Source organism: Paenibacillus sp. J31R34, assembly GCF_059383715.1.
This window is the reverse complement of sequence record NZ_JBXENU010000014.1, coordinates 1-57,671: the sequence shown is the minus strand read 5'-3', so window position 1 is coordinate 57,671 and position 57,671 is coordinate 1. Positions and strand designations below refer to the sequence as shown.

Annotated in this window: 57 protein-coding genes and 3 pseudogenes; 6 read left to right on the top strand and 54 right to left on the bottom strand. The window is 43.5% G+C overall.

Going from position 1 to position 57,671, the window contains the following annotated elements; genetic code table 11:
• The first annotated feature begins 4 nt into the window (after nt 1-4).
• Nucleotides 5-1,036 (top strand): hypothetical protein, encoded by a 1,032-nt coding sequence (locus AC50YG_RS28325; protein WP_494831868.1) that lies wholly within the window; start codon nt 5-7, stop codon nt 1,034-1,036.
• Between the two features lie 78 nt (nt 1,037-1,114).
• Here AC50YG_RS28325 and AC50YG_RS28320 read toward each other — a convergent pair whose 3' ends face one another.
• The 14 genes from AC50YG_RS28320 to rplU all read right to left on the bottom strand — a co-directional run bounded on the left by AC50YG_RS28320 (nt 1,115) and on the right by rplU (nt 14,298).
• A complete protein-coding gene (locus AC50YG_RS28320; RefSeq protein WP_494831866.1) occupies nt 1,115-2,110 on the bottom strand; it encodes an ABC transporter substrate-binding protein in 996 nt (331 codons plus the stop codon).
• Between the two features lie 116 nt (nt 2,111-2,226).
• Nucleotides 2,227-3,396 carry a helix-turn-helix domain-containing protein gene (locus tag AC50YG_RS28315; RefSeq protein ID WP_494831864.1) on the bottom strand — a complete coding sequence of 390 codons (1,170 nt, stop codon included), beginning with the start codon at nt 3,394-3,396 and terminating at the stop codon, nt 2,227-2,229.
• A 294-nt stretch (nt 3,397-3,690) separates the two neighbouring features.
• On the bottom strand, nt 3,691-5,487 hold the full coding sequence (locus AC50YG_RS28310) for a LysM peptidoglycan-binding domain-containing protein (protein WP_494831862.1): 1,797 nt from the start codon (nt 5,485-5,487) through the stop codon (nt 3,691-3,693).
• A 276-nt stretch (nt 5,488-5,763) separates the two neighbouring features.
• Complete coding sequence (gene pheA, locus AC50YG_RS28305) at nt 5,764-6,648, bottom strand: prephenate dehydratase (protein WP_494831964.1); 885 nt, start codon at nt 6,646-6,648, stop codon at nt 5,764-5,766.
• A 5-nt stretch (nt 6,649-6,653) separates the two neighbouring features.
• On the bottom strand, nt 6,654-7,631 hold the full coding sequence (gene thrB, locus AC50YG_RS28300; protein ID WP_473761764.1) for a homoserine kinase: 978 nt from the start codon (nt 7,629-7,631) through the stop codon (nt 6,654-6,656).
• 35 nt (nt 7,632-7,666) lie between these two features.
• A complete protein-coding gene (locus tag AC50YG_RS28295) occupies nt 7,667-8,953 on the bottom strand; it encodes a homoserine dehydrogenase (RefSeq protein ID WP_473761766.1) in 1,287 nt (428 codons plus the stop codon).
• A gap of 45 nt (nt 8,954-8,998) precedes the next feature.
• A complete protein-coding gene (locus tag AC50YG_RS28290) occupies nt 8,999-9,436 on the bottom strand; it encodes an ACT domain-containing protein (RefSeq protein WP_341281759.1) in 438 nt (145 codons plus the stop codon).
• 217 nt (nt 9,437-9,653) lie between these two features.
• Nucleotides 9,654-10,217 carry a hypothetical protein gene (locus AC50YG_RS28285; protein WP_494831853.1) on the bottom strand — a complete coding sequence of 188 codons (564 nt, stop codon included), beginning with the start codon at nt 10,215-10,217 and terminating at the stop codon, nt 9,654-9,656.
• Between the two features lie 106 nt (nt 10,218-10,323).
• Nucleotides 10,324-10,851 carry a hypothetical protein gene (locus AC50YG_RS28280; protein ID WP_494831851.1) on the bottom strand — a complete coding sequence of 176 codons (528 nt, stop codon included), beginning with the start codon at nt 10,849-10,851 and terminating at the stop codon, nt 10,324-10,326.
• 266 nt (nt 10,852-11,117) lie between these two features.
• A complete protein-coding gene (gene obgE, locus AC50YG_RS28275) occupies nt 11,118-12,437 on the bottom strand; it encodes a GTPase ObgE (protein WP_473761772.1) in 1,320 nt (439 codons plus the stop codon).
• 13 nt (nt 12,438-12,450) lie between these two features.
• A complete protein-coding gene (locus tag AC50YG_RS28270) occupies nt 12,451-13,188 on the bottom strand; it encodes a Spo0B domain-containing protein (protein WP_494831849.1) in 738 nt (245 codons plus the stop codon).
• Between the two features lie 126 nt (nt 13,189-13,314).
• Entirely contained in the window at nt 13,315-13,626 is a 312-nt protein-coding gene (gene rpmA / locus AC50YG_RS28265) for a 50S ribosomal protein L27 (RefSeq protein WP_046229372.1), read from the bottom strand.
• A 14-nt stretch (nt 13,627-13,640) separates the two neighbouring features.
• A complete protein-coding gene (locus tag AC50YG_RS28260; protein ID WP_473761777.1) occupies nt 13,641-13,976 on the bottom strand; it encodes a ribosomal-processing cysteine protease Prp in 336 nt (111 codons plus the stop codon).
• 10 nt (nt 13,977-13,986) lie between these two features.
• A complete protein-coding gene (gene rplU / locus AC50YG_RS28255; RefSeq protein ID WP_046229374.1) occupies nt 13,987-14,298 on the bottom strand; it encodes a 50S ribosomal protein L21 in 312 nt (103 codons plus the stop codon).
• Between the two features lie 369 nt (nt 14,299-14,667).
• Here rplU and AC50YG_RS28250 point away from each other — a divergent pair, with 369 nt between their 5' ends.
• Nucleotides 14,668-15,546, top strand: a complete 879-nt coding sequence (locus tag AC50YG_RS28250; RefSeq protein WP_473761780.1) for an AraC family transcriptional regulator — start codon at nt 14,668-14,670, stop codon at nt 15,544-15,546.
• A gap of 95 nt (nt 15,547-15,641) precedes the next feature.
• On the opposite strand, the gene AC50YG_RS28245 is transcribed toward AC50YG_RS28250, so the two are convergent.
• From AC50YG_RS28245 to AC50YG_RS28185, 13 genes and pseudogenes are all read right to left on the bottom strand, one after another.
• Nucleotides 15,642-16,889, bottom strand: coding sequence for an Rne/Rng family ribonuclease (locus AC50YG_RS28245; protein WP_494831845.1), 1,248 nt, complete (start codon nt 16,887-16,889; stop codon nt 15,642-15,644).
• Nucleotides 16,890-16,975: 86 nt separating this feature from the next.
• On the bottom strand, nt 16,976-17,857 hold the full coding sequence (locus tag AC50YG_RS28240) for a M50 family metallopeptidase (RefSeq protein ID WP_494831843.1): 882 nt from the start codon (nt 17,855-17,857) through the stop codon (nt 16,976-16,978).
• A complete protein-coding gene (locus tag AC50YG_RS28235) occupies nt 17,850-18,788 on the bottom strand; it encodes a peptidoglycan DD-metalloendopeptidase family protein (protein WP_494831841.1) in 939 nt (312 codons plus the stop codon). Before AC50YG_RS28235 ends, AC50YG_RS28240 begins: the two co-directional genes overlap by 8 nt.
• Nucleotides 18,789-18,945: 157 nt before the next feature.
• Nucleotides 18,946-20,091: an FtsW/RodA/SpoVE family cell cycle protein gene (locus AC50YG_RS28230; protein WP_494831839.1), complete on the bottom strand. Its 1,146-nt coding sequence runs from the start codon at nt 20,089-20,091 to the stop codon at nt 18,946-18,948.
• Between the two features lie 7 nt (nt 20,092-20,098).
• Complete coding sequence (minD, locus tag AC50YG_RS28225) at nt 20,099-20,890, bottom strand: septum site-determining protein MinD (protein WP_046229380.1); 792 nt, start codon at nt 20,888-20,890, stop codon at nt 20,099-20,101.
• A 3-nt stretch (nt 20,891-20,893) separates the two neighbouring features.
• Nucleotides 20,894-21,562: a septum site-determining protein MinC gene (locus tag AC50YG_RS28220; RefSeq protein ID WP_494831962.1), complete on the bottom strand. Its 669-nt coding sequence runs from the start codon at nt 21,560-21,562 to the stop codon at nt 20,894-20,896.
• 62 nt (nt 21,563-21,624) lie between these two features.
• Nucleotides 21,625-22,158 carry a rod shape-determining protein MreD gene (gene mreD / locus AC50YG_RS28215; RefSeq protein WP_341281747.1) on the bottom strand — a complete coding sequence of 178 codons (534 nt, stop codon included), beginning with the start codon at nt 22,156-22,158 and terminating at the stop codon, nt 21,625-21,627.
• The gene (mreC, locus tag AC50YG_RS28210) at nt 22,155-23,036 is read right to left on the bottom strand and encodes a rod shape-determining protein MreC (RefSeq protein ID WP_494831836.1); all 882 of its coding nucleotides are present in this window, start codon (nt 23,034-23,036) and stop codon (nt 22,155-22,157) included. Before mreC ends, mreD begins: the two co-directional genes overlap by 4 nt.
• A gap of 52 nt (nt 23,037-23,088) precedes the next feature.
• Entirely contained in the window at nt 23,089-24,123 is a 1,035-nt protein-coding gene (locus AC50YG_RS28205; protein ID WP_494831834.1) for a rod shape-determining protein, read from the bottom strand.
• A gap of 42 nt (nt 24,124-24,165) precedes the next feature.
• Nucleotides 24,166-24,855 (bottom strand): RadC family protein, encoded by a 690-nt coding sequence (gene radC / locus AC50YG_RS28200; protein ID WP_494831832.1) that lies wholly within the window; start codon nt 24,853-24,855, stop codon nt 24,166-24,168.
• A gap of 40 nt (nt 24,856-24,895) precedes the next feature.
• A pseudogene (locus AC50YG_RS28195) lies at nt 24,896-25,033 on the bottom strand (Maf family protein); the annotation flags it as partial.
• Nucleotides 25,034-25,677: 644 nt separating this feature from the next.
• Nucleotides 25,678-26,829: pseudogene (locus tag AC50YG_RS28190) on the bottom strand (recombinase family protein); the annotation flags it as partial.
• A 32-nt stretch (nt 26,830-26,861) separates the two neighbouring features.
• Entirely contained in the window at nt 26,862-27,095 is a 234-nt protein-coding gene (locus tag AC50YG_RS28185; protein ID WP_494831830.1) for a hypothetical protein, read from the bottom strand.
• A gap of 404 nt (nt 27,096-27,499) precedes the next feature.
• Here AC50YG_RS28185 and AC50YG_RS28180 point away from each other — a divergent pair, with 404 nt between their 5' ends.
• The gene (locus tag AC50YG_RS28180) at nt 27,500-28,702 is read left to right on the top strand and encodes a hypothetical protein (RefSeq protein WP_494831828.1); all 1,203 of its coding nucleotides are present in this window, start codon (nt 27,500-27,502) and stop codon (nt 28,700-28,702) included.
• 17 nt (nt 28,703-28,719) lie between these two features.
• On the opposite strand, the gene AC50YG_RS28175 is transcribed toward AC50YG_RS28180, so the two are convergent.
• The 4 genes from AC50YG_RS28175 to AC50YG_RS28160 form a co-directional block, all read right to left on the bottom strand.
• Complete coding sequence (locus tag AC50YG_RS28175) at nt 28,720-29,463, bottom strand: hypothetical protein (protein ID WP_494831826.1); 744 nt, start codon at nt 29,461-29,463, stop codon at nt 28,720-28,722.
• Nucleotides 29,464-29,711: 248 nt separating this feature from the next.
• A complete protein-coding gene (locus AC50YG_RS28170) occupies nt 29,712-29,936 on the bottom strand; it encodes a DUF4314 domain-containing protein (RefSeq protein WP_494831824.1) in 225 nt (74 codons plus the stop codon).
• Nucleotides 29,923-30,117 carry a hypothetical protein gene (locus AC50YG_RS28165; protein ID WP_494831822.1) on the bottom strand — a complete coding sequence of 65 codons (195 nt, stop codon included), beginning with the start codon at nt 30,115-30,117 and terminating at the stop codon, nt 29,923-29,925. Before AC50YG_RS28165 ends, AC50YG_RS28170 begins: the two co-directional genes overlap by 14 nt.
• 83 nt (nt 30,118-30,200) lie before the next feature.
• Entirely contained in the window at nt 30,201-30,488 is a 288-nt protein-coding gene (locus AC50YG_RS28160; RefSeq protein ID WP_494831820.1) for a hypothetical protein, read from the bottom strand.
• A 272-nt stretch (nt 30,489-30,760) separates the two neighbouring features.
• On the opposite strand from AC50YG_RS28160, the gene AC50YG_RS28155 reads away from it, so the two are divergent.
• On the top strand, nt 30,761-31,114 hold the full coding sequence (locus tag AC50YG_RS28155) for a hypothetical protein (RefSeq protein ID WP_494831818.1): 354 nt from the start codon (nt 30,761-30,763) through the stop codon (nt 31,112-31,114).
• 30 nt (nt 31,115-31,144) lie between these two features.
• Here the strand turns inward: AC50YG_RS28155 and AC50YG_RS28150 are convergent, their stop codons facing one another.
• The 8 genes from AC50YG_RS28150 to AC50YG_RS28115 form a co-directional block, all read right to left on the bottom strand.
• Nucleotides 31,145-32,371, bottom strand: a complete 1,227-nt coding sequence (locus tag AC50YG_RS28150; protein ID WP_494831816.1) for a restriction endonuclease subunit S — start codon at nt 32,369-32,371, stop codon at nt 31,145-31,147.
• Between the two features lie 2 nt (nt 32,372-32,373).
• Nucleotides 32,374-33,927 (bottom strand): type I restriction-modification system subunit M, encoded by a 1,554-nt coding sequence (locus AC50YG_RS28145; RefSeq protein WP_494831814.1) that lies wholly within the window; start codon nt 33,925-33,927, stop codon nt 32,374-32,376.
• Nucleotides 33,924-34,532, bottom strand: a complete 609-nt coding sequence (locus tag AC50YG_RS28140; RefSeq protein WP_494831813.1) for a restriction endonuclease subunit S domain-containing protein — start codon at nt 34,530-34,532, stop codon at nt 33,924-33,926. The genes AC50YG_RS28145 and AC50YG_RS28140 overlap by 4 nt, the downstream gene beginning before the upstream one ends.
• 111 nt (nt 34,533-34,643) lie before the next feature.
• The gene (locus AC50YG_RS28135) at nt 34,644-37,397 is read right to left on the bottom strand and encodes a type I restriction endonuclease subunit R (protein WP_494831811.1); all 2,754 of its coding nucleotides are present in this window, start codon (nt 37,395-37,397) and stop codon (nt 34,644-34,646) included.
• 178 nt (nt 37,398-37,575) lie between these two features.
• Nucleotides 37,576-38,484 carry an HNH endonuclease gene (locus AC50YG_RS28130; RefSeq protein ID WP_494831809.1) on the bottom strand — a complete coding sequence of 303 codons (909 nt, stop codon included), beginning with the start codon at nt 38,482-38,484 and terminating at the stop codon, nt 37,576-37,578.
• 16 nt (nt 38,485-38,500) lie between these two features.
• Nucleotides 38,501-39,793 (bottom strand): DUF723 domain-containing protein, encoded by a 1,293-nt coding sequence (locus AC50YG_RS28125; protein ID WP_494831807.1) that lies wholly within the window; start codon nt 39,791-39,793, stop codon nt 38,501-38,503.
• Nucleotides 39,794-39,987: 194 nt separating this feature from the next.
• The gene (locus tag AC50YG_RS28120) at nt 39,988-40,248 is read right to left on the bottom strand and encodes a hypothetical protein (RefSeq protein ID WP_494831805.1); all 261 of its coding nucleotides are present in this window, start codon (nt 40,246-40,248) and stop codon (nt 39,988-39,990) included.
• Between the two features lie 37 nt (nt 40,249-40,285).
• Nucleotides 40,286-40,573: a hypothetical protein gene (locus AC50YG_RS28115; RefSeq protein WP_494831803.1), complete on the bottom strand. Its 288-nt coding sequence runs from the start codon at nt 40,571-40,573 to the stop codon at nt 40,286-40,288.
• Nucleotides 40,574-40,771: 198 nt separating this feature from the next.
• On the opposite strand from AC50YG_RS28115, the gene AC50YG_RS28110 reads away from it, so the two are divergent.
• Complete coding sequence (locus AC50YG_RS28110) at nt 40,772-41,236, top strand: hypothetical protein (protein ID WP_494831801.1); 465 nt, start codon at nt 40,772-40,774, stop codon at nt 41,234-41,236.
• Between the two features lie 72 nt (nt 41,237-41,308).
• On the opposite strand, the gene AC50YG_RS28105 is transcribed toward AC50YG_RS28110, so the two are convergent.
• The 6 genes from AC50YG_RS28105 to AC50YG_RS28080 all read right to left on the bottom strand — a co-directional run bounded on the left by AC50YG_RS28105 (nt 41,309) and on the right by AC50YG_RS28080 (nt 48,615).
• Entirely contained in the window at nt 41,309-42,316 is a 1,008-nt protein-coding gene (locus AC50YG_RS28105) for a hypothetical protein (RefSeq protein ID WP_494831799.1), read from the bottom strand.
• A 248-nt stretch (nt 42,317-42,564) separates the two neighbouring features.
• Entirely contained in the window at nt 42,565-43,065 is a 501-nt protein-coding gene (locus AC50YG_RS28100) for a hypothetical protein (protein WP_494831797.1), read from the bottom strand.
• A 55-nt stretch (nt 43,066-43,120) separates the two neighbouring features.
• Nucleotides 43,121-44,266 (bottom strand): ATP-binding protein, encoded by a 1,146-nt coding sequence (locus tag AC50YG_RS28095; RefSeq protein ID WP_494831795.1) that lies wholly within the window; start codon nt 44,264-44,266, stop codon nt 43,121-43,123.
• Nucleotides 44,267-44,306: 40 nt separating this feature from the next.
• Nucleotides 44,307-44,600 carry a hypothetical protein gene (locus tag AC50YG_RS28090; protein ID WP_494831793.1) on the bottom strand — a complete coding sequence of 98 codons (294 nt, stop codon included), beginning with the start codon at nt 44,598-44,600 and terminating at the stop codon, nt 44,307-44,309.
• A gap of 69 nt (nt 44,601-44,669) precedes the next feature.
• The gene (locus AC50YG_RS28085) at nt 44,670-45,638 is read right to left on the bottom strand and encodes an HNH endonuclease (protein ID WP_494831791.1); all 969 of its coding nucleotides are present in this window, start codon (nt 45,636-45,638) and stop codon (nt 44,670-44,672) included.
• Nucleotides 45,639-45,924: 286 nt separating this feature from the next.
• Nucleotides 45,925-48,615 carry a helicase-related protein gene (locus AC50YG_RS28080; RefSeq protein ID WP_494831789.1) on the bottom strand — a complete coding sequence of 897 codons (2,691 nt, stop codon included), beginning with the start codon at nt 48,613-48,615 and terminating at the stop codon, nt 45,925-45,927.
• 373 nt (nt 48,616-48,988) lie between these two features.
• On the opposite strand from AC50YG_RS28080, the gene AC50YG_RS28075 reads away from it, so the two are divergent.
• Nucleotides 48,989-49,672 carry a helix-turn-helix domain-containing protein gene (locus tag AC50YG_RS28075; protein WP_494831787.1) on the top strand — a complete coding sequence of 228 codons (684 nt, stop codon included), beginning with the start codon at nt 48,989-48,991 and terminating at the stop codon, nt 49,670-49,672.
• A 60-nt stretch (nt 49,673-49,732) separates the two neighbouring features.
• On the opposite strand, the gene AC50YG_RS28070 is transcribed toward AC50YG_RS28075, so the two are convergent.
• The 9 genes and pseudogenes from AC50YG_RS28070 to AC50YG_RS28030 all read right to left on the bottom strand — a co-directional run.
• Nucleotides 49,733-50,158 (bottom strand): hypothetical protein, encoded by a 426-nt coding sequence (locus AC50YG_RS28070; protein WP_494831785.1) that lies wholly within the window; start codon nt 50,156-50,158, stop codon nt 49,733-49,735.
• A gap of 94 nt (nt 50,159-50,252) precedes the next feature.
• Nucleotides 50,253-50,444 carry a hypothetical protein gene (locus AC50YG_RS28065; protein ID WP_494831783.1) on the bottom strand — a complete coding sequence of 64 codons (192 nt, stop codon included), beginning with the start codon at nt 50,442-50,444 and terminating at the stop codon, nt 50,253-50,255.
• 223 nt (nt 50,445-50,667) lie between these two features.
• Nucleotides 50,668-51,666, bottom strand: a complete 999-nt coding sequence (locus AC50YG_RS28060) for a hypothetical protein (protein WP_494831781.1) — start codon at nt 51,664-51,666, stop codon at nt 50,668-50,670.
• An 839-nt stretch (nt 51,667-52,505) separates the two neighbouring features.
• A complete protein-coding gene (locus AC50YG_RS28055; protein WP_494831779.1) occupies nt 52,506-52,892 on the bottom strand; it encodes a hypothetical protein in 387 nt (128 codons plus the stop codon).
• Nucleotides 52,893-52,958: 66 nt separating this feature from the next.
• Nucleotides 52,959-54,239, bottom strand: a complete 1,281-nt coding sequence (locus tag AC50YG_RS28050; RefSeq protein ID WP_494831777.1) for a hypothetical protein — start codon at nt 54,237-54,239, stop codon at nt 52,959-52,961.
• Between the two features lie 32 nt (nt 54,240-54,271).
• Entirely contained in the window at nt 54,272-54,928 is a 657-nt protein-coding gene (locus AC50YG_RS28045) for a hypothetical protein (RefSeq protein ID WP_494831775.1), read from the bottom strand.
• A 51-nt stretch (nt 54,929-54,979) separates the two neighbouring features.
• Nucleotides 54,980-55,696 carry a hypothetical protein gene (locus AC50YG_RS28040; RefSeq protein ID WP_494831773.1) on the bottom strand — a complete coding sequence of 239 codons (717 nt, stop codon included), beginning with the start codon at nt 55,694-55,696 and terminating at the stop codon, nt 54,980-54,982.
• Between the two features lie 212 nt (nt 55,697-55,908).
• Nucleotides 55,909-57,438 carry a PIN domain-containing protein gene (locus AC50YG_RS28035; RefSeq protein ID WP_494831771.1) on the bottom strand — a complete coding sequence of 510 codons (1,530 nt, stop codon included), beginning with the start codon at nt 57,436-57,438 and terminating at the stop codon, nt 55,909-55,911.
• Nucleotides 57,439-57,570: 132 nt separating this feature from the next.
• Nucleotides 57,571-57,671: pseudogene (locus AC50YG_RS28030) on the bottom strand (IS30 family transposase); the annotation flags it as partial.

Below are 57,671 nucleotides of genomic sequence, written 5' to 3'. Positions count from 1 at the left end.
CACATTGCCGGTGAAAATCCTTCCAGTCGAAGTAAAACAAATTATTGATTCCTATTGGTTTTACAGTGATTTTTATTCGATTATATCTCGCGTAGATTCGAAAAAAATGTGGTTTATGAATAATTATATTAATTTATTCGATATTCCCGATCCAAACCAATTATATACCTTTTTCTACAATGGTTATTATAGAGATAAAATGGTTGAGTTTTATGACTGCCCTTTTATTGATTTTCAGCGGATAGCGATAGACAGGCGAAGCTCGACTATTTTGAATAATGACCTGCTTGATTTTATTAAAGCATCGATTGACGGCGGCTACTATGTGATCGTTATGATCGACCGTTTTTATATAAAAGAATATGAAATTTCTGCGAAATCCCCACATGAAGTCATGATAAATGGGTATGATGATGCCAATAAAAAGCTATATTTTTGTGACAATAATGCCAATGGAAAATACTCAACGAATATCACCTGTGATTACGAGGCTTTTAGCAGAGCGTTTCATTTATTGGAAATCGAAGCCCATGATTTTAAACAGCATCTTTATTTATTGAAGCCTCTCGAAAATAACGACTATGCTTTTTCTCTAAAATACGTGAAAAATACGATGAAAGCCTATCTCTTATCTAGGGCACATACGGATGAATATTACAACGAAGCTACAGGCACACCCGGGCTAACCTTCGGCATTAATGTATACGACAAGGCCTCCGATTATTTAAAATATTTGGCTCAAGAGGAGGTTGTATTTGATATTAGATCGTTTCACCTGCTTTACGACCATAAGAAATGTATGACTATGCGATTAGACTACATGATTAATAACAAGCATTTGATTGATGATAATCAAATTTTGAACAGATGGAGAAAGCTGGAGGCGGCTGTGCATGCTGTAAGAAATTCCATTTTAAAATATTGGCTTACTCGAAGCTCGGACGCTTTGTACAAGCAAATGGAGCAATTGCATAAATTAAAGGAGACGGAAATGGGTTTGCTGCAGGAGGTTGTGGACCAGTTGAAGGATGGTTAATAGAAGCCATACCGTTTATGGTGACTGCATGGCTTCTCTTGACGCTTTAGGCAAAGTGAATGGTGAGCATGGACGAGTTTACTTTTTTCCACCAGAAGCTAGCAAGTCAGCCACTTCTTTCATCGTTTCTCTAATTGTAATACTGTCTGCCAGATAATATTTGTCTTGGTCGAGTAGATGTACCTTTCCATTCTTGACTGCCGGCAATCCTTGCCATAAGCCTGATTTCTGAAGCTCATTGTAGTCTTCCTCATCCTCTACAATGAGCAGTAGATGATCCCCTACATACTCTGGAAGCAGCTCCTGCGAGACGACAACCGCATTTTTCCAACGATCCATATTCATTTCTGCCTGAACCTTATCTACTGCTTTGGCTTGTAAGGCTGTCCTCACGACATACCCACCAAAGTTAGTACTCAAATAAATTCGCAGTCCGCCTTCCTCGATAAGAAGAATAGAAACCGATTCATCTCCAATGGCTTGCTTCACCTTCGCTCGCGAAACATCCCTCTCTTCCTCGTAATCTTTAATCCAACCACTCGCTAATGACTTCTTTCCCAATACATCCGCTACTTTAGGAAAAACATCATAAATTGGATCGCTGAACTTAATGTACACAATCGGAGATACTTTTTCTAATTTATCCATAATATCAGGATAAATTTCCGGATAGACAGAACTAAAAATCATTAAATCCGGTGAAAGCTCTACTATTTTCTCAACATTTGGCGGATCACCGATAGAATCAACGCCTGCCAGTGATGGTTTTATGAACGAGTTAAGAAAATCATTATCGCAAACCGCAATCGGCTGAATGCCAACCGTTATGGCCACCGAAGAAAACTCGCATACAGCAACCTTTTGCGGCAAGACTGGAATTTCCACAGCCCTCCCCATATCGTCGGTGAATATTCTTGTCCCCGCAGTCACATCGGCTTGTTCTGCGTTCAGAGCCATGTTGCTTCCTCCGTCCTCCAACGGCTTGTCTGCCATTGAACCACATGCCGCAATAACGAATAAAATGACCAGCATTCCTGCCATGTACAAGCCTCTACTGCTGCTTAACTGTTTCATTTCTTCTTATTCCCCTTCAGTCTTATAATTAATAATGATTATCATAATCGATTATAGGGCTTCCTTCTTAATAATATCCATACACTATCATGATTGCTGATGGATTGTTATGTATCTTATTCATATTCTTCTCCCTCAATTCCTACGCCTAGCAACACAGCCGCTTCTTCCATTTGCGCCATAATGGACAACGGATCATAAGCCAGCCACTGGTGTACATCAACTAGATAAATATTGCCGCTGCGCACGGCGGGGAAGGATGACCATACAGAAGACTCTTGAATGTCGGCCCATACTTGGCGAGTCTCCTCATCAGGCTGCACGACGACGATAAGGTGATCCGCCCTGAAAAAAGGCAGCTCTTCCAGAGTTATGACTGTGGAGTGATAGCTATCATTTATTTCGAATTGCTTCGCAAGCTTATAAGGTGGTGTCAAACCAAGCGAACGGTACAACGAATAGCCCATAATTTGGTTTCCATACATTTGAAGAAATTCAGCCCGAACACGGAAAACCGCAATCGTCTGCCCTTCCATCTTCCTAAACAACCTGTTTCTAAGCTCAAGAGCTCTCTCTTCATAATTCCGCAGCCATTCCTCTACCTGTCGCTCCAAACCTAAAGCACTTCCAATTGCTTTGAATTGAACATATAAAGGGTCTTTTTTGTCATCCACCTCTATAACCTTCGCTCCGCACTGACCACGCTGCAGCCAGGAAGTTGGACCTACAACAATATCGGGCTTTAATTGATCTGTTGCATCAGAGTCATAATAGGGGAATTCATCTATTCCTACATCTAGAGCATCATCAGACCAGTCCGCAAGCAGCCCTCTAAGTCCGACCATGCCTGCGCTGACACCTACAGGACGAATACCAAGCGCTCGTATATGCCCATAGTAGTCAACCGCTACAACACGCAATGGCTTTTCTTGTTTGTACGCTGAAGGTGCGACGCCCGAATTTAACTTAAAGCGGCGGCTAAAATAATAGGGATCGTCGAAGCCAACCATTCGTCCAACCTGTTTGACTGTGATGCCCGGACGCTGCAGCAGCAGCTTGGCTGCCTGTATTCGCAGTTCCGTCAAAAAGTCAACGGGAGATTGTCCCTTATATGTTTTGAATAATCTTGAATAATGCTCTGGATTTAGCCCAGCCATTTGTGCAAGTTGATTCCTCGTCAATCTATCGCCAAAATGCGCTTCCATATACAGAGCCGTTTCCTCAATTCTATCCTTTAACAATCTGTTTGTTCCTGTCGTTTTTTCACCTTTATTCATTGCAACCATGCTAACCTCCAAGTCAACGAAGCTTCTGTCAGTTGTCCAAGTAGAATGCCGCCATTTACAGTGGTTTGAGCTTTCTAATGACTTGATTATAGCATCAACCTCATGAACAGAATTAAATAAATGAAACTAAGCAGAAACGAAAATGACATGCGCTTCTCAACCGTTGTGGTCCGCAAAGAAAATGAAACAAACTGTCTTCGGTTCGATACCGAAGACAGCTTATTGGGCAGCGCTCTTGTTAATTATCTGCCAGTTGTAGACTTGACTAGGAGACAAGGTGCTTTATTACGTTTTTTAACGGCTAATCCAAGGGCTGCTGTTTTGCTTGCTCGTTCTCGAGCGAGGGGCAACGGTGCGAATAACCGCTTTTTTATTGGATTTGCGCTGCGTATTGTTTTTGCCGTTTTTTACATTGATTGTCGTTATTTCTTTTACTTCCTCATCTTCTTCGCGCTTATCCTTGCAGCCGCAATTGCATGGTTTTTGTGTCTCTACTCCAGCGGTTTGCATAGGATAATATCCGTACGGCGGGAACGGAGGAAATGCTGAAACGGGATAGCCGTTGCAGTTGTTGCCAATTGGCGATACCATTCCGCCATAGCCATAGCCTTGCGTGTTCGCTGGCGATACGGCTCCACCATAGCCGTAGCCCTGTGTTTCTGCAGGCGATACCATTCCTCCGTAACCTTGCGTGCTTGCTGGCGATACGGCTCCACCATAGCCGTAGCCTTGTGTTTCTGCAGGCGATACCATTCCGCCATAACCTTGCGTGCTTGCTGGCGATACGGCTCCACCATAGCCGTAGCCCTGCGTTTCTGCAGGCGATACCATTCCGCCATAACCTTGCGTGCTTGCTGGCGATACGGCTCCACCATAGCCGTAGCCCTGCGTTTCTGCAGGCGATACCATTCCGCCGTAACCTTGCGTCTCCGCAGGTGATACCATTCCACCATAGCCGTAGCCTTGCGTTTCTGCTGGCAATACCATTCCGCCGTAACCTTGCGACTCCGCAGGTGATACCATTCCACCATAGCCGTAGCCTTGTGTTTCTGCAGGCGATACCATTCCGCCATAACCGTAACCATGCGTCTCAGTTGGCGACACTTGACCGCCATAACCGTAGCCACCGGCGCCGATACCACCTATCGGATACATGCCTGGAGGACATGGATTATAGCCTCCTCCCTGGCTTGCAGGGCTAACCATAGTTGGCTGCTCCCAATGACCGTAACCGCCTGTTTGGGCAGGTGATACCATCGTAGGCATGCCGTAGCCACCGTATTGCGGCCAAGTAGGAGCAGTTGCAGCGGGAGATACAGTCGTAGTCGGGTAAGTCGATGAGGCTTCTACCGCAGGCGTGCCATACTGCATAAACAAGTCAACGCTTTGCTGATGATGGGAATAAACCGGGTACGTCTTTTTCTCCACTGGCTTCTCAATTGGCAGCGGTTTTGGTTTTGGCTGTGGCGCAGGTGCTGCCTCCGGCAATGTAGGCGTCACAATGGGAGCGGTTGGCGTCTTCGTTATTGGGGCAGTTGGCGTCTTCGCAATAGGAGCGGTTGGCGTTTTTTCGGTTACTGGCGCAGTCGGCGTTTTGCCAGGTATTTGCCCTGTCGGTTTTTTTCCTCCAACCCATTGCTGTACCCCTTGCATGACCGACAGCGGATGCAGGGCATGATGTCCTGCATGACCGCCGGTTCCAGCTGCAGTCATCCCTGCTCCTGTAGTCCCCGCGCCTGTAGTCGGTGTAGTCGTCATATGGCCCGCTTTTGGCACATTAACAATTTCGCCTGTCATAAGCACATTGGGATTTTTAAGTTGAGGATTCGCTTTGATCATATCGGCTAGCGGAACTCCCCATGCCTTGGACAGTTTCCACAGCGTATCCCCCTGCTTCACCACATATTGGTGCATGATGTCCATTCCACCAGTTCCATGGGATGAGGATGGGATTTTAATTTTCATGCCCACCTCAATGACGTCTGGATTCGTAATGGAAGGATTAAGCTTCAAAATCTCCTCAACCGTAACATGATGTTTCTGACCGATTAAGTAGAGGGAATCGCCTTTCTTCACTACATAAATTTTCACTTGCCGACAACCTCCTGTCACGTTCTTTAAATAACAAGCATAAATACTGCCGTGCATGTTTGCTTGCTATCAATCTTTATATCCTATGCAGCACATGGGCAGGTGTCCCCAATTTTGCAAAAAAAATAGCAAGCCGCAGCCAGCTTCCCAGAAGCTGTGCGTCTCGCTATTAGCAAAAATCAATTCCCTCGGCCTAATTCAGCCATTTAATCTATCCTTACAGCTAAGAAGAGATGCGGTAACTTGCCGCATTCCCCCTATCTGTTACCCGAGCTATTATCCTTTCGACTGCTGGAGCTGCTCATACGTAAAACTTGGATAACAGCCCAGCACGCGTACCTGACAACCGATAGCTTCAATTTCAGAAATCGCAGCTGGAAGCAGCACGGTATCAAGCGACATCTCAATGTCGATATAAAAATAGGAATTACCCAGCTTTTTCTTCGTCGGACGCGATTCAATACGCGACAGATTGATGCGGCGCCATGCGAAAGCTGACAACACCTGATGCAGCGCACCTGGATAGTCATCCGGCAAATTCACCAAAATACTCGTCTTCTTAAAATCCGACTGCCGCGCCGTATAAGGCTGCTCACCCACGAGTAAAAATCGCGTATAGTTGTTGCTGTGGTCGGTAATGCTCGCCTGCAAAATATCAAGCTCATTGTTTGCTGCCGCTCTTGACGTACCAATCGCCAGCCAGCCTGCTCCCGGATTGTCGCGTACGATACGCACCGCTTCAGATGTACTGCCAACATGCTCGGTCTCAGCATGCGGAATTTCGCTTCTAAGAAACTGCAAGCACTGCGCCATTGCCACCGGGTGGCTGATTACCTTTTTCACACGGGAATAATCTACAGCGCCATACTCATTCGTCAGCTCTGAACGCCTGCCGATTAAATTTTGAATGGAAGGATACACCCATTCGGCCTGAATCGGCAAGTCCACTTCATGAACCATCCAGTCCATATGCAGACTAACCGAGCCTTCAATTGTGTTCTCAATCGGAATAATGCTATAGCCGCTTTCCCCTTTAACCGTCGACAGAAACACATCGGCAATGAGTCGATGATGCTTCCACGCTACTTCTTCTCCAGCAAAAAACTGCCGTGCCGCTTCGTCTGATACAGAACCCGCTGGCAGTAAAGCAACCGATTTAATCGTACTCATACGGCCTCTCCTCTAATCCGCTCAAGCAAGCCCAGCGATTCTGTGCCAGCCTCTGCCTGCTCTATCGTTACTACCGGCCCTTCCGCACATGGCTTCAGCCATAGCGTCTGCGCCTCAATCCCTTCCTGCTTCAACGTTCCCAGCAGAAAATGCTCCAGCTCCTGCTTGCGAGGGCTGTCCGACTCTACAAAAGCGATGAGCGTCGGGCCTGCGCCGCTTAAAGCTGCTCCCAGCGCGCCATAATCGGCCGCTTTGGCCAAAATTTCCGCCATGCCGGGAATAAGCGCTGCCCGGTATGGCTGATGCAGGCGATCCCGCATCGCATGGCGAATGAGCCCTAGCTCGCCGCTGGCAAGAGCCGCAACGAGCAGCGAGCTGCGGCTCACATTAAATACCGCATCCTGCATGCTGATTTGTTTCGGCAGCGCATGACGCGCCTTCTCCGTAGACAGCTGGAATGCGGGAATTGCAACGAGCGCTTCCAGCTTCTCATGCGGCGCCAGACGAACATAATCTGCCCGCTCTCCATCCCAAGCGGACACGACAATGCCGCCAAACAGCGACGCGCCAACATTGTCCGGGTGGCCCTCCAGCGCTGTCGCCATCTGAAACAGCTTATCATCAGACAGCGGACTGCCGATTAACGCATTGGCGGCAACCAGCGCACCTACGATTGCCGAAGCGCTGCTGCCAAGTCCGCGTGTAAGTGGAATATTGCTGTACATCGCAATGTCCAGCTCTGGTACCTGTACGCCCGCTTCCTTGAATACAAGCTGCGCCACTTTATAGATCAAGTTCGACTTATCCTCAGGGATGCCTGTCATTTCGTCTCCATATAGACGCAGCACCGTACGCTCGGCAACTGACATTTCAACCCAGGCATAAAGGGATAGCGCCATGCCCAGCGTATCGAAGCCTGGACCCAAATTAGCGGTGCTCGCAGGCACCTTTACGATTACACGACGGTTATTCATAACGTTATAAAGCTCCTTCGATTACTAGTGTTGGCTTAACCTTCAACGCGATACACGCTCTTCACCTTGCGGATAACATCGAGCTCTTCAAAGGTTTGCAACACCTTCTGCATCGCTGCTTTATTCGCATCATGCGTAATGACGATAATTTCTGCTTCTGGATTGACGGGGTTCGGCTGCTGCAGCACCGATTCCAAGCTCACCTCAAAGTCCGCAAATACTTGAGTAATACGGGCAAGCACGCCTGCGCGATCTGCTACATGGAGGAGCAGGAAATATTTTGAGGAAATTTGCTCATCGGTTTTGAGCTTCTTCTCCTTATACGTCATAATGCCTTGCTTGCCGTTAACGCCAAGCTTCAAGTTTTTCACAACTGCCACGAGATCGGCAACAATCGAGGTAGCCGTAGGCATGCCGCCAGCGCCCGGGCCATAAAACATCGTTTCTCCAACTGCTTCGCCATGTACATATACAGCGTTGAATACGCCATTAACCGACGCGATAGGGTGCGTTTGCTTCACCATCGTTGGCTGTACACTAATGCTGAATTCATCATCTTGACGCTCTGCGATGCCAAGCAGCTTAAGCTCATAACCCAGACGCTTCGCATATTGGATGTCTTCACGGCTGACCGATGAAATTCCTTGAACGGATACATCATCCAAGGCCACTTTGGCACGGAAGCCAAGTGTCGCCAAAATCGTCATTTTGCGCGCAGCATCCAGTCCCTCAACGTCAGAGGTCGGATCGGACTCCGCATAGCCGAGTGCTTGAGCTTCCTTAAGCACATCGGAGTACGAAGCACCTTCCTGGCTCATTTTCGTCAAAATATAGTTCGTCGTGCCGTTAACGATACCCATAATTTTAGTAATCCGGTCGGAGGAGAAGCCTTCGATCAAAGTACGGATAATTGGAATGCCGCCAGCTACGCTCGCCTCATAAAGCACATCGCAGCCATGCTCCTGAGCAACTGCCAAAATTTCCGTGCCATGCAGCGCCATCAAATCTTTATTGGCAGTCACGACGTGCTTGCCGCGAGATAAAGCTTCAATAATATATGGCTTCGTCTGTTCAATTCCGCCCATGACTTCGACGATTACATCAATTTCGGGATTGTGGATAATTTCCCAAGGATCCTCTGTCAGCTTGGATGGATCGATTGAAATATCGCGCGCTTTGTTTTTGTTGCTGACGAGCACCTTCGCAATTTCAATTGCCGAACCGGTCTGGCTTTGCAGATCCTCCTGATGTCCTTCCACGATGCGGACGACACCTGTTCCTACTGTTCCAAGCCCTAGCAAGCCTACTTTAATTGGTTTCATATGATTCCCTCCATTTATACTTCAATAAAATAACGTTCTATTTCATCAGCCTTGCCCGATTACGGCGGCTTTACGCACACCCTGCTGGCTGCGAATAACATCCATTAAAGAGTCCAAATCCCCGCTGAGCTGGGAAACGTCAACTGAAATGACCACATGGGCAAGTCCTTGCAGGGGAATGCTTTGGTTGATCGTCAGCACATTGCCTTCATGCGCCGCCACGAGCGACAGCACCTTTGACAGCACACCCGATCGATGCTCCAGCTCCATGGAAATGGTTACTAGCCGCTCACGGTTAATTTGATGCATCGCATAAACGCCATCTTTATACTTGTAAAAAGCGCTCCTGCTCAGGTTCGCCTTCTCGGCCGCCTCATGCACCGTTGCCGCTTCGCCTCTGGCAAGCATCTCCTTCACCTGCAATGTCTTGAGAATGGCTTCCGGCAGCATATCCTCCCGTACAGCAAAATACCGCTGCGTCACTTCCGTCCCCCCTAAAAAGACATTTGTTCTTCTATAAAGGACATTATAGCGGAATCATAGGGCTGGGGCAATAGGTTTAAATGATAATCCGCTTTTTATCTCGAATCGTCCTCAAAAAAACGTTCCCCGCAAAGTTAAGCTTCGCAGGGAACGCATTCAATTTCATCATTACTTTGTGGTTATCACGGCAAAGCGTCCGCCTCGCGCGCTGCGCAGCCTACTGCTCTGTCCAAGTGACAGTCAGCTCGGAAATGCCTTCCTCAGAAGCCAGCTTGCCGCCGATGATCGATATGAATTCGGAGCCGGAAATCGTTCCCTGAATCACAATATTTTTATCATCTATCGTCTGGGCACCGTCCTTCAGCTTCTTTTCATTTACATAATCTTTATACAATTGGCCCAGCTTGTCGAAGCTTTCCTTCGTCTTGAAAACAAGCAAAACCGATTTTTTGCCGTCATCGATATTTTCCGTCGAATTTATAATAACCGCATCATCGGGAATCGGGAAATCGGCGGGCAAATATTCGGGTCTAACAGCTCCGGACGTTTCACCGCCGCCCTTCCCCTCATCTGATGGAGATGGAGACGGAGATGCTGCAGCGGCATCGCTTGGCGTCGCTTCCGCTCCAGGGCTTGCGCTTTCCGCTGTATTTCCCGGAGCTGCACTCGTTGTTTCCTGAGGAGCTGTATTTGTCCCATTTGCTGCATGATTGCCGCAGGCGCTTACGACACCCGCTATAATAACGACCGACAATAAAGAAAACCTTTTATTTTTTTTCATGTTTTAACATCCTCTCACTCAAAGTAAAAATCATCATCACAGCAGCTCATGCAAGGAAGCTTCAAGCAGGGCTGCATCCAGCTTAATATTTGCTGCTAAACGCTTGTCAATTTTCCGACCAGGTTACTGTAATTTGTGAAACGCCCGCTTCTGAAAGTGTGGTGCCCAGCAGCCAAATCGAATGCGTTTTATCAATCGAGCCCTCAATCATAAGCTTCGAATCCGTAAACGTCACGCTGCCATTTTCCAGCTCTTTATCTATCGTATAGGCTTGATAAAGCTTAGCAAGCTCATCCATCGACTTTTTTGTCGTAAAATTGAGCAATATCACTTTCTTGCCCTCATTTACCGAATTGGAGGAGGTCATGATAACAGCGTCATCGGGAATCGGAAAATCGTTTGGCAGATCAGCCGGTTTTGCAAGAGCCGAAGACGGTTCACTGCCATCTGGCAGCTCGGTTTGCTTCGGTTCTGCCTGTCTCTCGTGCTGACCCGCCGCTGCCTGCTCAGGCCATGTCCGGTCCATCACTGCTGGGGCGCCACTGCCTCCATCCCCCGCATCGTCGCTGCAAGCACTGAGCCATACGGAAATACTCACCATCGTAATTAAGGAGAGTACTTTGCTTCTTCTCATTACGTTAAACATCCTTTCAACTACAGTTTTCCATAGCCTCGCAGTCTCTGCTGCCTAAGCCATGCTCGCTACTGATTCAGCATACCTCCTAACCCTTATCTCCACTTGTTTATGCCTTAGATAGGCCGAATCAATATGCTGCTCTGTATAGCTATTACACCTTTTTCAGCAGGTTATAACAGCTTTAGCGCCATTTTGTGAAAATAGGGCTGGTTGAGCATATAAAAAAAGACGGCTTGCGCCGTCTCCTTGTGCTGCATATTTGATTAAGCCATATAGTCGCTGCCTTCGAAAAATTCAAAGGTGAAATCGCCAATTTGCACCGTATCGCCATCTTTAGCGCCGTGCTTGCGCAGCGCTGCATCAACGCCCATTTTCCGCATAATTTGGGCAAATCGCATGACCGAGTCATACGAAGTAACCTTCATACGCTTCAAATATTTCTCGATGCTTTCGCTTTCGACAACATACAGCTCGTTCTCTTTGCGAATCGTATAGCTGGATTCTTCGCGTTTCTCGAACGTAAACACCTTACGCTCCGTGACATCCTTCACTTCTTCGATTTCCAGTTCATCTGGAACCGACTCCAGCGTATCCATCGCCTTGTACAATAGCTCCTGTACACCCTGTTTCGTTAAAGAAGACATCGGCACGATAAGGTATTCCTTCTCGCCGCGCACCTCATCCAACTGCTGCTTAAACATCTCAAGATGCTCTGCCGCTTCCGGCATATCCATCTTGTTAGCCGCAATAATTTGCGGACGGTCGGCCAGCTTCTCATTGTAGAGCACAAGCTCTTCATTGATTTGCAGCCAATCCTCAAAAGGATCGCGACCCTCGGAGCCGGACATATCCAGCACGTGGACGATGACGCGGGTCCGCTCGACATGGCGTAAAAACTCATGTCCCAGACCAACGCCTTCATGCGCGCCTTCGATTAATCCCGGTAAATCCGCCATCACGAAGCTGCGGTCATCGCCAACGTCTACAACCCCTAAATTCGGCGTTAACGTTGTAAAATGATATGCGCCAATTTTCGGCTTGGCCCCGGATACGACCGACAGCAATGTGGACTTGCCTACGCTTGGAAATCCGACAAGACCTACGTCTGCCATTACCTTAAGCTCAAGCACAATCCAGCGTTCTTGGCCTTCTTCACCAGTCTCGGCAATATCCGGAGCCGGGTTGTTAATCGTTGCAAAACGCGTATTGCCGCGTCCGCCGCGTCCGCCCTTTGCTACTATAATTTCCTGGCCATGACGTGTCATGTCGGCAATAATTTCCTGCGAGTCATCGTCAATAATGATCGTGCCTGGAGGAATGCGTACAATCATATCATCCGCACCCGCACCATGCATGCTTTTCACTTTGCCACGCTCGCCGCGCTCGCCTTTAAAATGCTTCTGATAGCGGAAATCCATCAGCGTACGCAAGCCTTCATCCACACGGAAAATAATATTTCCGCCTTTACCGCCATCGCCACCGGCAGGTCCGCCCTCCGGTACATACTTCTCACGGCGATAGGAAACGATTCCGTCGCCGCCGTTGCCGCCTTTTACAAATATTTTCGCTTTATCGACAAACATGTTGTGCCCCCGTTCAAGCGCGCTTTTCCGCCTTAAGCCGTATTTCCTCCTGCGGATGTTCAATATCGACCGCCTGCAGAGTCGCGCCTTTCAACTGCTGTTTTATTTGATCCTTCAATTGTTGCTCATCCATTAGCTCGCCCTCAAGTTCGAAAGCAACGTGAAGCTGCTGCCCGTCCCAATCAAGTACCAGTGTAAGCACGGCGACTTCGCCAAAACCAGGCTTAACCGCCAGACGATAGCTATTCATTATGCCAATTAATGCTTCGGAAATTTCGTGGCTGGCAAGCGGCAGCTCATTTAAATTCAAGTCCTGCTCTATGTCCACCTTCAGCTCAAGGCAGCTTGTCAGTGTACGGAAGCCTTGAATGTAGCTGACGAGCGCTGGCTCCCCCAGCTTAGAAATTTGACTCTCCGTTAGCATCTTTGCCCTTATTTTCTCCACATATTCCACCGTTTTATCCGGTTTCTGCATCCGCGTGTAGCCATATATCACTTGCAGGTCGTTCATCCAGTCATGCCGATGATGGTTTAGCGTCCTCATCCCTGCGGCCTGGAGGCTGTGTATCGTAAGTGCAAGCTGCTCTGCATGCTCACGCCGCTCCGAGCGAATCCAGATGACTGCAGCAGCCGTAAACCAAAGCATGAAAAGCACTAGCAGCCAGACTGACGAAGGCCATACAAGCATAGCCACAGCCGGTAGCACAATAGAAAAAGCTGCGATGTGCTTTGCCGATTTAATGCGATCCATTTATTGATCCCACTTTCTTCCGCATGTTTCCCAGCTAATTCAGTATAACATGTCGCTGCATTAGCCGATAGGTCTTTAAGCAGCAAATGCCCCGACCTACACGCGAGGCCGGGGCATTTGCTGCTATTATGCTTCTACTGCTGCGGCTACTGGAGCCAGGTCCACTGGATACACGCTCACTTTTTTGCGATCGCGTCCCCAACGCTCAAACTTCACAACGCCTTCGACTTTCGCATAAAGCGTATCGTCTTTGCCGATGCCTACGTTAGTTCCTGGGTGAATTTTTGTTCCGCGTTGACGGAACAAGATGCTTCCAGCAGATACGGTTTGACCGTCAGCACGTTTAGCGCCAAGACGCTTCGATTGACTGTCACGTCCGTTCTTTGTGGAACCTACACCTTTCTTCGAAGCGAAAAGCTGAAGATTCAGTTTCAACATGAGATTTCCCTCCCTCATTCAAGAGATTGTTGTTTAATCACAACATATTTTCCGTAGGACTGTGCGATCGTATTAAGCATCACGATCATCGACTCCAGCAGCAGCTGCACCTTATGATCGGTTTCCTGATCAGCTAACACCGGAATATCCGATGATAACCATCCATTGTCCATTACATAAGGAAGCTTCACATCTGCCAAAGCTTCAACCGAGTTGACTGTACCGACTGATATAGCCGACACGCCAGCGCAGACAATGTCTTTGCCGAGCTTCGCATACTTCGCATGTCCTTTAATCTTAAACGATGTAATCCGCTTGTCAGCATTTCGTACAATCGTAACCGTGATCATAATAATCCTCTTATGCTTGGATTTTGCCGATCGTTACTTTTGTGTACGGTTGACGATGACCTTGCTTACGACGGTAGTTCTTTTTGGCTTTGTATTTGTAAACGATGATCTTTTGGCCTCTGCCTTGTTTTTCAACAGTAGCAGAAACAGTAGCGCCGGAAAGAACTGGAGTACCAGTTACAAGACCGTCTGCACCGGATACAGCCAACACGCGATCAAACGTTACGCTTTCGCCTGCATTGGCGTTCAGTTTTTCGATGAAAAGCACATCGCCTTCCTGAACTTTGTATTGCTTGCCGCCAGTTTCGATAATTGCGAACATTGTGAGTGCACCTCCTTATTGTCGAAGACTCGCCTAATCCAGGTGAATTGCAGCATGGGCTGCCATTGCTTGTACCCGATCGGAGCGGTATCTGCAAGTCCGCTGTATAAAACAATCAGACATACTTGAACATTCTAGCATACAAAATGGAATCAAGCAACCTCTTTTCCACACGATTGTCTATAGCATACCCTCTTGCAGCACATTCCATTGTCTCTATTTTTTTTATTTTGTATAATAAGGCCAGTCTTAAGGAACGGATTACGACGATCACCATTTAATCTAATCTGTCTGAAGTCAGCACGCAATGACAGGCAGCCCTCTGTTAAATGATGCTACAATATTGAGAGCAAAGGAAGTTGATGCGGCATGGAAGCTATTCTTCGAATGAAGGATGCACTCGACCTGATGGAGCAAAAAATGGAGGAACGCCTCGACATCGCCGATATCGCCAAGGCCGCCTATGTGTCGCCGTTTCATTTTCAGCGCATGTTCCACATGCTTACTGGAATGACAGTCGCGGAATATATCCGTAAGCGCAAGCTGACACTTGCGGCGCAGGAGCTGACGTCAAGCACCATAAAGGTCGCAGACGTTGCCTTTAAATACGGTTATGATACTCCCGAGTCATTCTCCAAGGCCTTTCGCCGCATTCATGGCATTTCGCCTTCGGAAGCGAGAGCACCCGGCGTTACATTGAAAGCATTCCCCCGCATTTCATTCCAGCTATCGTTGAAGGGAGACAAGGACATGGATTATCGTATTGAGGAAAAAGAAGCTTTTCAAATTGCAGGCTTGTCCTATGAAGTGAGCTGTAAGGACGGACAAAATTTCATCGATATTCCTAAGCTGTGGGAGGCATTCAACCAAAGCGAAGCGCCCGCCGAGCTTTATGCCAAAGGGGATGGGGCAATTATTGGCGTCTGTCTTGACGGCCAGCCCGATAAGGAGACATTCACCTATATGATTGCTACCTCTGTTGATGCCAATGTGGCTGACAAGGAAGAGAAATATACGGTCCGTACCGTTCCCGCAGCTACCTGGGCCATATTCACCTCGACAGGCCCATTGCCTGATTCGCTTCAAAATGTATTTCGCCGGATTTTCCAAGAGTGGTTTCCCGGAACCGGCTATGAGCATGCCGGAGGCCCTGAGCTGGAGGTTTATTACGAAGGGGATACTTGCGCTGAAGATTACCGGAGCGAAGTATGGATTCCGATTTTGAAAAAAGAAGCAACCGGCGCTTAGCTCGCCAAACCTAAGCAAAAACGACCGATGAAGGCTCCTCTTCATCGGTCGTTCTATTTGTCGCGCACCCAAACGCTATCCCACTTTTTGCACAGCTAGACTTTAACTTGCCCCTGCCTGCCGCTTCCTCCGCAGCACGGACAGCGCTCCGTTAGCTGGCCCGCAGCACCCTCCCGCGCTTTTTTGCGGGTCACTTCCATAAGCCCTAGTCTTGTCCAGCCAACGACCGAGCATTTTGTCGGGTCCAGCCTCGCCCATTCATTCAGGCGCGCGATAATCCGCTCGCGGTTTTGTTCATTTTCCATATCTATAAAATCAATAATAATGATGCCGCCCACATCACGCAGCCGCAGCAGCCGGGCGATTTCATCAGCCGCCTCCATATTCGTACGGAAGACGGTATCCTCTAAATTCGTAGCGCCTGTGAATTTGCCCGTATTTACATCAATAACGGTCAGAGCTTCCGTCTCTCCCCATACTAGCGAGCCGCCGCTTGCCAGCCGAATATTCGGTTGAAACGCTTCATGCACCTGCCGAGTGACGTCAAAAGCATCAAATAGAGTAAGCGAAGCACCCCGGTCATACAGCTTGAGCCGTTTTTCGAGCTGCGGCGTCATTTCCCGCAGCAGCGCAGCCGCTTCCTGCAGGCGGGATGCATCATCAATCCATACCTCTTCCACTTTCATATCTAGCGTATCGCGGACAATTCGCCGCAGCAGACCCGCCTCCATATGTAGGCCTGCTGGTGCTTTCGCTTTCGCGGCCTGGCTTATTATACGCTCCCAGCTGGCGCGAAGCTGGGCAACATCAGCCGCAAGCGACTGCTCAGACTCACCTGAGGCAGCCGTCCGGAGGATGATGCCTTCCTCGCCTTGAAGCAGCTGCTCGCCTACATCGCGCAGTCTGGCACGCTCGCTGTCGGCAGCGATTTTTCGTGAAACGCCTACATATCCAGCCTGCGGCATGAGCACCAGCCAGCGCCCCGGCAATGTGAAGTGGGTCGTCACCCTGGCTCCCTTGCCGCCAAGCGGCTCCTTCATCACCTGTACAATCAGCTCTTGACCTGGCCGCACCAGCTCTTCAATTGAAGGCTTTATCTCCGGCTGTTTCTCCAAATTGGGATGCAATAAATCATCTATATAGAGAAAAGCGTTTTTGCCTAGACCAATATCTACGAACGCCGCCTGCATGCCAGGCAGCACATTAATGACACGCCCTTTGTAGACGTTGCCTACGAGGCCGCTCTTCTCCGACCGTTCCATAAAAAATTCCATGAGCCGGCCATCCTGCAAAACAGCTGTTTGAAGCATTTCTCCGTCACTGTGCATCAACATTTGCTTCATCTCTCAAACATCACCCGCCAGCTCTCACGTTTTCTTTTATATTAACACAAGTCGCAGCGGGAGTTCCTTATCTGTTTTTTATCCCCTTAAGGAAGAAGCTCAATAACAGGGCGGTTCGGATTGCGCTCAAGCAAATAACGGTCAACAACACGCTGCTCTGGAGCTACCCTGGCAATGCTGGAGCCTCGCTCCATAATATAAAACAAGTGATACCGCTCGCGCCAAAGCAAACGAACGGCATATACCGCAGATTGCCTGCCATCCACCACGATAGGGCTGGCAAGCACGCCTTGCGCCATCTTGCGGATAGCTACCTGGTCGCGATGCATGAGAAACCGAATGAATAAATACGGAATGCTCCGATTATAGGTCCAGTTCGTCATAAACAGAAATGTTCCAATGATGAGCAGATTGAATTGAATAGCGCCGCCGGGACGCAGCAGCCCTAGCAGTGAAACGCCGATCATTAAGCTGCTGAGCACAAGGCTGATGCGTGCCGTCCAGCGCATAACGCTGAAAAAGCTCAAGCTATAGCTAAGGGCTGCTTGCAGCAGCTTCCCGCCATCAAGCGGATAAATCGGCAATAAATTAAATAAGCCAATCATCATATTTGCCTGAACGACATAGGCCGACCATTCGGGATCCCATAGTCCCAGCTGGCTCAGGCCCCAAGCAGCTAGTCCCATCCATACATTTTGCAGCGGTCCGGCTATCGCTACAAGCGCATCCTCTCCCGCTGGAAGGCTGCCCGCATCCTCCACTTCAGCCACACCGCCGAAAGGCAGCAGCTTAACCTCGCGAATATGCCAGCCGAAATAACGCGCCACCAGCACATGGCCAGCCTCATGGACAATTACGATTAAAAACAAGGTGAACAGCTCGACAAAATAACCTGTTAATACGGAGGCCGCCATTACCAGCACAAACAACGGATGCACCGACCAGCGAATGCCCCTCCATTTAACCAAGCGGGATCACGCTTACCGGATCAATATAGCGGTCGTTTTGCTTAATTGCAAAATAAAGCAGGCTCGGCTCCTCACCGCTTGCTCTGCGCAGGCTCCCGACCTGATCGCCCGCTTCCACCCAATCATTCACGCCAACTGATGCATACCCTAGCTTGCCATATACGCTGACTCGTTCATCCGCATGCTGGACTACGACGGTTACTCCATTATCCGATGGCTCCGAGACAACAAGCACTCTGCCTGTCTCTACCGCATTTACCGCTTCCTCCGATGAGCCAGCAAGCTCGACACCATTTAGCAGCTCGGCAAATGTACGTACGATAGCACCGCCCTCAAGCGGAGCAACGATAGGCAGCTTGACTGCACCTTCCGCAGCTGTTGCCTCCTTCTGCTCCTCTTGGAAAATCGGAATAAACGTCGGCGCTCCGGCAAACGTTTCTTTATACCATTTTGCCGCACTGGCAAAATCCAGCTCATCATGAAGCGCCTGCGCTACATAAGCTCGGCTCTCCATTGCCCACTTCTCATCAATCTGGTATAAACCCCATATGCCAGCGAACAATACAGCAGCCGCAATTATTTTCCAGCGCAGCTCGCGAAAGAAGGGGTGTGGTCGTCCACCTTTTGGCGGTTCCGCATACGGCGGTTCTCCTGACTGATGTCCATAACGATAATCCATGCGGCTCGTCCGGCTTCGTTGATCATCCTGTATCTGCGTCCATCCATCCCAAGGATTAGGACTTTCCTTCCACATTTTCTCTGGGTCCCGCTCCTCCTCCTCCAATAGCGGATAGAGCGGAGGCACAGCGGGCACGCTGTATTCCGCTCTTGAAAGCCGCTCTTGCATGAATCCATCCCGAACGGGCTGCTCCATTAATCGTCTAATTTTCTCTTCACGGCGCCTTCGCACCGCTTCCTTCGTATCCATCATCCGTTCCTCCCCCTCTCGCTTATCAGAGAGCTTGCTTCCTTCTACATCCTTATGAGGAAAAACGGACAAGTATGCAAATTCAGCAGGCAAAAAGAAAAAGAACGCTGCTTTCTCTTCCCAGAGAATTGCAGCGCCCTTCCAAGCAGCAGCTATGTGGTTATTCAGCCAGCTCATAAACTTCCTGATGAGCCTTTATACTGAATACAATGCCGATACAAATCATATTCAGCAGCAGTGAAGTGCCGCCGTAGCTGATGAATGGCAGCGTGATGCCGGTAATCGGCATTAGTCCAATCATCATGCCGATATTTTGGAATATCTGAAATACGAACATAGAGGCAATGCCTATCGTCATATAGGCAGCGCGCAAATCATGACATTTGAAGGCGATTATGATAATTCGGTAAATGAGCAGGAAATACAGCAGCAACAACACGGCTGCACCCTGAAAACCAAATTCCTCGCCGATAACAGCAAATATGGAATCGGAGTACGGATAAGGGATGAACTTCCCGTTTTTCATCTCGCCCTGCAGATAGCCATCACCCGTAAGCCCGCCTGAGCCTATGGCAATTTTGGCATTTTGAGATTGATAGCTCGCATCAGCAGATGCTTCCTCTGGATGCATGAACGTATTAATCCGATTGTACCAGTGCGTTAATTCTTTTTCTTTCAGATAAGTATATATTTCCGTATTAAACATATTAAACAGCGTCATGAACAGGATCAAACCGCCAACAACGACAGCAAGCCCTACAAGAACATGCTTATATTTAACATTGCCAATCCAAAGCATTCCGAGCACGATAACGAGATAAATAATCGCATTTCCTAAATCAGGCTGCATCATGACAAGCGCAAACGGCAATAGGGAAAAAGCTGCTATCGGTAATAAATCTTGAGAAAAGCCTAATCTATCGCCTTTTCTTCGGCCCATAATGTAGGCAATCCCGATAATCAGAAAAATTTTCATGATTTCAGCCGGTTGAAAGGAGAAGCTTCCGAGCTTGAACCAGCCTTTTGCTCCATTGATAACAGATCCAAAAAAATACACGGTGACCAGCAAAGCGACGCCAAAGCCATATAAGATATGCCAGGTTTTGAGCAAAATCCGGTAATCAAAAAGAGCGGCAAAAATCGTGATAAAAAAACCAACACCATAAAAAATAGCCATTTTTTCAGTTGATGTAGCATATTGCGAATTGTCCCAAGTAGCACTATATATTACAAACAAGCTAAAAACCATGAGACAAACTAAAATTGCGACGATGCCCCAGTCAATTTTTTTGAATTTATTCAGCACAATGCAATCATCCTATTCCCAAAAACTTGCGGAACCGTTTGAAGGCGCCTGCCTTCTCATCTAGCAGCATAAGTGGAACCATATCGCCCAAAATGCGGCGGGCAATGTTGCGGTAAGCAATCGCCGCGCGCGACGAAGGGTCCATCACCGTCGGCTCGCCTGTATTCGCGGATTTGATAACCTTCTCATCATCCGGCACGATACCGAGCAAATCAACGGCGAGCACCTGACAAATTTCATCAATATCAAGCATTTCCCCGCTTTTCACCATGTTCTGACGAATACGGTTAATGATGATTTTGGCAGCGATGCCCTCTTTCTCAAGCAGGCCAATTACTCGGTCCGCATCGCGAACGGCAGCATTTTCTGGCGTCGTAATAACAATAGCCCGGTCTGCGCCGGCAATCGCATTGCGGAAGCCCTGTTCAATTCCGGCTGGGCAATCAATAATGACATAATCAAATTCCTTCTTCAGCTCCAGCACCATGTCTTTGACCTGTTCGGGCGATACATCGTTTTTGTCCTTCGTTTGGGCAGCCGGCAGCATGTACAGCTCATCAAAACGCTTGTCCTTGATCAGCGCTTGATTCAAGCGGCAGCGGCCTTCAGCCACATCGATAAGATCATAAATTATGCGATTTTCAAGTCCCATAACAACATCCAAATTACGCAGTCCGATGTCGGTGTCAACCATACATACCTTCTTGCCAAGCAGAGCCAGTGCCGTTCCTAGATTGGCAGACGTAGTCGTTTTACCAACGCCGCCTTTTCCAGATGTGACAACAATCGCTTCTCCCATAAGTTACACCCCTCTCAACATAATCGGATTATTGCGTAAACGGTATAATTGCGAAATTTTATCCATCTGCATCGTTCCCTCATTCAAAAAAGCAAACTCCATCGCTGGATCGCCCGACATCCATTCCTCCGGCGGCCTACTAATGATATCTGCTATGCGCAATTGTGTCGGCCGCATCAGTGATGCCGCAATAATAACATCCGTTCGGCCGTTAACACCAGCATGAGCGACACCACGCAGCGCGCCCATCACATAAATATCACCGGTGCTGATAATCGTTCCTCCCGGGTTCACATCCCCCGTCAGCAGCAAATCGCCTTCACGCTCTATCGTTTGACCCGATCGGATAATTCCGCTAATGAGCTGAATGCCAGGTGGCGGAGCCTGTGGCTGGCTGCCTGCCGCCGGCTCCGATTCTACCGATTGTACAATCAGATTACCCTGCGCGCGAATAACCGATCGAATCCGTTCTTTATCCTCATCGTCAAGCTGCCTGCTTCCTAGCTTGACATGGACGTGCACGAGCGGGCCGGTGAGCAGCTGCTGATGGGTTTTCTCCAGCTTGTAGTGCAGCTCATCGAGTAATAAATCAAGCTCACAACTATCGTCGAGAAGGAACACGAGACCTTCCTTGACGCCTTTAATCATAATATGCTGCTTTTCGGCCACGATTGTCCCTCCCCAACGTATTGCATTCTTTTCGAAACAATCGAATTCCTGCTTTAACCGCCAATTTATTCCTCATCCTGGTCCTGATTTAGCTTCGCATCCTGCTCATACAGCTTGCGAACAGGCACGTAAATAACCAAAGCAAAGGCAAGCTGCAAAAATAAGCTAGGCAAAATATGATCCAGCAGCGCGAAAGCATACGACTCCTCCGTCAACCGGAAAAGCGAATAAATAAAATAAACGGCTGAATCGTAAGCAATGCACGCAAAGCCAATTACGGACAGGCATGTAAGCAGCGTGCTGCGGCGGCGATCGAACAGAAGTCCAGCAAAATAACCGATTAGCCCCATCATGAACGTATGTACACCGAGCAAATGACCATAGTAGACGATATCCTGAATAAGTCCAATACCTATACCAAACATCAGTGCCCGATGGCGACCGCTATACAGAGCAGCATATAATACAAAGACAAAGCTAAAATGCGGAATAATTTTGCCAGCATAATCGACCGGAATGATCCAAGGCATGACGCTGCCTTCAATAACAAAAAGGAAAAACAACAGCAGGATAAGCCGATTCGTGCTCATCATACTCATTTCCCCGCATCCTCCGATGCAGACACCTCGACGACAAACACTTCTTTAAGCTGGTTCAAATTTGCCGCCATCTCAATTGAAGCTGTGTACGTCAAGCCAAAATTGCCTACTTCCTTTGTCTCTACCGTTCCAATAACAAGACCGCGCGGGTAAACGCTGTCGCTCCCTGAGGTAACGACCAGATCACCGACGATCATTTTGTCGTTTTCGCCGATTCTCGTCATAATCAATCGCTGCGTCTCATCATCGTAGCTGGTAACCATTCCGAAAGAGTCGCTCTTGCCAAGAATAGTCGCCGCAATCGCATTGGAAGTGGGCGACTTTTCATCTAGCTCCGTAATCGGCATTACCGTTGCCGTATTCGGCCTTACCTGGCTGACAATACCGATAATGCCGTCAATGGTTGTAACCGCCATATTCTGCTTGATGCCATTCAGCGAGCCTAAATTGATTTCCAGCGTCTTGCTGTACGGATTATTGTCAACGGCAATGACATGGGCAATTCGGTAGTTGTAATTGTTTATTTTTTTCTGCTGCTCTGTAAAATTCAGCTCTTTCTGCAAACGCTCATTCTCTTCCTGCAGAAAGTTATAGCCGATTTTGTCGCGGGCATAAGCCGCTGCTGTCAGTCTAAGGTACTCATTCTCCTCATAAATCGCCCGGAGATTGCCAATATCCTCAAAGAAACCCGCTATTGAAGCAGCGGGCACATAAAACCATTGCTGAACGAATCCGACTGAATCTCCGATAAACTTCTCCGGCATACTCAGCTCCTTACGGTCACTTAGCGAGAAGCCGATGACCACAATGAACAGAATAAACCCGAACATAAGCATAAACATGCGCTTATTTCTAAACAGCTTAAACAGCTCGATCACCTGCCTGTTCTAATCACATTTTCATTTTTTGCCAAATTGGCAGGAAGCTCTTCTAGCGTTTCGAACGGCCGCCTGAACCGCCTCTGCTCTTGAATAAATGAATATGGTCAAGCGAACGGCCGGTACCTATAGCTACGCAGTCAAGCGGATTGTCCGCTACAATGACCGGCATGCCAGTCTCGCGCTGCAGCAGCTTGTCCAGATTGCGAAGCAGTGCTCCGCCGCCTGTCAGTACAATACCGCGATCCATAATATCTGCAGACAGCTCTGGCGGGCATTTTTCAAGCGTGACTTTAACGGCATCCACAATAGCGGTCACCGTATCCGCAAGCGCTTCGCTTACTTCATCCGATGTTATGGCAAGTGTCTTAGGCAAGCCGGATACAAGATCGCGGCCTCTAATTTCCACCGATTCCGGCGGATCAAGCGGCAGTGCTGTACCCAGATCCATCTTAAGCTGCTCTGCCGTACGTTCCCCAATCATCAGATTGTAGAAGCGCTTAATATATTGGATAATGGACTCATCCATTTCATCCCCAGCGACCCGAATCGAACGGCTTGTTACAATCCCTCCGAGCGAAATCACTGCAACCTCTGTCGTTCCTCCGCCAATATCAACGACCATGCTGCCCGTAGGCTCCCAAACCGGAAGATCGGCGCCAATCGCTGCTGCGAACGGTTCTTCAATCGTATAAGCTTCACGTGCACCTGCTTGCTTCGCTGCATCTTCAACCGCGCGCTTCTCAACTGCAGTAATGCCAGAGGGCACGCAAATCATGACGTTCGGATGGCGCGGAAACAAAGATTTTTGCTTTTGCGCTGAACGAATAAAATATTTAATCATCGTTGCTGTCGTTTCAAAGTCAGCAATGACGCCATCCTTCATTGGACGTACGGCGCGAATATTGCCCGGCGTTCTGCCGATCATTTTTTTCGCTTGCTCGCCAACTGCTTCTATCGTTTTCGTATCGGTACGCAGGGCTACCACAGACGGCTCCCTCACGACAATTCCTTTTCCTTTTACGTATACAAGAGTATTAGCTGTTCCCAAGTCAATGCCAAGATCTTTCGATAAACCACCAAACATGTTAGTGCTCCCTTCTGAAATGCCACAATCCTTCTTATTATATTACATGTAGCCTTGTTCCTTCAAACTAATAAACCTTCCATCACCAATAACGAGATGATCCAGCACTTCAATGCCTACCAACTCTCCAGCAGAAACGAGCCGCTTCGTTAGCGCAATATCTTCAGGACTTGGCGTAGGATCGCCGCTCGGATGATTATGCACACAAATGAGCGAGGCGCTGCTGCATTTAATAGCCGCACGAAATACTTCCCTTGGATGAACGAGCGAGGCATTCAGCGTGCCCATCGAAAGCGTCTCTTGAGCAATAATGTGATTTTTCGTATTGAGAAAAAGACAGACGAAATGCTCTTTTTTCAAATGACGAAGCTCATCCATGACATAATTCGCCGCATCCTCTGGCCTCTTCACCGTAACAACCTCGCCATTGCCCGTACGAGACACTCTGCGTCCAAGCTCAAGTCCCGCACGCAATTGAATCGCTTTCGCCGGACCGATGCCGCGAATGGCTGTCAGCTCTTCCAGACTCATATCCATCAAGTTGCGCAAATTGCCGCATTCCTTCATGATATTACCCGCAAGATGGACAACTGATTCCTTTTTCGTGCCTGTTCGCAAAAGAATGGCCAGTAATTCCGTGTGACTGAGCGCTTCGGCCCCATATTTAATTAATCGCTCTCTTGGACGTTCTTCCTGTGGGACATCACGAATGAATTGGCGCTGCGGCTCCATGCCCATCCCTGCTTTCGTAAGTTAGCTTGAAATACGTGGATCAAAATACATGTATGCGATACGCTGCGAGCATATCTGACAGCAGTGACAGCGGCAAGCCGACAACGTTGAAATAACAGCCCTCGATCCCCTCAACAAGCGTGGCCCCATAACCTTGAATGCCATAAGACCCGGCTTTATAGTGCACAATGGTTCTTTCGAATGAGACATAGACTCATATCCTGACATCTGAAAAGAGTTTATTGCGATCGTTGAAACAAACTTCTTTTTTACCGCTCCTGCCATGTAAATAACGGTGGCTTTGTTGCCGCCACCGTTACCATCAGGATCTCCACCATTATTGGGTTGAAGTAACTGTTCAATATTTGCTTTTAAATATATTGTCGGCTCTCCATCTTTACTTATTATTATTTTCCCAATCAGTAACTCCAAGTCTTTTCTATCCAGCATCTCTTTAGATATTATATCATCAAAGACACTGAGTCCGGTATGTGCTCTCGCTTGAAATTGAAAGGTCTGTTCCTGTATAGAAATTAGTTCTTTTATTTGACGGTTAACTTCAGCTAATTGTTGCTGCAGTTCAACCTCGATTTCAGCATACACCTCCACCGATTTTTCAGTATTTAAGGTTATAGCTATTATTTTCTGCTTAATAGCAACCTTTAATTCATTTGACAGTTGGCTCCGCTTTTCTTCTAATCGAGCCAACGAAGTTTTAAACTTATTTCCCTTTTCAGCTTTTTTGACACTTTCCTGAACTTTACTATCAAACTGTTGTATTGCAACGCTTAAGTTCTCACGAATTAAAACAAGGTGAGCTTTAATCGCAAGCATTAAGGTCCGGTCAAGGATATAATGAGTGGAACAAGCAATCTTTCCTACTCTCCTGTAGGTACTACAGATATACGATTTATGTTTGCCCTCTTTATTAAGCGCAACCATCCCTTTTCCGCAGTCCTCACAAACTAAAAAGCCTGAAAAAAGATTAATGTGCCTGTATCCCTTGCCCCTATAGTTACTTTCACGTCGTTTATCGGCGATCGATTGAGCCATGTTAAAATCAGCTTTACTGACAATTGGCTTATGATTGTTATCAAATACGTGGTGTTGTTCTAAGTCAGTCTTAAGTACTTTACCTTTGATTCCGTTTAACTTGAACTTGCCCTGCCTCAATACCCCGATATAAAAGTCATTACGGATAATACGTTGAACCATTCTTTGGACCCAAACATCTGTAACCTTCTTTTTATTAGTCTTACCAACAGCTTCCCTTTCTTGACGAATGATCATTGAAGGTGTTGGAATTTTGTTTAATGTTAGATAGATACAAATCTTCCTATAGCCATCACCTTGCAGGTACATCTGAAAAATTGTCTTTATAATCGGGGCAGTTTCTTCGTCAATTATTATCTGCTTCTGATCCAGGGGGTTTCTCTTGTAACCATAAGGGACAGGTGCAAGATAAATTCCATCTATCATTCTAGTTTCGATACCATCTTTGACTTTCCGACTTATATCCTTCACGTAAAACTCATTATACCACGATTTTATACCAATCATCGAATCATCATTAACGAATGAATCGTAATCATCACCTAATAATACTATGCGTACCCCTTTACTGTTCATATTCTGAAGAAAAATTAACGTTAACGGATTATTCCTACCAATTCGCGATAAATCTTTTGCTACTAGTACAACTCGCTTTCCGTTTTCAATTGCTTTAGCAATATCTATACCAAGTCGATTAAAATCAGGTCTGTCGAATATATAGCCGCTGACATTATCGTCTTCATAAATTGCTTCATCGGTAATGGTACTATTAAACTTCTCCTTGATATGAGACTTAATCATTTGCTTTTGCGCTATTATTGAAGCGTATTTTGACTTATCCTCGTCCCGACTTAAACGTGTATAACCTAAATACAATGTGTTTGAAGATACCTCTGTATACTCATTTTCCTTAACCAACATATGTTTTAACACCTCTTATATTTTTAGTTTTCCTATTCTACCTTGCTGTATAAGGCTTGTTCAACTGTGTGTTTCAAGACATTTCCAAGGACAAGATTTTCGATTTCTCGGTTCAAATCTTCGACTCCTGATATAAAAGTAATTAATTTGCAATTTTTAATTTTTGTCCGTTTTTTTAGTTCGACAAATTCATCGGTCTTCATATCCTGCTCTGTCATCCAAGCAATGATTAGTTTGTTTTTCACATCCTCCTTTATCCTAATCATGATTCAAAACCCCATCTGTAAGGTTCGATAAACCAAATACTGTTAGCATATTAATTTTTGACATGCCCGTCACTCCACCTAGTTAAATTTGGAGTTTCACCCCATACCTATAGGTCTGCAACCTCTTGATGCCAAAAACCTCAACACCGACAACTACTAACTCCAACTCCCTCAACAATATTTTCATCACTTGCAACACTCTTCATGTCCCGCATTAAATTTGTAAAACCACTGTTTGATGCTTATTTTGATACAATCAAATAATCACTTGGTAAAAGAGGTGCCGGTTTTATCGACACCTCGTACGTAGAAAACCCAGGGGAGAAAATTTTGCTATAATGGAGTCATGTTGATACTGCGATGAGCTACTTACAACAGGCTCAGTCATAGGAGGGGAATACATCATGTCCATACATATAAATAAACTGCTACCCAACGGGGTTAGCATTCCTGCATTTAAGACCGGATCGGAGTTACTTTTAGCTTGTGAATTAGGGAAATACACGAAATCGCTGTTACATGAGGACTTGTCAGTTAAAGACGTTAATGTCGAGGATGAACTCAAAAAGACCAGTCACTTTAGTTTTGTCATCCAGTCTAAGTTCGTAAATGACCTACCTTACGACAGTGTCCAATTAGCAAAGTATAACTATGGTGACTTCTTACTTAATACCCAAAGTGTTGCGAAAGCAGATTTAAAGTTTGAAAATCATCATGTGTACTTCAATTACAAATCCGATGTAAAAGCTAACAGGGATTTTCGTGGTAAAAGTCGTTCAGTTGCCTATGTAAGCTTAATGGCTTTTGTCTTGGTGAAGAACTTCATCGACGATGAACCGAACCGTAAACTGATTATCGACCACGAAGATTACGAACAGAAAGATGGCGAATATACAGATCTTATCGCTTTACAGGAAAGCGGTATTCTCCCCAAAAACATACTCGAAATCAAATTTCAAACTCAGGGTGTAGTTCAGTTGCCTTGGGAAACATTTGTGAAAGACAATCGAAAAAAAGGATTAATGAACGGGGAATACTCTGCGAAAGAGAAGTATACTTATCTGCTGGCTGAATTAGAGGTGGGAGATGTAGTCCTACTGTACTCGAGAACTTTCAATCCTCGCAATAAAAGAGATACAATAGGGAGCTTAAAGTCTTGCTACCCCGCTGTGATTGAGGGTTATGACGAAAAAGCTATTGTTCTAAGGTACTATAGCACCATTGAGACAAAGCTGACGCAAAGGACAAGAATGGAACAACTCGTCGACAAGATCGAAGGTCTTGAAGAATTCTTTACCCCTGAAGATTATGAGCGCACCGTATCGAGTCAGAAGCGCCTTTCTTTAACTGAAATTGGGGTTGAGACATGCACATATCACGAAGACATCGTTATCTTCAAACCGTTTTTGGAGTCAGATGAATCAATCCAATGGTATAAAGATAAGGATAATAAGCTCATCGCTGAAAAGCTCGATACTCCTGATACCATTTTTGCTGTACTTGAAGATCGTGAAGTAAAATATAACAGAGATAAGTATCTTGACGAATACTTCATCAAAAAAGGTAAAACACCAATCCACTATAAATATGTGCAAAGAGCCGAGTAAAATCGGCTCTTCTTAGTTCAGTTAGCATGTTTGTCGATCAGATTTTGAAAACGACTGATATCCTCGTTGTCCATATACATCGCTTTTATCTTCCAGTTACCATCCTTGATCTTCTCATCAATAGCCTCAAGGTGATCACGAATTGCACCAAAATTAAAGCCGTTACCCTCTTCGTCCTTACCTTGTACGAAAGTGATAGTTGGTATCGGAAGTCTAACCTTACCTGGGCTGTTTTCAACCTCAAGTAGTTTAAAACCCAAATCCTCATGTATTTCTAAGAACTCATACGACTTTTTACCTTCATTATCATCAAATTTAACAGCAGTCTTTACGGAGAGACATACTGCTCTGCAACCTCCATAACTCACAAATCCCGCATACTCATCACGAATCACTAGAAACATGAACTCGTAATAAGAAAGACAAAACTCTTCTCCTGGCATTACCTTCCTAGACCCGATTTCTGTTTTAAGGTTTATACCCGTATCCTTGTCTATGGTGACATCGATAACGGGAACATTGATAATTTCGATATCTGATTCCAAGAGGATAGCCACCGGCTTCATATCAGTGCCGCCTTCATTTCTGGTAGTCTGGATAGAGCTTAGTCCATAAAGCTCTTTGAAGTGTAGAGTGTCCCACTTACTACCGAGATACTCACGTTCCTCGGGACTCATATCTTTCTTAATAATTTGCTTACCTAATTGCTCGACTCTTTTTTTAGTGTCCGATTTCCCATACTGCTTCTGTTCTCTATCCATGCTGCCACCTCGCTAAATTATTCACCAACCTCATATAATTATAATATCGGTAATCATCAACCTCAATTTTACCGAAAAAAAAGCACCAGCTCCGTTTGGCAGACCTATAACCAGTCATGCTGCACAGAATAGGTACTATTTTGATTGTTTATTCGGGTTTTATAAAAGTATCCTACCAGTTATAAAATTTTTGGTTTCATAAAAATATTGGACTCGTTCTAAAAGTGTCGCTGCTTTTATAAGACTTCTCAACTGCGGATATGCTTGATTACGTCTACACCATAGACCACACAAAGGGTAGAGCCACTGTCCCAGCTGACGAAGATCGTCCCTGTATCATCCACAAAGTTGATTGTTCCTTGGTCTCCTGAGTTTAGAGTAGTGTAAGGATCGGACATCGATACCAACTCGACCCTCGTTCCTTTCGGGTTCATTTCCCGCACTTGTTTGACCTGTTCATTATTCGGAAACATGAATCGCTACCCCCTCCAAGCGGAACACTTCCTTCAGATCGTGGTACTCTCCAATACAATCGGCTTTTCCGTCGAAGCAACGGAAGAAGGTTACCTTATCAACATGATTGTCGATTCTAGTGACCGAGAAGCCTGTCTCTTCATTGAAGGCGAACCTCGGTGAAAGAAGCGGTGAAGTCATTAGGTTCCAAATGCTGTTCCAAATCCGACTGCTTACAGACAAAGCAGATCAAGGAATGCTGCTCATAGTGCTGATTAGAATGATCACACCGATTGAAGCTCATATACGACTGTTGCTTCTTCGAGACTTGTCAGGTCGAACTCGCTGTTAATGGCTCTGACTAAATCCTTTATCTGCTTCTGGCTATATCCAAGCCTTTGAGCGCCCAATATCGCATATCCCAAGCATGCATTATTGCTCCACCGGTTCTCGGGAACCTGAACATACGGAGCCAACAGCTTAAGGCGACAATCGGCGCACAGCACCAATTTTTCTGTTCCTTTACGGAAATCAGTTACGTCATTATTACCACTACAATTTTGACAGATCATCGGAGCACCCCCCATCTAGGATAATTAATCCTCAAACGTTGGTTGTTGACAATAGCTTATCCTTACAAATCTTGCAACTCCTTTATGGGAGGAATAACTTAAGCGATTTGAAGCCGTATAAGGGCGATAAGTAGGGCATCGGAATTGCATTATACTACTAAAACAAATTAGCACCTATCAACCGCGAGAGAGCCGTTATATGTTGCAGGAACTAAAATAGAATCAAACTACACTCGTATAGTAAATAAAAACCCAATAGGGAGTTGACTTAGGTGGCAGAAATATACGATTTTCTATCTCGGAAAGCTCAGTTTGAATTTGTTAAGCATAACTTTAAGCAAAATGATGAGATCGTCGAACAACATGGGAAATACATCGGGGTATTGACCAAACAGAGGACTGAGTCGCTGCGGAAAACGATTGATATGATGGAGTTTAAGATGAATCAAATTGAACAGATGATGTTGGAGTACGAGGAATTACAGGTTGTGTATGAAGAAATGGTTACGGAAGCAGTGTACTTTCTTGGGGCGAGGAATAATGGAGTTGATTACGATCCTGAATCCTGGGAGTTTTATGTAGATGTTAAGGGACATTGTTGGGTGGTTAAAAAAAGTGACACGTAGATCGAGACTGATCATGTGTCACTTTTGAAATCATATTATTAGCATCTGTTGTAAATAGCCATTCTTAATGGCTTGTAAATTAAAAAGCTTTTCGACTTCCTTCGTTAGTTTCTGATCAAGTTTTACGAGGAAGTCTCGGATCATAACCTGCTCTCTGGATGATGGGATATATACAGGCATTTTCATTAAGTTAGCTTTTGATAAGTTATACCGTGTAGATCCCTGAGCCAATAAAGTGATGTTTTTTCTGTATGTGCTAGACCTCAACATATAAGCTAGAAAAACTGAATCAATATCTTTTGTTACCCTAAATCCAAAACAAAAACTATTTAGATAAACATTACTCAAGTCATGCTTCCAAACTGAAGCCATTCCTACTTCCTCAGGTGTTTCCGATGAAGTCGTAAACAATATATCTCCTGCTTTAACTTCATTTTGCCTTTCCGTTTCTGCTATTGATACTTTATCAATACCTTCAATATCTGCACTAATATTACTGAAAACATTCATATAAGTTATAAAATGACTATCACCTTTACCAAAATCATCTTTTGTCTTCCCACTCAGTCCTCCGTACGTTTCGCCAAGGTCACCAAGGCTTACTTCTTCCCACGCAGGGAAATCAAGCCCATTATCCTTGAAACGGATCTCTTGTGAGAAGATTTGCTGCATCATGCCTTTTTTGAACAACTCCAATTGTTCGATCTTCTCCTGCTGCTTCTCGATCTTTTGATCGAGTAGGGAGAAAAAAGAAGCTATTTTCTGTTGTTCTTCAAGTGGTGGGACATATAGCGTTATGGAATAATAATCACTATGATTTAAATCCGGTATAGTAGATTGCCCCGCTAAGGATAACAGCTTATGTTGTGTTTTATAATGTCTTAAGAAGATTACCAAATATGCGTTGTTCAGGAGTTTTTTATTAATATTTATTTTGAAAAAATTATTATGGAAAGCTCCTTTTACTCCAGTCACAACCATTCCAGTATTACCGGTCCTTGTCATAAGAACGTCCTCTGTATCGCATAAGACGCTACTATTCGGTGACTCAATATAATATCTGTTTTGGCTATTTTTTTTCAAAAATTCGTTAGTAATATAAAAATGTCGATTAGCCGCTGGCTCCAGATATCTATCAGAAATTGGTATTTGTAAACCCTGATTCACTTTACATACTTCACCTAGTGACATCTTAACCCAGTCTTTAGTGAATTTTGAGAACCTTAGTTTAGGAACTGCGTTTGCTAAATCAACCAAAGTTATACCTCCAATTCGTTTAAAAAGATTTGCAACTCTTTATCGATGTCCATTATTTCCTTATCAATAGTATTCAAACGGTATTCTACCGTTTGAATATCTACTAACTCTTCTTCCTCAAATGTGTCCACATAACGAGGGATGTTTAGGTTATACTCGTTCGACTTAACCACTTCAAGGCTTGCTGCGTATGAGTATTTCTCTATTGTTTGGCGGCTCATATATGTTTCAACAATCTTCTCCACATCTTCATCGCGTAGCCGATTCTGGTTCTTTCCTTTCTCGAACTCATTGGATGCATCGATGAATAGAATATTGTCATCCTCTTTCCTACATTTTTTGAATACAAGAATGCAGGTAGGGATAGAGGTGCCGAAGAAGATATTTGCTGGTAGTCCGATAATAGCATCCAAATAGTTCTTTTCCTCAATCAAGTATCTGCGGATAACACCTTCGGCAGCCCCGCGGAACAATACACCATGAGGAAGTACAACCGCCATTGTGCCATTATCGTCAAGTTGATGAATCATATGTTGAATAAAGGCAAAATCCGCTTTAGACGCAGGCGCGACTCTGCCATATGCGCTGTATCGTTCATCGTTCAAAAACTTTTCATCTGAAGACCACTTTGCAGAGTATGGAGGATTTGCGACAATCGCTTCAAAACGAAGATCTAGGTGACGTGGCTCTTCCAAAGTATCAGCGTTTTGAATATCAAAGTTCTGATAAGACACATCATGTAGTAGCATGTTCATGCGAGCTAAGTTATATGTTGTAGATGTCTTCTCTTGCCCGAAGTACTTCCTAACATTAGCTTCCTTACCCACACGCAAAGACAACGATGCGGAACCACAAGTTGGATCATATACACTTCTCAAGTCTTTCTTACCAACAGTAACGATCTTTGCTAAGATCTTCGAAACTTGTTGAGGGGTGTAAAACTCACCGGCTTTCTTACCTGCTGTTGCGGCAAATTGACCAATTAGATATTCGTATGCATCACCAAGTACATCTATTTCAATATCATCGTGCAAGAAAGGAATCTCGTTAATATTCGCCATGACTTTAGCAATGAGCTTAGATCGGGACTTTACATCACGACCTAATTTCGATGATGCAAGATCCATATCGTCGAACAGGTGTTGAAAGTCTTCTTGGCTTGCCGCTCCAAGGGTCGATTCGGTTACTGCATTGACAGCTTTCTGGAGCATTTCGATATCGAACTTTCCTTGCTCACCCTTACCAATTTCTTCAATCATGTTTGAGAAAAGGTACTCTGGCTCAATTACATAACCAATCTGCTGGATGAGCTCATCCTTTAAGGCATTGCGGTAGTCCTCGTTCTTCCAAGCTACTTTGTAGGTGATTTTATCTTCCTCAAGCAACTTATTCACACGAACTTCGGTCTTTTCGGACAAAAACCTGTAGAAGATCAACCCCAGTATGTAATTCTTGAATTCGTAGGCTTCCATCTGACCACGCAGGTCATTAGCCATGTCCCATAGCTTCTTGTGCAAATCAGCTTGTTGCTGACGCTGTAATTCAGTTGTAGTCATTTATGCTCCTCCTTGATATACCCCAATATGATTTGTCTGGCATACTGCTGTTCAAGTACAATTTTCTCTTGAAGCAAGCGATTTTTCCGATGTAATAACCTATAAACACTACCAACCCTTATCTGGTCTGTCATAGGTGGCAAAATAATCTCTAATGTCCTGAGCATTTGAATCGATAATGCTGCGACACTAGAACCTTGAGTGGCGAGCTTTAGTTGCTTCCTACATTCCGGATGCTCATTCATAAACCACTCTAGATAATCGGCATACAACACCCCAGATGGCTCGATAATTGCAAAGTTTGACGGTATAAGCTTACCCTTATGCTCCTGCTGCAATGCAACAGCACGCTGTCCAGTAAGACTTATTAAGACCAAACCTGCCTTTCCAATTGGTAATGTTCCGACACGGTCGTCAGAAACATACACCTCCTGGGAGCCTTCCGGCATGAAGTTAGAATCTGGACTCAGCCACTCGTTCATTTCCTTCATTGAATACAAAAAGTACTTGTTAAGGGTGCTCTTTTCCTCTTCTGTTACTGGAACTGTCTGAACACGTGACAGAAATGCTCCTTGCGTAACCAAAGCACATTGTTCAAGATTCAAACCAACCCTCCCACTATTGCTATTTGAATAAATAGCATCAACTTGATGTCTCCATAATAATAATAAAAAGCAGAAAAGGCAAGACCTTTTCTGCTATTAATCAAAATAGCACTAAGAATAGCGTTTTGTATGCTCCGTGATAAACTCAATGATGCGTTGAATCATCGATCTCTTCTGAAGGAACGGCAGCTTTACGGTATCACTTATCTCCTGTTGGTTAACAAAACCACCGTACTCGTATTCTTGAACAAAGCTCTGTATCTCTTCTGACTGCAATCCAACTTCACTGGCAAACGATTCGATTTCCTTCATGCGCTCTTCTTGCTCGAAGGCGTTATAAGTATCATCCACTGAATCGGCATTCGTAAGTGTTGGTACGATTTTTTCCAAGAATGCTTTAAGCAAGGTTGCCTTGAGTCGAAGTTCCTCGTTGTCTGCCCGATCGATCTCGTCCTGGATATCCTTAATAGACTTATTACGTTGCTCCTCATTATCAAAGTCAATGTTTTTAATCAGATTCATGATGTAACTCACATTAATCCGATCAGTGTGCATTAACTCAATCAAAAAGTCGACGTTTGCCAAGATCGACTCTTTACCCCCACCATGCTTAACTTCCTCGTAAATGCGAAGGTACTTGCTCTTATAATCCTGATACGTTTGTTCTTCGATACCTAGACGATCCGGATCGAACTCAAACTCGGTAAAAGTCTCTAAGCGACTCAAGTACTTCGTGAGATCTCTAAAGCTTACAACAAACTCCTGCTTTTCTTCCTCACGCTCTAAACTGTCTACAGAAGCTGGTGTAGAAGCCAATGCTTTCACTTTGGCGAGTGCGGCTTTGAACAGCTCGAGATACTCGTCATAGCTCTTCATCAAGACATCGTCGACATTATCTGTCTTCGAGAACAACCGAATCGCTTCATCAGTGTCTTCCTTCAAATTACGGAAGCATACGATGTTACCATATGGCTTGGTTGCCTTCTCAGTACGGTTTGTTCTCGAGAAAGATTGCACCAAGTTATGGTACTTCAAGAAGCGATCCATGTAGAGGATGTTCAACGTCTTGCTGTCGAACCCCGTCAAGAAGATATTGACCACAAGCAAGATATCGATCTGAGCCGTTTTTACACGTTTGGAGACATCAGCGAAGTATCCCTGATACTTATCGGTCGAGAAATTCGTGCCGAACATTCCGTTGTAATCCTTGATGATACGTTCAAGGCTGTCCCTAGAATGCTCGTCCTGACCATCACCTTCGTTGTCTTCGTTCTGACCATAAGTGAATATAGCGGCTATCTTAAAGTTGTGAGACAGGGATTTGAAGGTGTCGTAATACTTAATCAACATTGGAATGCTGTCTACTGTAAACAAGCCGGTGTAACCCTTACTGCGTGACTTGCGATCATGATGCGTAAGGATGTTTTCAGTGATCTTGCTGATACGATCGTCATGCATCCATACCTCATCAGTCAAAATGCCTTTCACTTTAGTCTTATCGTTCTCATCGACCTTAACATCAACCGTCTTCACGTAATCCACTGAGAAACCCAAGACATTCCCATCATTAATTGCATCCTTAATCAAGTACGTATGAAGGCATTTTCCAAAAATATCAGCAGTTACTCGACCATCCTGACTCTTATTCACCTCGAAGAGCGGTGTGCCTGTGAATCCAAAATACTGTGCCTGCTTAAAATGATTATCAACGAGTCGTTTCATCTTACCAAATTGGCTGCGATGACATTCGTCGATGATAAAGACCACCCGTTCTTGCTGGTAAGACTTCATGATCTGTTCGTAACGAGGGTTTTTTACGGCATTCGCCATTTTTTGAATAGTAGTAACGATCAATGGCTTCGTTAGGTCCGAAATTTGTGTTACCAACTTACTTGTATCATCCGTCATATCGACTGAATCAGGTTCAAACTTGTTGAACTCAGTTAAAGTTTGACTATCCAAGTCCTTACGGTCAACAAGGAAAAACACCTTCTTAATGTGTGGTTCGTTGGCTAGAATCTGGCTTGACTTAAACGAAGTCAAGGTCTTGCCGCTACCTGTAGTATGCCAGATGTATCCGTTGTTCTTCGTCTCCAAAGCACGTTTGACAAGCGCTTCGACTGCAAAGACTTGATATGGTCGCATAACCATCAGCTGCTTCTCTGTCTCATTAATTACCATGTATCTGGCAATCATTTTCGACATGTGGCATTTGTCTAAGAAGCTTGATGCGAACTCACTAAGGTTAGTAATTCGGCTATTCTCCGCATCCGACCAAAAGAATGTATGCGAGAACAAGATGTCACCATCGGAGTTGGCAAAGTACTTCGTGTCTACCCCGTTACTTACTATGAACATCTGCAGGTAACGGTATAGTCCACGGAATGAATGTTTCCGATACCGCTGTATCTGATTAAACGCCTCCTTGAAGTCTAAGCCGCGGCGCTTTAACTCGATCTGAATTACAGGAAGTCCGTTTATGAACAATGTTACATCATAGCGGTTTTTGTACTTACCTTCGACAGTGGTCTGGTTTGTTACTTGAAAGTTGTTTTTGCACCAGTCGCGAGTATTCATTAGTTCCAAGTAAACCTCAGTTCCATCGTCACGTTGGAACACTTGCTTGTCTCTAAGAATCTTCGCTGAATCAAAGATGCTCTTTCCATCAATTTGGGTCAAGAATCGGCTAAATTCAGAATCTGTCAGTGGCTGACCATTCAGCTTCTTCTCGTTGAACTTATTCAGTTGCTGCTTAAAATTATGGACGATCGAGTCATAATCATTAATAGTCACCTGTTCATAACCTTGACGCACAAGTTGCTCAATCAAATTCTTCTCAAGTTGAGCTTCTGATTGGTAAGACACAAAAAAGAACCTCCTTAGAATCTCTAAATCCCTTCAGATAAATACACAGGGATTTTACAGTATTCTACAGGTGGTTCTTTATATCCTTCTCACCTCTTCTAAAGAGTTGGAGATATGTTCTTTGCCTAAATAAAAGAGCATGGACACCCTTACTTTATAGGAAGCATGTATCGTGTTTCTAGTTAAGTTTATCTTTATGATGATGGCGATGCCACTGCAGGTACGGTAAATGCTTCTGGTCTAAGGTAATAACATCAGTGTCCCAAATGTTCATGAACTGTTTTGTTGTTGTATTAAGTGAAGGGGAGATCACTATCTCACCTGTGTCCTTGAACGAGATCAACCCCTTATCAAACAGGGAGTCATGGTTTGGGCAGAAAAGGAATCCGTTATACGGATCGATCCTCTCGTCCGACAAATTACATTTACTCCAAGGCTTGATATGACTTGCAATTAGGAACCGCTCATCGGAAATACTACATAGACTACATTTATCGCTTAGCTTCAACAGGTCTCGCTTGAACTTACCCTGACCGATTCGGACTTTGATCCACTGCTCTTTTTCGGTCGCAGATAACGGCATGGACTCAACTTCTTTAGCTACGTCCTCCATCTCTTTTACCGTATCCTGCTGTAACCTCTGGTTACTGTAAGGGAAAGTGTCTAATTGCTTTACCGGAATCAATTCATAAATAAAGTCCTTCTTCAACTCCGTATAAGCCACCACTTGCTGTTTGTATGCCAACGCTCTCGGAATAAAGGTAAAGTAGCAGTATTCAGGGAGGAATCCATTATGATCGTAGTATGTTCGAACTAATAAGACATGGCTTACTTTGGACGAAAGATTCTGCGAAGCGTTAACTGTTGATCCATCAGTCGGTTTATCTACAGGTTCGTAGTGCCATCGAACCGTTATCTTTATTGACTCATCATTATCCCCATGAACGAAATGGGTTTGCCCATGATCATCCCGAGTCATCAGTGCGCCGTGATCCTTCAACCACTGTTCTGCTCGTTCCTGCCCTAATTTGTGTAGCCATGAGTTTACAACAGGATCTTTGCCCGTAGGAATGCTTGTAATTGTCATCGACTACTTCTCCATCTCAAAATTTTGTTATACCGCCTAATTGTTCTTCCAGTATCCACTCTATACGGGAAAGCTCCAAGTAAGGGATTATGATCAAAGGAATACCCCTGCTTATACAATAGTCTGTCTTAATCGAATCATTCCTGAGGACTTCCTTATGACCCGTTGCTCCACCAAATGTTTTGACTATTTCGTAATGCTGCCTACCGTGATACTCAATAAGACATAGCAGAGTGTCTTCCTTAAATACTGCAAAATCGAAAGGTAAAGGTTTCTTGTAGCGGCAATCATCGAATCTATACTGACGAACGAAGCTAAGATGCTTTTGAGCTAAGTATGCCGTAATTCGCTTTTCGCCCTTGGATTCCCTACAGTAAGGACATCTATTACCATTTCTGAATTCATCTAATGTAGTCTTGAACTCAAAGCCGCAACTCACATGACGCATCATTAACTTGGTTTTTGAATTAACATACTCTCCGAGCACTTCGTAATTTGAACCTTCTTGCTTCTCAACATACTTCTTGAAGTCATCCGTTGTCCATTGAATATTACCTGCACACCTCGGACATCCATACCCCGCAAGGACATTATCAGGTGAAGCACTATATTCGTGACCGCAGACAGTATGCTGTAGTTCAATCTTTGTTCGATTGTTCTTGTACTCTCCTAAAACAAGATACTCTTCTCCGTATTTATCCCTGACAGACTGTCTAAACTCTTCGGTAGTTTTTCTAATATTACCGTAACAATAAGGACATCTCTTCCCTTTGATAAAGTCGTTAGGTAAAACGGAATACTCTTTGCCGCATAACTGATGCAAAACGGGTATTTTAGAAATAGCTGTCGTATATGCCCCGAGTAAGGTGTATTCATCACCAACCAACTCGTATACTTGTTTCTTGAACTGTTCAGCTGACTTTTTATGTGCCCCAAAGCATTGAGGACACCGAGTTCCATGCAAGAAGTGAGCGGGAGTGACCATGAAGCTATGACCACATTTGTTATGTTGCATCTCTATTTTTGTGCCACTTGCAACATATTGTCCGATGACTCGATACTCATCGGCAACGAGCTTACGAACCTCATCTTCAAATTGATCCTGAGTCCTTCTCCTACTTTCAATGAAGCACCATCTACACCGTGTGCCGTTGATAAACAAGTACGGTCTCATCGATATTTCCGAACCACACTTGTTATGTCTAAAGGTGATCTTGGCATTAGCATTTATATAAGTTCCAATAACTGTGTACTCGTCTCCAACCAAATCAAAAACCTTAGCCTTATAGAGTTCTGTGGTCATTTTCATCAAAGGTCACCTACATTAACAATCTAGTTCTTAACACATTTTACCACACCGTTTATTTTGTCGGTTATCCATATGTGATGAGGATAAGACATCATACGGATAGTTCAAACTGCTGATTTTCGTGGTGTTTGCTACGAGTAACTAACTGAAAAGAAGCCCCAAGAACTCCAATAGGAGACTTGAGGCTTCAATCATTATGCGTTTTTCAGTTGAGCGATGACTGTGTCGGTATACTTGGCAGGATACTTTGAACACTTTCCTGCCAATAGGCGTCTTATGAAGCTAACGTGAAGCGCGGCGGCATAAGGTGTCCGTTTCGTTACAAGGTTTGCTGATTGTAGCTTTGCATGGACAAGCGGGACCATTGCCTTAGCTGTCATTCCCATACCGTGCCGGTTCACGATGTAGGCATAGCAGAAATCCTCTTGAATACTGTACTGATCTCCATTGTTCATACGTTCGCTCTCCTCCACTGAATGAGTATCTGATTTATTAATGCTCCAAATCAGTGTGAATCCCGAAGAAAACCTTGTGCTTGTCATGAAGCTTGTCGTAGTCGATATCTTTCAAGGTGATGCGGTCAAACAACAGGAAGTGCTGACGAAGCGCGTCCGCTGTGCGATCCTCGAATTCGGGGCGAACATCGATGATACGCTGACAAAAACGATCCTGCTCCTCGCGCTTCTTGCCATGAGGGGCTGCTTCGAGCATTCTGCGCCATTCGAACAACAACGATATCATAATGATGTCTTCAACTTCCGACCAGTCGCGAGTTCTCAAATAAAACATCTCCATTTAGTTTAATGTATTTACGATTATAACCCGAAAAAAAGGATTTTCAACAAATCCATTCAAATATATTACGTATAAATATTTTAATAATATTTTCGGTTTGAAACCAATAGAAGTATATAATACACTATTGTTGTAACTACCAATGGTTAATAACCGAAAAATCATATTGAAAGGTGATGCTCTATGGCTCAGGTGTTTACTCCTCACTTCACCCTCCACGTAATTGCATCCAACCCACACCCGAAGCAAACTGAATATCGGGTCGGACGCGGATACGAACAGTGGGACACGCAAGTCTCCATCCGCAAAACGCAGATGGTCTACCAAGGCAAGGTTGCAGGAAAGGTTGTACCTTCTTTCCCCGAGAACACGCTCGACGTGGTCGCGGTCAACTACGCTATGGATCTGCTCTCTAAAGGATGGGGCGTTTACGCTAAGAACAAGCGAAATGTGGTCATCATCAAGAAGATCAACCCGAAGCAAACTGAGGATGAGTTCAGTGAACTAGCTCAAGATGAAATTTTCGACTTCTACAGCGACCTATATCCTAATCAGGTGGTCGATGTAATGCAACGTAACTGTGAACGGCTGGATGGCGACCTTGTCGCATTCGTCTTCGACGTCAACATTGGCTTCAATACCCCGTAAAGGCAAAAAGCAAGAACCTCTCCTTAAAGTACGGGAGAGGTTCTTTAACTTACTGAAGTTAGTTCGTTACTCTTACGATACGCCTTCTTCCTCGGAAACCGCCTTCTCGGGCTTACTGCCATTTCTAAAAGCGGAGTTGCCTTCGAGTCTATCCAGCAAGATCTTCCGAGCTGACTTATACTCCACTCCAACCATTCCGAGCCGAATAAGGAAAAGCCTGAAAGTAAACTTGTCATTGTCCGTCTCTTTGGACTTCTTCGAAGTGTATTTCAATGTCTGTGCAGTTTGGTTCAACAGCTCAACCAACTGACTGTACGCTTGGATCTTCTCAGCGGTCGGCTCGCCTTGGAAGAATTTAAAGGTGAGCTTCCTACTATCAAAATCGAAAGTGATGCCTGGGCAGAAGTTGCCCACTTCCGAGATTTTCGTCATTAACTTCTCACTTGTGTCGATTGTGGGGTCATGGATCGCCGCGATGAAAGGCTCCTCGATAATGTTCCCATTATAACCGAGTGCATTCGCAAGGAGTGCTTGGCGGCTGTAGATCAGATTTACCAAGTTTCTCAAGGTCTGCCCCGTATGCCCCTCCAAAGGAACAGTGATCTCAAGGTCGGTGATTGGTAGTACGGACTGATCGGACGGAGCTGCCAGTTCTACCGACGGTTCAGGATCTGCGGGTATGTCGTGTTCAGCAGAAGCTGCAGACTTTTCCGAAGCGTTAAGCTCGGTATAAACGGCAACGTCTGGTGGAGCAGCATCGGAAGGAGCATCAGCACCTACAGGGCTTTCCTGTGGGCTCGGGAGGTCGGGTGCTGCGGGAGCTGCAGGAGCGCCTATATCGACAGAATCGGAAAGGACCGAGGGATCGGTTACCCCCTCGATAGAAGCGCCGTTTAACAGGCTTTTAAGCTCGACCTCGTTACCTTCGGGATTGGTCACCTTTCCTGCCTGATCAACCACGTAGATACCATTCGGTGTCTCAATTTCGTAAGTGAAACTAGGGACTCCCATGTATTTGGGCTGTACGTTGAAGTGTTTACCCAATGCTTTGACGATTTCTTTTCTGTCTTTTCTGTTCATAACAACCTCCAAATAGGATTGACATAATCAACGAATAAGCGGGAAGCGCCCCTCATTGAGGTTGTTGTTTGTTCTAACGTACATTTGGAATAGAAGCAAGTTAAATATTGAGGATCAACGCATTCTAAGGCAGTCGTGGATAATCCTGAGCTGAAGCAATAAAAAAAGCTGTCAAAGGGATCGACAGCCGAAGAAACATCAATAACAAGAGAACTAGCTTCCGAATTTCTCGGTAATTAAGAAGCCATCTAAATTGTGACTAACCAAACCCTATGCTTATCCAGTAGGATTTCTTTTTCTTTTCGGTAAATTGTCCTAAAGTAGTTAAGTCGCAGGTGACCTTCTAACAGGTGATACGGTTTTCCCATATCAGGATGAGTAGTGTTTTGAAATACAATTATCGGTGCATTCCATATCTTGTGCTTTAACATGTACTTCTGCAACCAAGTTTTATCATGTCGTTCGTAAATCTGATATCCCAAAGAATCGATCGTTTCATCGTCATAAGATTTTATATTGTTGTAGATCTCGTCCTTTGACCAAAGCTCTTCTTTGAAGAGCATTTTTTCAAAGCCCAGAAATGCGTAGTCATCAATATCTGCATAATGTCTGTAGATCCAATTCTCCAATGCACATTCAGGAAAATTAGGAAGTAACGATGCCGCGCGCTTCTTATATTCTTCAAAAGACTCTTTATTAAAGGTGCCATCACCAATTGGCTTTAGACTCTTAATCAGATCAATGTCCATAAGTTAAACTCCTTTGTCCGTCATTCATTCCAACCAAAATATCCAGAATAGCCCCCTAGCAATGGGTTGAGCGGAAATCATAAAGCATTTGATTCAATACTTCGCCTGTCTTCAAGCGAGATACGATATATTCTCGATGCTTCTCTGTATTTGCCTCTATCCATGAAAATTCTCTAGTATGACTTTTAAATTTATTGATAAAGACTTTCATTTCATGTTCAACATGCGCAAGGAATGCATCCTTCTCATAATCATTTTCAAATAACAGAACGACTTCAAAGAAACGTCTTCTGGAGAAAGACGCCTCCTCGTCGTTATCATCATAGAGAAACTTGTTTAGCTTATAAGAAGGGCTATCCTTTGTAAAATACTTTAGTGAGTAATCGGGATCTATCCTATTTTCTCCAAAGAAAAGGAACCCCCATTCAGGGGTAGGAGTGCAATATCGCGCCCCATCAAGAAGAGCTACTACATCACTATAAAGCTGCGTTCCAAAATATTTAATACTGAGATTTCGATATGTAGTAGACGAATCCGTCATTGTATACGCATAGAACTCGGATTTTGTCCTTGCCTCATCATTATCACTTATTGTGATAGTGAACTCAGGATTAAAGACATTGTAATATGTATCATCATCATGTTTCCATTCACTCTTGTTCTCAAGACGTTTCATAACCAGTTCAAAGGGTGATCGGGTTAATAAAAAGCGCTTCTTCCATAGGTACTCAACGTTGTTGATGTCAGCACTCTTATTGATATCGGTATTTGTGTCACCTACCCGAGTATAGATGTAATTGGCTCGAACCCTTCTACCTTGATATTCACAGTCTTCGGTTAGGTAGTAGGGAGTGTCGGTGCTGTTCTTAATGACCAACACATCAACCTCGTGACCTTCAATCTTTAAGCTCCGCAACTCTACTCTGGGTCGGATACCTGATACAAACTTCTTATCCTTTAACAAATCAATCATCTGTTGCTGAGTTCTTCGATTTTCATCATTGCTGACCCCGACAACCTCGTAAGTCTTGTCTACAACTCCAAAGATAATATAGGCATCCCTATCTACACGATTGTTCGCCATACAAATAATGTCGTATAAAAGATCAACCGAATTAGTATGGTACTTCACTTTAAAGTCCCAGTAATCATCTTCACGTTCAGAATCGATTAGCATTAATACTTCGTCTCTGAGTTCCAAGCTCATTAACCCACCTTTATAAGTCAGTCATTGAAATCAGCTATTTAGTTGTCGACCCCAACTGCAAGCGTCTAACTTCAATCTCATGTTTACGATCAGCTAGAATTTGTTCAACTGTTGCATTTTTCTGTACTAAAGAAAGCCCCTTCTGTTGCTTACGTTGCAGCGTTTCGTTGATATGAAACAACTTGTACTTAGTCTTCTGCTCTGGATAGACAACATATGCAACTGGATCAGTGGTTGGCTTTAGTCCCATACGACTCAACCTACTCTGAGTAAATAAGTGATCAGGTACTTCCTCGGGTAGATAATGCAATATCTCATTACTAGTCATGTGCATCTCCTACTCTAATGAAAATTTGAAAGTCCACTTCAAGTTGCAATGAAACCGACATATCGTCACTTAGTTTAAATAACCGTTCTTCTTAAGTGCTTCTTCCAACATTCGTTTCTGGTCTTCATCTAATTCTCTTTGCAGAACAGAAAAAACTGCCGTAAAATACGGTTCCATATTTTCAAAATCAACGACTCTAATTGTAGAATCCTCAAAACTCCTTTGGAACATAAAGGAATGTTTTCTCTGATTAAATTCTTCAGTAGTCAGAACAGGAATCTGAATAGAAAAGTTCCCAAATGAAACTTTGAATACCATGTACGGGTAGCTTGTGTCTAATGGCTGTTCCTGCTTACGTCTAAACAATTGAGCATTGGTTCCATTAAAAGGATCGATTCCTGACTGAAATTCCACAACCCCTCTATCAATTTCAATCTCATGCCCACCTGCTTGAAAAACAGCTAAAGTTTCCATAAATCGCTCTAGTTCCAAGAATGGTACTAAAGTAAGTGCCATCTTCAATAAAGCATAGTATACGTCAATTGGATTATACTTTTGTCGTTTATATTCGATTTTCATTTCATTATTATCGACAGTAACTCTCATCTCATCAGTACGATCAATTATTAGCTTTCGAGCATTCCCATCAAACTCAGGCAAGATGGGGTCATTTTTACGATACTCAATCCTATGACCAGTTCTCATATCCTTATCTGTTAATGAAGTTTTTTTCCCGTAGACCTCAGAAATCAACTTTAACGGAAGAACATATTTACCTAACGCATCTTCAAACTTGCTTCCGAATATCTCCTTGTTACATCTACTACACTCATATTTTGAAAATAATCTCTTGTTGCCAAGTGTCTCTGAGATAATATGTGTGTTATCTCTAAAGCTCACTTCGTCTGCACTTTTCATACAAAATCTACAGACCCGTTTTGTGAGCGGGTCTGATAAAACAATACGCTCTTGGGTCGTATCGTTTAGTTGGCGGCAATCTACAATACAGTCATACAATAAGTCAAATTCCTCATTCATTCTATCCCCACCCTCAGTAACATTATTTCACAAATACAATATCTACCTTTTCTAATAACAAGGGCGCATCTTCCTTATAAATAGCAACCTTGTCCTTAAGATCAGCCAAAGGGTTCTTGATTAGGTGCTGCGCGGCGATTAATGATCCTATTGCTTCCGGCTAACTCAGGTTTTTCTTAAAGATGTACTTTGAGGTTCTATGCTAACAGCGTTCGACGATTTTCACCTTTGAATAAAAAACTGCTGAGGGCATCAGCAGTTTTATCGATCTCATTATTTCTCTAACCTAGTTACCATATTTCCAACCTTTTACTTCTCTTAGAATGCCTTTTGTCCAATAATCATTAGACCATACATAGTCAGGTTTAGTAATATCATCAACAAAATGTCTCTCAGCCCATGTACGGAAACCGCTGCTGCTATTCCGCTCAATGAAATACCTAAAGAGTGACCGACTTCCCAGTGGTGGAGTAATGGATCCATTCCCAAGATCAATTATTTTTGACAGCCTCTTAACACCACCAAAATAGTCCAACATGCAGCATACAGATTCCTTGCGCGACATATGGTATGCTAACTTCAACCAATTACTTGCTGCGCTAATCCTCTTCTCTACTCCATCCTCAACAATTTCTTGGGTGAAGGCAACCTCAAAGAAGGACTTGAGCTCCTCCTTAAAGGAAAAGTATTCCTTACCCCGAACATGCCCAAAGTACTTATTGTAGAATTCGTTTGAGACATTTACACGACTATTTATTAGGCGACCCATTGCTGTCGCAAAGACATGTACCTCGCCATGAAATTTATCCCTCAAAGCTCCATTCTCGATTCGAGCTAACTTTTTAAGCTCCTGCTTGTATAGCTCCATCAGCTTAAACAGAGGAAGAGTAGGGACTAACTGGTCAATATTATCAATTACCAAGTCGCTTATCTTGTTGTTGGATTCGGGCTTAGGTATGAGTTTGGCTTCAATATTGTCTTTAGCCTGGGCTTCTAGCTTAGCATCTAGAATCGGTTTTAGATTTGCTTTAAACTTCTCTGAGTAAGAGCTATTTACAATCGTAGGGAATAAGATATCAAACCTATTCGCTTCAAAGGCTTCCTCGAACCCCCTGTTGATGAGAGCACGATACTTTTGGAACTCCCTAGGCAGACGAATCTGCTCGTTAAACATGGCAAGGTACGTCACATAATCACTGTTACTCGAGATAGAATTCGCGCATCCCTCAACGGCATCGACGCGACCAACATCAAGCTGCGTCCAATCAACTGAACGTTCATTAACATAAAAGATGTGATCCCAAATACCTTCTGTTCTTAAAAGCCAATCAATTACTTTTTCCTTCTCGGCACTATTTTGAGAAAAGTCTGATTTGAAATACGCTAAATGTTTTTGAACATCATCTAACAATGCTTTCTCGGCTTCTCCCCTCGTAAATCTAAGATCTTGATCGAGAGACAATCTATCTTTACAAAAATCGAATAACTCACTAAGGCTCTCATCAGCTATTACAGGGGTGATATTGAGGGATACTTCACCACGCCCTTCCGCTTCTACAATGGATTCGGATTCGGCTGATTCCGATTCAGCTTCCCATGCAGCAAGATAATCATAAAGCTCGCTTACTCCCTGAGTCTCAAGTGAGTCAATAAGCCGACTGAGATACCTCTCTGAATCACTTTTCATCGTCGTATATCTATTTAAAATATCAATCGACAGAATCGTATTCCTCGATGGTAAATAACTCAACAATGAGCCGAGGCTCGTATAGATAGCATTAAAAAAGTTAAGCGTATTCGTATCATAATAGTTTTTAGCACCTATAAGGAAGCAGTTGTAGATTGCATCGCTCTTACTGTTTAAGCGGTCAATCCGTCCGTAACGCTGCTCTAATGCCGATGGATAAGCAGAGATGTGATAATTTACAATATGGTTATAGCCCGGCAAATTAATGCCTTGCTCCGCAATTTGATATGTCAGAATAAGAACGGTGGGAAGGTTATCTGATCTCGAGAAGTCCGTCAGTTCTCTCGGGTTACGCCCTGTGACTACATAATAAGTCGGCTTATCGTGGAGTTCTGTGGCAGACTTCACGAAACCCGCTTCTTCAAGATAACCCCCTATAAGATCAGCTTCTTTTAACACGTATCTAGTGAACACTACAAAGCGGTTTGTCTTGGACTTGTCATATAAGGTTTTCAAATTATTTATCAGTACTTCGTTCTTGTTGCTACGTGATTGGTACTCCCAAATCAAGGACTCATAGCGCTTAACATTTGTTTTAACATACCCCTCAGTCTCAAGGGACTTAATCGTATCCTTGAAATATCGAGTTACTGGAAACTTCACATCAAACTGGCTGCAGATCAACTCCTCCGGTTGCTTACCAACTGTCTTTAGTTGTTCAATCCAACTGGTATCGACTTTCTTCTTAAGCAAGGCTGTTGCAATTCGGGGATAGACCTGTAAATCATTAACTCCTTGCTTAATCGGCGTGGCAGTTAGAAATACCACTTTCTTAGCAGTGATATTATTAGTCAAATTGAGATAACGCTGAGTCCATTCACCCAAGAACAGGTGCGCTTCATCAATGATTACGAGTCCGTATTTCTCTGGAACCTTGAATTTAGAGTGGTGGTTATTAACGACCCGAACCCTAGAACCATACCCCAACTCTTGGAAGGGGAGCCTGTCGAACCAGTCATTGAGGAACTGACCTCTAGGTTTAACATCACTACTCCGAGCTAAAGCATTGGTCGTAATGACTAAGACATCTTCACCTGGATTACTCTCCAGAAAATCAAGTGCCATGATACCGCTACTTATTGTCTTACCACTACCGACTTCGTCAAACAAGTAAACAGCATCGTTACCATGATTGTTTAATCGTTCGGTATTAGCAAACTGAAGTGGATACAAAATCACTTCATTCGGGTCTAGTTGATTAATCCACTTTTTATCTACAGCTAAAGTCACAGTGGTCCCTCCATATGCATAATTTACAAGTATTTGTCGATCTATTGTACTTACATAATTCTACATTGAATTCAAAACTCCTCCAAAGGTCTCATTTTTTAATACCATCAGGTCTCCTATCAACGAGACAAAGGGATGATGTCAACAGACATCATCCGAACTTACAAGCCAAAGCTCAACTTTCGACAGTTATATTCTACCCTTGATGAACTTTATTTTAGAATTACTAAACGGTTACAACTGATGATATTGAGAGCTTGTCTCTTTGAACCCAGATAAATAGCCATCAATCTCATCCAATAAATCTATAACTTTCGACCTACTATACCGATATACTTATTATGAGAAATATGGGAAGAGGATCATCTTAATTGTGGATATACGAAATGAATTTGGTCAAAGAGTAAGGGAATTAAGCGCTAGAAGTGGAATGACTCAAGAAAACCTCGCCTATCGAGCAGGGCTAGATCGTACATATATTTCAAGTGTCGAGCGGGGAGATCGTAATGTGAGTCTGTTAAATATCGAAAAGATTGCTTCAGCCCTCCATGTTTCGGTTGAATATACGTTCTCAAGCGAACGCTTTTCGGCAACCCCTGCATACCAATCAAGTGATTTTACTATCCCATTTACAGATCGTTTTAAATATCAACTAAATACTTACAATAAGATCCTTACCTTTCAGGCTCATGGACTGTTAACTGGAGATAATGTGGATTTTATGTCTAAGACACTCATGGGCATTTGTGGTGCCTTCGGGAAAGGAGCACTAAATGTTTTTGTTGATCATAGAGATATGAAAGCTTCTGACGGAGAGCCGGTGGTCTACTCCCCAGAAGTGTCAGAGCGCGCAATAGCTTTTCAACGAAATCTGCTGTTATACAGCAGTAAAGCCATAGTACTCTGTAATTCAGAATTTCAGGTTCAGCAATTAAATAGAATTACCCAAGAAAGCGGCATACCAACTATACCGCTCTTCGGTCGGGATAAAGATATGGTCGGACAGGCTTATGAACTGCTCGATATTAATGGGAATGACTTGATTCAAGTTCAGTAAATTTAAGATTTGTTTGCGTAGTACACCAATGCATAACCAACTTCAAAAACAATTAATTTGTTAAATGATTTCTTTAAGCTCCTGATCGGGCAATACGGTGAATTTGTTAGTGTTACCTTGTACTTGAATGAAACTGCCCCAGATGAATAATTTCCAGTGTTCACCTTCGTTAGCGTTCTTAAGCATCAAGTTTGGCTGCATGAATTTACGTAGTTCTTTGAAGTCTATGTAATAAATCTTATTACCTTCCAACCTAACTGCTAATATTGAAACAGTTGCTTCGTCCAAAAGCTCTACCTGTTTGATCGTAAGGTCGAACCAACCCTTGCCGTTCGCATGAATCTTTGATGATGGAGTGCAGACTACGATGCGCTTTCCGTCGCTGACACCTTGAAACATAATCTGTTTCCTGCTAATAGTGGATAGGGGACAACTATATTTACGTACTAGCGCATCAACAACGGATTTCTTGTCAGGAATAGACATTTCATTACCCCCATAGTAGATTCGTGATCTTAACTTGAGAATACGCTAAATAACAACAGACTTAAAAAATTTGCTATTATATGTGCCTGATACTTTACTTCTTGAGCTTCCGAATTCCTGGCTCAAAATCATTTCGACACCATCTGACAAACGTAGATGAATGGCGAAGGTACGTCTTAGCTGTTATTTCCTCAAGAATTCCAGCTTTCTGCTTTTCCGCTACTTCTTGTTCGTACTGTTCATACAATAACTCTAATTGCTTGATAAAGTCCTGTGATGCTTTCATCTGGTTAACCTCCTTGGGGTTAGTCTTAAGCTCATTATACTGGACGGGAAGCATTTGCATAAGTAATTGGAGATATGTAATTCAGCAGTTGTGGTTGAACTATGTGAGTCGATGATTGTGATTAAAGATATCATTCAGGCTGCATTACCTACAATAACTTATCCATATCAAAAGAAATAACTGCCGATTTTCGCGGCAGCTGCGGGAACCCCTTAAATACAAATCAACGGAATTTGAATCCGTAGACGTCACAAGCCCTCTTATCTGTGAGCATTATACTCGTCTTATTCTGAAGATCGTTAATATCTCTAATTAAATGTTCCCAAACCGACATAACTCTTTCAGGTTTATGTAACCCTGCTTTAGATGGAATATAAGGAGTACAATTACATACTCCCGTTACTGGATCAGTAAGACAGGAGTTTACATCAAAAACATGTGACTTGTTATTTGGATCTTCATCTACACAAACTCGCATGTGCTCTATCCAATTCAGTGGATGAAGGTTGTTAGGTAAAACAAGCGGAGATTGCATTGCTAGTCCCTTCACTACAAAAGCTCGAAGAGCACTCGCGGTAATAAATGCATCAATAACTTCGTTATTAGTTAATGATGTATTATTCGTCTTTATCGTATCAAAGTCGGATGGTGTCGGTTTATACGCACCTGTCACGAAACCTTCATACAAGTATAGCGGTCTATCCTGACTCCACTCCTCGTAGCTTGCGGTTGCATTAATAACTTGGGGATGTGAAGCCTTCTTTTTCATGTCATACTCATTAACCATCCACTCAAACAGCAACAAACCCAATGGATACCCCTTAACCATAGGTTGACTGCCGCCGATGTACCATCGCTTAGATAAAGCGTTGTTTCCTTTACTATTGGTAACAACTAGTTCCTCTTCTGCAAAGCGAGCAGTCATTTGAAACCTGCCCTCATCGTCTACATACGGAACCGGATACCACATCGGAGCTTCGAACCCCAAAGCGACCTTATGACCATTCAATAAATCATTGGCGATAACTTCAGCTAACATCTTAATGTTGAAGCCTGCTTTACCATCATGACGCTTACCTTTCACAGGCATACAGACTCCTGGCTTATTAAAGTCAGGACTACAATACAGATCTCCATTTTCGTCTAGCTTTACCCAACCAGTATTATTGTTTGCTAAACTCTTGCTCCTCACGTTGATGTCTAAACCGTAAAAGTACTTCATGATTGACCTCCAAGTGTCATATCTTCTATGAGACGATGATACTTCATTTAAATAGGAAAAAGCTACCGATTTTCTTGGTAGCTCCACTTGGTAATAGTTATAGATCAATTCAGGAAAGTTGGTACGCCCCTAACCGGTTCCTTTTATAGTAATAATCCATCCACCTTCGGGCTTTCCGATGATCTTTCATAAGAAGCCTCTCGAATGTCGCATCCTTATCCTCGATTGAAGCGGAATAGAGTATTACCTCTGACTAAGAGAGCCAAGTCAACAAGGGATTAGAAGTCCCATTACTTGCTTCTGGATCACACCCATCTGTATAACATACCTTAACCCGATTCGGTTCAGCATATTGATTAGCCTAAAATATAAACAGATGATAATAGGTAAAGGATTGGGAGGGCAAAACTTAAGAGTTTTGGTCTCTTATGATACCTTGGGTGTAGGAATAGTTGAAGTCATTTGATAAACTAACTGAATCTTTTTTTGAAAGGGCAGTTGGGTACTTACAAGCGAAGCCGAACGGCAAACTGCTGACGGTCGATAGGTAAAAAGGTGATGGCGGGAAGTGTTCTTTTAGTAAAGCATGCCGGTAATGCTGCAGTTTAGTTCCTTCTATTGTAATGCAAGTAAGTACCCCGAACAGGGGAGAATAAGAGACATTGACGTGAAACGGCTTGTAAGCGCTCAAAGACCAGTATAGCACCCAGTGCAATTTAATCGATTTGAGAGCCTTTCAGAGAAGATTATCTGGACACTGATTAAAAACAGATCACGTCTTGATAAGAAAGGCAGTACCAATTCATCCTTAGTGGATTGAAATTAGGACTGCCTTGGGATTATTTTTTGGACTTTTTTCGTGGTACTATATCCAACTGATTCGGGTTGAATTTTAGACGACCATCAATCACCTCGACGGTCACCTTCGTACCCTTATTAGCATCAATTACATGATCCAGAATACGAGATGAGATTTTCTTCTTATTATTCGCCTGAAGAATATGGTCTCGTATGTCAAACGAGAAGCATTTCTCGTAATCATAAACGAGTATCTTCACATCGATTGTGGTTCCGTGGTATTCAGAACCCAGTACTACAGTACCATGAGAACCTTTATGATGGCGATACTTCCCTTGATCCTTCTGCTTTATGCCCGTAAGAATGTTTGTTACTTGATGAACATTCTTCTCGATCTCCAAGATTCTTCCTTTATGACGGCTTTTCATAATAATCGCTCCTCAGTGTTTTTCTTTTTATTGTACTGAGGGCTTTCAAGATTATCATGGAAAGTTTTAATCGAGAATATTCCCCGCTGGATATCTAACAAAAACTGACTCACTGTCGAGTCCCTTTGTTCTATAATAAATATTCACGATAGTTTCAAACCAAAAATCCAACATCGTAAGTTGATACCCATGTTCAAACTCGGACATAATATTCGCGAATTCGGACCTAACAAAATCAATATACGTAAACACCGATTTTAACTTGTCTTTCTCACCAGTGAGTATCGATTGTAGAATGGGTTGTATCCTGTACAATATAAATCTATTAACTTCTGCAAGACCTGCTTCTTTCACACTCTGATTATTCTTTTTACGGTAAAACAGATAATATGACAAGGGAGTATATACTTCAGGAAACAAATAAACTCCGTTCTGATTTTTATAATTCTGAAGTAGTTGGTTATCGTTGAAACACTTCTTAAGTATCGAGTATTTACGATCAATCTCTGTTGCAGTAGGAGCACCTATACCCGTTATTAATTTTGCAAGAACAACTGCAACATCTTTTAACCCGTTTGCCACCTTCACTTCGTAATTAACTTTATCAAACCTGCAGTCTGTAAAATACATTGTATCGGGCAACTGAAGATCGAAATAGTTTTTAATATATTTAGCTCTCATCAATTGATAAAGTCTAACATATGGATTCAACTGTTGCTGATTGTCTCTGTTATATTTATTCGTTTTTACAAGACTATATCGATCAATGGCTTCCTTCACGATATCACCAAACTGCGGGACATTCATAAATTCAACAGGAGTTTTAAGATAATCTACAAAAACCAATCTGAGAGTGCTATCAATAAATTGATTTAGTTCAATCGTTTTCTCACTGATAGAATACAAAACGTTATCCATTTCAAATAATTCCGATACCTCATCAGCTAATGGAATTGAATATCGATATGCATTTTCATTTAGAAATATATCTGCATCAGAATTACTTCTACAAGTTTTGTAGGCTTCTTTAAGCACTGAAGGATATATCTCTGAATTATAGAAGTCTCTTTGCATTTGTAGAACATCATAAAGATCGGTTTCAAAATCTTGCTTCTCCCTCTTTTTCGCAGTGAGTGATTTCAAACTTCCCCCTTTTAAATTCAAGAACAGGAGTATTAGTTCTGCATGCTCTTCTACTTCTAATTTTAGATCTTTCTTAATACTACCTAATCTCTTTTTGTACATACTTAAATCCGAATCATAATTAATGCTTTTCTTGTCCAACCCCAATAGAGATGTAATTCTCATATCTTGTGTCACTTTATTTTTTGGTTGAACTTTATCCATTGAATATCTTCCCCTTACTGCTTACAAGCTAACTATATTATTTCCTGTGACATCTTCTCATATTCATCCCTTGTAGCACTAAGCGCTTTATTTAACCAAAGTATCTTTCCATACCCCTGAAATAGCTCCACATCAAAACCGAACTTCCGATAAAAATACGCAGACCGATCAATATGATCCCAATCTACACCTGAAATTCCACCGCTAATGAACTTGATCTCCATCTGTTGAGCGAGCTTCAAGATTTCGTCCATAACAAGAGAGCCATATCCTCGATTTACACGATTACCTTCTATTTTTATGTCCGCAATACGCATGTGTTGATTATTTTCAATGTTAATATGTAAGTGGACATTAGAGTCAGGAGCCATTACCCCATCTACTGAAATGACCTTCACTCTAAAATGAATGTTCTCATTATCCATAACATCATCATGTAATAATTGGTAAATTATCACACTCTCTCCAAAGCGGTTTTGACCAACGTACAGTATCTTATATCCCTTTTTCTCAAATTCCGAAGTATGCCATTGAACTTCATATTCAATATCACCCTTTTTCTTTAAGGGGATAGGATCAGACTCCTGCTTAAAATCCGCAAACGGATCACTATCTCCAAATAGATCCGTGAACAAACTGGATAGCGCTTGTGAAGTCCCTTCATCTATCGGAGCATACTTGTTCTTCATTAAGAGTTATACCCCTTCCATGCATAGAATCGATATATGATCTCAATCTCTTTAACAGCTAAATTTAATTTCAAATTTACGCTTGTTGAGCCAAGAACCTCCAATACACAAAAACTTAGCTTCCTTCAATGTCATACCAAAAGAATTCGAAATTTCAATGGTATGCCGGAAGTCTCCACCTGGAAATCCATCTACAACCGTTAATAATTCTTGAAATTCATTGATCCACACATACTCTTTTCTCTTCTCGGATATCTTCAATCCCTCGGGACAATTAATGACCAATTCCTTCTTTGAATTAAGTTTTACCTCCGCTTTTCCTTCGATCTGTAAATTTTCAACTGGCAAATTTACAAAAGCTGAAAAGCCTGCTTCTGAAGTTGAAGAAATAGTAAGATGCTTTATTGAAATGTTAGCTCTTAAAAAAGCAATAATGTCCGAGATCTGCTCCCTGTATATGTACTCATGAAATTTATCTGCTTCAATGAGAAAACGTTCCCTCGACTTTTTAGGATGCCTGATATAATATTGACTTGTCGATTTGCTCCATGAGTTACCTAAAGGATTCTCAAAACGATTGAGTTCATCTATAGAATGAATTACGTAGTGATTTTCAAAGGAGAGATAGTCTACTGTTGATAATGCAATTCTTTTATGAATTTCCACAAATCCTTGTCCTTCCGGCATAGTCGGAAGATCAGTCTTACGAAATATACCAAAAATCTTACCAATTACTCCAGTATCAATTCTATATACAGAAAGTCCCATACCTCTAGCCCCTTTTGATTTTTTTCTCTTACACAACCCAACAGACAAATATCCTACCGACTTAACACTTGTTGATATTCCCTACGATGCATTTATTTCGACAAACAGGGACTTTATTCCTCTATTTTCCAAAAATAAAGCAATCCATTGTACCTATAGCGCTCGTAGTACAAAAAAAGTGGTGCCTCAGGAGACACCACCACTTAATAAAATTATAAAGTAAGAAGACCCCTCATAATCTGCATACCATCCCTCATCTTGATTACAGAATCTCTACTTTTCTGAACAACTTCTGATAGATCACGAATGACTCTTTCAAAGTAATATGTTGTTGATTCAACTGAACCATCAGCGGCTCCACCGTCTTCATCGAAGTTTATATATCCATAATACACTTCAATCTCACCTTCTGAAATTTTTTCTGTATTCTTATTCAGCACAACCCACAAGGAATCTGAATCGTCATCCCTCGGATCGAGTTGACCTTGCACAAATAACTTTACATGATTCCCATCAAGATCAGTAAAGCTAAGCAATTCATCAACCTCAAAATAATCTTTGTATTTTATACTATCTCGAGTGATTTCTAGATCTTCTACTGAACACAAGTGTCCATTCACGAATTCCATAACTGCATCTCTTACTTCTTCTTCCGTGAAACTAACTTCATGATTGATTTGTAAGAACGGCGAGTTTACATTATAAGTCTGAATCTTTGCAACTAAGTCCGCAAGGGGCTTGACATTGCTATCAGTTTCAAGTTGGTAATACTCATCTATGGCATCTTCAATCTCGGCATCTAAAGAAGAAAGCAAAGACTCAATGGTATTAATTAGCTCTTCTACCTCAGTGCTCTCACAAATACCTTCTATGTATACATCATCCGAGGATATTGAAGACAACCCAACCGACTCTCTTTCCATTCTATTCAAATCTCGACGAGAATCCTCGACCATCTGCCTTCTTTCCTCTTGCTCCTCTTCTATCAATTGTTGATAAATGTTAGCTTCTTGAGTCTCTTCAGAAAAATCCTCAATTAAAGTTTTGCTGTAGTGTAATCTGTAGTTGAATAACTGAAGTAAGTTATTTTGTCTTAGTCCCTCTTCGATATGTGGGTGAATCTGTTCTTTTTCCGTTTTATCAGTTCCCTGTGAAAAATCTTCGTGATTTCTAGTGATTAAATAAATCTGGTCTTCATCATTAACGGTCACAAAATCACGTATATTAATCAGCGTCTCAAGAATCAGAGCATCTGCCCAAGATTCCTTACCCTCGATATGAAACGGGCATTGCTTATATAACTTTTTTTTCTGTACGTTAAGTAATAAGTCTCTATTCTCCTCAACTCTTATCACATTTCTATACTGCATTAAATCCGTTATCTTTTGAGTAGCATCATTTATATATCTATCTTCATTTCTTCCAAACTCATCAACCATATTTCCAAGAGTTTGCTTTAGTGGTCGGATCTTTTCGTTATACTTTGTGATTTCCTCAACGTGATTGATCCAATACACGTTACTTATGGATTTTCTTGCATCTTGCACTAATTTACCAACCTTCTTAACCTCGCCAGCAACATGTCTCTTTATTTCAGTTTCAATTATAGCAGGTAACAAAATCTTCACTTGATCATGATCCAGCAACATTTTCAACGTCTCATAGGAATCTGCAGTATGTGATTTATTTCTAGACACGATCATGTCGATATAGATGTTGGTGTCAAGCAGTAAATATTTCATTGTGGTATCCCCTTATCTATTTCCAGCTTGACTGTAAAAGCGGAAAGTATGAGTATTGAAAAACTATTATTTAAATATCGCATGTGACTTTAATGGCGTTATTTTGAATACATTCTTATGTGAGACAGATTGTCAAGCCAAGTGCGACACTTCAACCTGAAAAGCTTCGTGTGCGGTTTTCCATCCTAGACACTTTCGAGGACGGTTATTAATAAGGAACAAAGCGCACGCTA

Bases quoted from the DNA above. Each gene is read 5' to 3' on its own strand.
- AC50YG_RS28125 (WP_494831807.1), bottom strand. From the start codon at position 39,793: ATGAAAATGACCACAGAACTCTATAAGGCTAAGGTTTTTGATTTGGTT.
- AC50YG_RS28260 (WP_473761777.1), bottom strand. From the start codon at position 13,976: ATGATCACGGTTACGATTGTACGAAATGCTGACAAGCGGATTACATCG.
- rpmA (WP_046229372.1), bottom strand. From the start codon at position 13,626: ATGTTGAAACTGAATCTTCAGCTTTTCGCTTCGAAGAAAGGTGTAGGT.
- AC50YG_RS28065 (WP_494831783.1), bottom strand. From the start codon at position 50,444: ATGAAAGCATCACAGGACTTTATCAAGCAATTAGAGTTATTGTATGAA.
- obgE (WP_473761772.1), bottom strand. From the start codon at position 12,437: ATGTTTGTCGATAAAGCGAAAATATTTGTAAAAGGCGGCAACGGCGGC.
- AC50YG_RS28170 (WP_494831824.1), bottom strand. From the start codon at position 29,936: ATGTTTCCGAATAATGAACAGGTCAAACAAGTGCGGGAAATGAACCCG.
- AC50YG_RS28100 (WP_494831797.1), bottom strand. From the start codon at position 43,065: ATGGACATTGATCTGATTAAGAGTCTAAAGCCAATTGGTGATGGCACC.
- AC50YG_RS28250 (WP_473761780.1), top strand. From the start codon at position 14,668: ATGGAAGCTATTCTTCGAATGAAGGATGCACTCGACCTGATGGAGCAA.
- AC50YG_RS28085 (WP_494831791.1), bottom strand. From the start codon at position 45,638: ATGAATGAGGAATTTGACTTATTGTATGACTGTATTGTAGATTGCCGC.
- AC50YG_RS28050 (WP_494831777.1), bottom strand. From the start codon at position 54,239: ATGGATAAAGTTCAACCAAAAAATAAAGTGACACAAGATATGAGAATT.
- AC50YG_RS28110 (WP_494831801.1), top strand. From the start codon at position 40,772: ATGGCTCAGGTGTTTACTCCTCACTTCACCCTCCACGTAATTGCATCC.
- AC50YG_RS28045 (WP_494831775.1), bottom strand. From the start codon at position 54,928: ATGAAGAACAAGTATGCTCCGATAGATGAAGGGACTTCACAAGCGCTA.
- AC50YG_RS28130 (WP_494831809.1), bottom strand. From the start codon at position 38,484: ATGACAATTACAAGCATTCCTACGGGCAAAGATCCTGTTGTAAACTCA.
- AC50YG_RS28165 (WP_494831822.1), bottom strand. From the start codon at position 30,117: ATGACTTCACCGCTTCTTTCACCGAGGTTCGCCTTCAATGAAGAGACA.
- AC50YG_RS28235 (WP_494831841.1), bottom strand. From the start codon at position 18,788: ATGATGGATACGAAGGAAGCGGTGCGAAGGCGCCGTGAAGAGAAAATT.
- AC50YG_RS28160 (WP_494831820.1), bottom strand. From the start codon at position 30,488: ATGATCTGTCAAAATTGTAGTGGTAATAATGACGTAACTGATTTCCGT.
- AC50YG_RS28055 (WP_494831779.1), bottom strand. From the start codon at position 52,892: ATGAAAAGCCGTCATAAAGGAAGAATCTTGGAGATCGAGAAGAATGTT.
- AC50YG_RS28280 (WP_494831851.1), bottom strand. From the start codon at position 10,851: ATGAGAAGAAGCAAAGTACTCTCCTTAATTACGATGGTGAGTATTTCC.
- AC50YG_RS28180 (WP_494831828.1), top strand. From the start codon at position 27,500: ATGTCCATACATATAAATAAACTGCTACCCAACGGGGTTAGCATTCCT.
- AC50YG_RS28060 (WP_494831781.1), bottom strand. From the start codon at position 51,666: ATGAAGTACTTTTACGGTTTAGACATCAACGTGAGGAGCAAGAGTTTA.
- AC50YG_RS28245 (WP_494831845.1), bottom strand. From the start codon at position 16,889: ATGAAGCAAATGTTGATGCACAGTGACGGAGAAATGCTTCAAACAGCT.
- AC50YG_RS28070 (WP_494831785.1), bottom strand. From the start codon at position 50,158: ATGTCTATTCCTGACAAGAAATCCGTTGTTGATGCGCTAGTACGTAAA.
- AC50YG_RS28175 (WP_494831826.1), bottom strand. From the start codon at position 29,463: ATGGATAGAGAACAGAAGCAGTATGGGAAATCGGACACTAAAAAAAGA.
- AC50YG_RS28270 (WP_494831849.1), bottom strand. From the start codon at position 13,188: ATGGATCGCATTAAATCGGCAAAGCACATCGCAGCTTTTTCTATTGTG.
- AC50YG_RS28185 (WP_494831830.1), bottom strand. From the start codon at position 27,095: ATGATTAGGATAAAGGAGGATGTGAAAAACAAACTAATCATTGCTTGG.
- rplU (WP_046229374.1), bottom strand. From the start codon at position 14,298: ATGTTCGCAATTATCGAAACTGGCGGCAAGCAATACAAAGTTCAGGAA.
- AC50YG_RS28090 (WP_494831793.1), bottom strand. From the start codon at position 44,600: ATGACTAGTAATGAGATATTGCATTATCTACCCGAGGAAGTACCTGAT.
- minD (WP_046229380.1), bottom strand. From the start codon at position 20,890: ATGGGAGAAGCGATTGTTGTCACATCTGGAAAAGGCGGCGTTGGTAAA.
- AC50YG_RS28120 (WP_494831805.1), bottom strand. From the start codon at position 40,248: ATGAACAATGGAGATCAGTACAGTATTCAAGAGGATTTCTGCTATGCC.
- AC50YG_RS28105 (WP_494831799.1), bottom strand. From the start codon at position 42,316: ATGAACAGAAAAGACAGAAAAGAAATCGTCAAAGCATTGGGTAAACAC.
- thrB (WP_473761764.1), bottom strand. From the start codon at position 7,631: ATGAATAACCGTCGTGTAATCGTAAAGGTGCCTGCGAGCACCGCTAAT.
- AC50YG_RS28285 (WP_494831853.1), bottom strand. From the start codon at position 10,217: ATGAAAAAAAATAAAAGGTTTTCTTTATTGTCGGTCGTTATTATAGCG.
- radC (WP_494831832.1), bottom strand. From the start codon at position 24,855: ATGGAGCCGCAGCGCCAATTCATTCGTGATGTCCCACAGGAAGAACGT.
- AC50YG_RS28145 (WP_494831814.1), bottom strand. From the start codon at position 33,927: ATGACTACAACTGAATTACAGCGTCAGCAACAAGCTGATTTGCACAAG.
- AC50YG_RS28205 (WP_494831834.1), bottom strand. From the start codon at position 24,123: ATGTTTGGTGGTTTATCGAAAGATCTTGGCATTGACTTGGGAACAGCT.
- AC50YG_RS28315 (WP_494831864.1), bottom strand. From the start codon at position 3,396: ATGGTTGCAATGAATAAAGGTGAAAAAACGACAGGAACAAACAGATTG.
- AC50YG_RS28295 (WP_473761766.1), bottom strand. From the start codon at position 8,953: ATGAAACCAATTAAAGTAGGCTTGCTAGGGCTTGGAACAGTAGGAACA.
- AC50YG_RS28320 (WP_494831866.1), bottom strand. From the start codon at position 2,110: ATGAAACAGTTAAGCAGCAGTAGAGGCTTGTACATGGCAGGAATGCTG.
- AC50YG_RS28040 (WP_494831773.1), bottom strand. From the start codon at position 55,696: ATGGGACTTTCTGTATATAGAATTGATACTGGAGTAATTGGTAAGATT.
- AC50YG_RS28035 (WP_494831771.1), bottom strand. From the start codon at position 57,438: ATGAAATATTTACTGCTTGACACCAACATCTATATCGACATGATCGTG.
- mreD (WP_341281747.1), bottom strand. From the start codon at position 22,158: ATGAGTATGATGAGCACGAATCGGCTTATCCTGCTGTTGTTTTTCCTT.